This window comes from Mesorhizobium sp. M0848 (assembly GCF_040319805.1).
In the GTDB taxonomy this organism is placed as follows: Bacteria; Pseudomonadota; Alphaproteobacteria; order Rhizobiales; family Rhizobiaceae; genus Mesorhizobium.
In genome coordinates, this window is sequence record NZ_JAMYOM010000010.1 from 166674 (window position 1) to 212511 (window position 45838).

General features: G+C 62.3%; 41 protein-coding genes and 1 pseudogene. 12 read left to right on the forward strand and 30 right to left on the reverse strand.

Annotated elements, in window-relative coordinates; genetic code table 11:
- Window positions 1-86: 86 nt before the first annotated feature.
- Genes NKH95_RS14060 through NKH95_RS14080 form a run of 5 tightly spaced genes read right to left on the reverse strand, consistent with a single transcriptional unit; the run spans window position 87 to window position 4656 of the window.
- On the reverse strand, window positions 87-515 hold the full coding sequence (locus tag NKH95_RS14060) for an acyl-CoA thioesterase (protein WP_352630095.1): 429 nt from the start codon (window positions 513-515) through the stop codon (window positions 87-89).
- A complete protein-coding gene (gene kce, locus NKH95_RS14065) occupies window positions 512-1447 on the reverse strand; it encodes a 3,5-dioxohexanoate:acetyl-CoA acetone transferase (protein ID WP_352440332.1) in 936 nt (311 codons plus the stop codon). The genes NKH95_RS14060 and kce overlap by 4 nt, the downstream gene beginning before the upstream one ends.
- A gap of 31 nt (window positions 1448-1478) precedes the next feature.
- Entirely contained in the window at window positions 1479-2585 is a 1107-nt protein-coding gene (locus NKH95_RS14070; RefSeq protein WP_352630100.1) for an ABC transporter ATP-binding protein, read from the reverse strand.
- Entirely contained in the window at window positions 2585-3322 is a 738-nt protein-coding gene (locus tag NKH95_RS14075) for a GntR family transcriptional regulator (protein ID WP_352630102.1), read from the reverse strand. The genes NKH95_RS14070 and NKH95_RS14075 overlap by 1 nt, the downstream gene beginning before the upstream one ends.
- On the reverse strand, window positions 3322-4656 hold the full coding sequence (locus NKH95_RS14080) for an aspartate aminotransferase family protein (protein WP_352630104.1): 1335 nt from the start codon (window positions 4654-4656) through the stop codon (window positions 3322-3324). Before NKH95_RS14080 ends, NKH95_RS14075 begins: the two co-directional genes overlap by 1 nt.
- Window positions 4657-4776: 120 nt before the next feature.
- On the opposite strand from NKH95_RS14080, the gene NKH95_RS14085 reads away from it, so the two are divergent.
- From NKH95_RS14085 to NKH95_RS14115, 7 genes are all read left to right on the forward strand, one after another.
- Window positions 4777-5832 carry an ABC transporter substrate-binding protein gene (locus tag NKH95_RS14085; protein ID WP_352630106.1) on the forward strand — a complete coding sequence of 352 codons (1056 nt, stop codon included), beginning with the start codon at window positions 4777-4779 and terminating at the stop codon, window positions 5830-5832.
- Window positions 5833-5863: 31 nt separating this feature from the next.
- Window positions 5864-7063: an ABC transporter permease gene (locus NKH95_RS14090; protein ID WP_164893116.1), complete on the forward strand. Its 1200-nt coding sequence runs from the start codon at window positions 5864-5866 to the stop codon at window positions 7061-7063.
- On the forward strand, window positions 7060-7869 hold the full coding sequence (locus NKH95_RS14095; RefSeq protein ID WP_128306010.1) for an ABC transporter permease: 810 nt from the start codon (window positions 7060-7062) through the stop codon (window positions 7867-7869). The genes NKH95_RS14090 and NKH95_RS14095 overlap by 4 nt, the downstream gene beginning before the upstream one ends.
- A complete protein-coding gene (locus tag NKH95_RS14100) occupies window positions 7866-9044 on the forward strand; it encodes an amidohydrolase (RefSeq protein ID WP_352630108.1) in 1179 nt (392 codons plus the stop codon). The genes NKH95_RS14095 and NKH95_RS14100 overlap by 4 nt, the downstream gene beginning before the upstream one ends.
- The gene (locus NKH95_RS14105) at window positions 9044-10477 is read left to right on the forward strand and encodes an NAD(P)/FAD-dependent oxidoreductase (RefSeq protein ID WP_352440328.1); all 1434 of its coding nucleotides are present in this window, start codon (window positions 9044-9046) and stop codon (window positions 10475-10477) included. Before NKH95_RS14100 ends, NKH95_RS14105 begins: the two co-directional genes overlap by 1 nt.
- A 2-nt stretch (window positions 10478-10479) precedes the next feature.
- Window positions 10480-10842: a EutQ-related cupin domain-containing protein gene (locus tag NKH95_RS14110; protein ID WP_164893115.1), complete on the forward strand. Its 363-nt coding sequence runs from the start codon at window positions 10480-10482 to the stop codon at window positions 10840-10842.
- Between the two features lie 177 nt (window positions 10843-11019).
- Window positions 11020-11661, forward strand: a complete 642-nt coding sequence (locus tag NKH95_RS14115) for a response regulator transcription factor (RefSeq protein WP_352792918.1) — start codon at window positions 11020-11022, stop codon at window positions 11659-11661.
- Window positions 11662-11995: 334 nt separating this feature from the next.
- On the opposite strand, the gene NKH95_RS14120 is transcribed toward NKH95_RS14115, so the two are convergent.
- Together NKH95_RS14120 and NKH95_RS14125 are read right to left on the reverse strand one after the other, a co-directional pair.
- Window positions 11996-14062, reverse strand: a complete 2067-nt coding sequence (locus tag NKH95_RS14120) for a hypothetical protein (protein WP_352891789.1) — start codon at window positions 14060-14062, stop codon at window positions 11996-11998.
- A gap of 506 nt (window positions 14063-14568) precedes the next feature.
- Window positions 14569-14749 (reverse strand): annotated as a pseudogene (locus NKH95_RS14125) (IS21-like element helper ATPase IstB); the annotation flags it as partial.
- A gap of 469 nt (window positions 14750-15218) precedes the next feature.
- Here NKH95_RS14125 and NKH95_RS14130 point away from each other — a divergent pair.
- Both NKH95_RS14130 and NKH95_RS14135 read left to right on the forward strand, forming a co-directional pair.
- A complete protein-coding gene (locus tag NKH95_RS14130) occupies window positions 15219-16988 on the forward strand; it encodes a type I secretion system permease/ATPase (RefSeq protein WP_352891805.1) in 1770 nt (589 codons plus the stop codon).
- Entirely contained in the window at window positions 16985-18334 is a 1350-nt protein-coding gene (locus NKH95_RS14135) for an HlyD family type I secretion periplasmic adaptor subunit (protein ID WP_023809921.1), read from the forward strand. The genes NKH95_RS14130 and NKH95_RS14135 overlap by 4 nt, the downstream gene beginning before the upstream one ends.
- A 21-nt stretch (window positions 18335-18355) precedes the next feature.
- On the opposite strand, the gene NKH95_RS14140 is transcribed toward NKH95_RS14135, so the two are convergent.
- The 8 genes from NKH95_RS14140 to NKH95_RS14175 all read right to left on the reverse strand — a co-directional run bounded on the left by NKH95_RS14140 (window position 18356) and on the right by NKH95_RS14175 (window position 26839).
- Window positions 18356-19192, reverse strand: a complete 837-nt coding sequence (locus tag NKH95_RS14140; RefSeq protein WP_352891790.1) for a sulfite exporter TauE/SafE family protein — start codon at window positions 19190-19192, stop codon at window positions 18356-18358.
- Window positions 19193-19287: 95 nt separating this feature from the next.
- On the reverse strand, window positions 19288-20034 hold the full coding sequence (gene pldH, locus NKH95_RS14145; protein ID WP_352721711.1) for a pyridoxal 4-dehydrogenase, SDR-type: 747 nt from the start codon (window positions 20032-20034) through the stop codon (window positions 19288-19290).
- A gap of 38 nt (window positions 20035-20072) precedes the next feature.
- Window positions 20073-21251: a pyridoxamine--pyruvate transaminase gene (gene ppaT, locus NKH95_RS14150; RefSeq protein ID WP_352891791.1), complete on the reverse strand. Its 1179-nt coding sequence runs from the start codon at window positions 21249-21251 to the stop codon at window positions 20073-20075.
- Between the two features lie 26 nt (window positions 21252-21277).
- Complete coding sequence (gene pldA, locus NKH95_RS14155; protein WP_127290290.1) at window positions 21278-22084, reverse strand: 4-pyridoxolactonase; 807 nt, start codon at window positions 22082-22084, stop codon at window positions 21278-21280.
- Between the two features lie 47 nt (window positions 22085-22131).
- Window positions 22132-23067, reverse strand: coding sequence for a putative B6 ABC transporter permease subunit 1 (locus NKH95_RS14160; protein ID WP_352891792.1), 936 nt, complete (start codon window positions 23065-23067; stop codon window positions 22132-22134).
- Between the two features lie 2 nt (window positions 23068-23069).
- The gene (locus NKH95_RS14165; RefSeq protein ID WP_352891794.1) at window positions 23070-24167 is read right to left on the reverse strand and encodes a putative B6 ABC transporter permease subunit 2; all 1098 of its coding nucleotides are present in this window, start codon (window positions 24165-24167) and stop codon (window positions 23070-23072) included.
- Entirely contained in the window at window positions 24164-25732 is a 1569-nt protein-coding gene (locus NKH95_RS14170) for a putative B6 ABC transporter ATP-binding protein (RefSeq protein WP_352610527.1), read from the reverse strand. Before NKH95_RS14170 ends, NKH95_RS14165 begins: the two co-directional genes overlap by 4 nt.
- Window positions 25733-25810: 78 nt before the next feature.
- On the reverse strand, window positions 25811-26839 hold the full coding sequence (locus NKH95_RS14175) for a putative B6 ABC transporter substrate-binding protein (protein WP_128305802.1): 1029 nt from the start codon (window positions 26837-26839) through the stop codon (window positions 25811-25813).
- Between the two features lie 98 nt (window positions 26840-26937).
- Between NKH95_RS14175 and NKH95_RS14180 the strand changes: the two genes are divergently transcribed.
- Window positions 26938-27363, forward strand: a complete 426-nt coding sequence (locus NKH95_RS14180; RefSeq protein ID WP_352891795.1) for a hypothetical protein — start codon at window positions 26938-26940, stop codon at window positions 27361-27363.
- Between the two features lie 38 nt (window positions 27364-27401).
- Here the strand turns inward: NKH95_RS14180 and NKH95_RS14185 are convergent, their stop codons facing one another.
- From NKH95_RS14185 to NKH95_RS14225, 9 genes are all read right to left on the reverse strand, one after another.
- Window positions 27402-28412: an ABC transporter substrate-binding protein gene (locus NKH95_RS14185; protein WP_352891796.1), complete on the reverse strand. Its 1011-nt coding sequence runs from the start codon at window positions 28410-28412 to the stop codon at window positions 27402-27404.
- Window positions 28413-28451: 39 nt separating this feature from the next.
- Window positions 28452-29267: an ABC transporter permease gene (locus NKH95_RS14190; RefSeq protein WP_023809932.1), complete on the reverse strand. Its 816-nt coding sequence runs from the start codon at window positions 29265-29267 to the stop codon at window positions 28452-28454.
- Complete coding sequence (locus NKH95_RS14195) at window positions 29264-30094, reverse strand: ABC transporter ATP-binding protein (RefSeq protein ID WP_352891797.1); 831 nt, start codon at window positions 30092-30094, stop codon at window positions 29264-29266. The genes NKH95_RS14190 and NKH95_RS14195 overlap by 4 nt, the downstream gene beginning before the upstream one ends.
- 130 nt (window positions 30095-30224) lie before the next feature.
- Window positions 30225-31154 (reverse strand): 5-formyl-3-hydroxy-2-methylpyridine 4-carboxylate 5-dehydrogenase, encoded by a 930-nt coding sequence (gene fhmpcd1 / locus NKH95_RS14200; protein WP_352891808.1) that lies wholly within the window; start codon window positions 31152-31154, stop codon window positions 30225-30227.
- Window positions 31154-31774: a glutathione S-transferase family protein gene (locus tag NKH95_RS14205; RefSeq protein WP_352891798.1), complete on the reverse strand. Its 621-nt coding sequence runs from the start codon at window positions 31772-31774 to the stop codon at window positions 31154-31156. The genes fhmpcd1 and NKH95_RS14205 overlap by 1 nt, the downstream gene beginning before the upstream one ends.
- A 26-nt stretch (window positions 31775-31800) precedes the next feature.
- Window positions 31801-32208: a RidA family protein gene (locus tag NKH95_RS14210; RefSeq protein ID WP_056582478.1), complete on the reverse strand. Its 408-nt coding sequence runs from the start codon at window positions 32206-32208 to the stop codon at window positions 31801-31803.
- 9 nt (window positions 32209-32217) lie between these two features.
- Complete coding sequence (locus NKH95_RS14215) at window positions 32218-33375, reverse strand: LVIVD repeat-containing protein (RefSeq protein ID WP_352891799.1); 1158 nt, start codon at window positions 33373-33375, stop codon at window positions 32218-32220.
- A 45-nt stretch (window positions 33376-33420) separates the two neighbouring features.
- Window positions 33421-34572: a cupin domain-containing protein gene (locus NKH95_RS14220; RefSeq protein WP_024505127.1), complete on the reverse strand. Its 1152-nt coding sequence runs from the start codon at window positions 34570-34572 to the stop codon at window positions 33421-33423.
- Between the two features lie 290 nt (window positions 34573-34862).
- Window positions 34863-36491 carry a GMC family oxidoreductase gene (locus tag NKH95_RS14225; protein WP_352440315.1) on the reverse strand — a complete coding sequence of 543 codons (1629 nt, stop codon included), beginning with the start codon at window positions 36489-36491 and terminating at the stop codon, window positions 34863-34865.
- Window positions 36492-36695: 204 nt separating this feature from the next.
- On the opposite strand from NKH95_RS14225, the gene NKH95_RS14230 reads away from it, so the two are divergent.
- Window positions 36696-37373, forward strand: coding sequence for a FadR/GntR family transcriptional regulator (locus tag NKH95_RS14230; RefSeq protein ID WP_023809939.1), 678 nt, complete (start codon window positions 36696-36698; stop codon window positions 37371-37373).
- Between the two features lie 42 nt (window positions 37374-37415).
- A complete protein-coding gene (locus NKH95_RS14235; RefSeq protein WP_352440314.1) occupies window positions 37416-38963 on the forward strand; it encodes a GMC family oxidoreductase in 1548 nt (515 codons plus the stop codon).
- Between the two features lie 58 nt (window positions 38964-39021).
- Here NKH95_RS14235 and NKH95_RS14240 read toward each other — a convergent pair whose 3' ends face one another.
- The 6 genes from NKH95_RS14240 to NKH95_RS14265 all read right to left on the reverse strand — a co-directional run.
- Window positions 39022-39774 (reverse strand): GGDEF domain-containing protein, encoded by a 753-nt coding sequence (locus tag NKH95_RS14240; protein WP_128305808.1) that lies wholly within the window; start codon window positions 39772-39774, stop codon window positions 39022-39024.
- 228 nt (window positions 39775-40002) lie between these two features.
- Window positions 40003-40707, reverse strand: a complete 705-nt coding sequence (locus tag NKH95_RS14245; protein WP_352440313.1) for a thermonuclease family protein — start codon at window positions 40705-40707, stop codon at window positions 40003-40005.
- A gap of 33 nt (window positions 40708-40740) precedes the next feature.
- On the reverse strand, window positions 40741-41940 hold the full coding sequence (locus NKH95_RS14250) for a type 1 periplasmic-binding domain-containing protein (RefSeq protein ID WP_502895224.1): 1200 nt from the start codon (window positions 41938-41940) through the stop codon (window positions 40741-40743).
- 307 nt (window positions 41941-42247) lie between these two features.
- The gene (locus tag NKH95_RS14255; protein ID WP_502895225.1) at window positions 42248-42805 is read right to left on the reverse strand and encodes a lytic transglycosylase domain-containing protein; all 558 of its coding nucleotides are present in this window, start codon (window positions 42803-42805) and stop codon (window positions 42248-42250) included.
- Between the two features lie 31 nt (window positions 42806-42836).
- A complete protein-coding gene (locus tag NKH95_RS14260) occupies window positions 42837-43208 on the reverse strand; it encodes a hypothetical protein (RefSeq protein WP_023809946.1) in 372 nt (123 codons plus the stop codon).
- Window positions 43209-43268: 60 nt separating this feature from the next.
- On the reverse strand, window positions 43269-45838 hold a 2570-nt coding region (locus tag NKH95_RS14265), incomplete at its 5' end, for a cadherin-like domain-containing protein (protein ID WP_352440311.1).

The following is a 45838-nucleotide window of genomic DNA, read 5'->3' on the forward strand; positions in this document are numbered from 1 at the left end:
TCCTAGTAGAAGCCTTCAGCGACCTACAGCATCTCGCTCAGTGACGCCAATGCGGCTAACGATGCCGTCACCAGACATTCTCGCCGTCACCCACGCGTATCGGCTTCACCCCTCGGGAGTTTCGCGCTCGCCTGCCGGGCTTCGCCTTCGATCTCGATCTTGCTCCGCGCTTGAAGATCGAAGCGCACGGTTACAGTGCGCATGCGCGCATGCAGGACTCCGTCCAGCGTACCGCGCATTTCATGCAGATAAGTCAGCGACGATTTCCCAAGCTTTTCTATAACGCTGCGAACGGTGACCAGAGTTCCCACCGCGGTTTCATGCACGTAGTCGATCTCCATCCTCACATCCGCCCAGCCGAGGGTCGGCGTCAAACGAGGATCGGCAATCCTGCCCAGCAACTGGAAACTGGCGTCATCAAACATGGCCACATAATGACGAACGTTGAGATGGCCCATCGCGTCGCACATCCAAGGATGCACGACGCCGACATAGGTTTCGATGCCGGGCGTCAAAACCCGACCTCGTTTGCGCCCTTGAGATCCAGCAGTTGACGGGCTTCGTCGGGCGTCGCGATTTCGAGCGATAACTCGTTGAGAATGCGCTTTATCTTGGCAACCTGTTCGGCATTGCTCTTAGCGAGCGTGCCCTTGGCGACATAGAGGCTGTCTTCCAAACCGACCCGTACATTGCCGCCCATGATCGCGCCCATCGTGCAGAGATTTATCTGGTGCTTGCCCGCGGCAAGGATCGACCAGAGATAGTCGTCTCCGAACAGCCGATCAGCCGTCCTGCGCATGTGCATCATGTCTTCTGGGTCGGCGCCGATTCCGCCCAGCAGCCCGAAGATCGTCTGGACGAAAAGCGGCGGCTTCAGCAGCTTGCGGTCTAGAAAGTGCGCAAGCGTGTAGAGGTGACTGACATCGTAGCACTCGAACTCGAACTTCGTGCCGTAGGCCTGGCCGACTTCGACGATGATACGCTCGATCTGCTCGAACGTGTTGGAGACGATGCCCTTCTTTGTGTCTTCCAGGTAGCCCTTCTCCCAGTCGTACTTCCAGTCGGTGTATTTCGGCGCGATGTGGTGCAGGGCGAAATTCATAGATCCCATATTGAGCGAGCAGAGTTCCGGCTTCGAAGCGTGCGCGGCTTCAAGGCGCTCTTCGAGGGTCATCTTCAGCCCGCCGCCGGTGGAAATGTTCATCACGGCGTCGGTCTGCTGCTTGATGCGCGGCAGGAAATCCATAAACAGCTTTGGATCAGGGGTAGGCTTGCCGGTCTCCGGATCGCGGGCATGCAGATGGATCACCGACGCTCCGGCTTCGGCTGCTCCGACAGCGGCGTCGACGATCTCGGACGGCGTTATCGGCAGATACGGGCTCATCGTCGGCGTGTGGATCGAGCCGGTGACCGCACAGGTTATGACGACTTTCGGCGATTTCTTCATGGTTGAACTCTCCCTTGTCTGCCTTTTGTTGTTATCTATCGAGCGCGAGGCAATCCTCACGACCACAGCCCAATCGAACCGCCTCGCCCGCATTGAGTTCGGACCGAGACGACGATGCGGCAAGCTTGACAATGAATTTCAGGCCGCCCGCCGTCACAGCGACGAGCCGGATGTGATCCCCGACATAGACGGACTGAACGACGGTTGCCGCAATCACGTTGAGGGCGGTGGAGCCATCGTGCAATAAGGACATGCGCTCGGGCCTGATCGACAGCGTCACCCTGGCGCCCGCAGGGGGCGTCGCGCCAGGGGAAATGGCGTTCAACACCAGATCGCCATCGTCGAGACGGACGGCCACGCCACCGTTTTCACCGCCGGCAACCACCGTGCCGGACATGCGGTTGTTCTCGCCGATGAAGCTCGCCACAAAGCTGCCCGTCGGACGCTCATACAGTTCGCGTGGTGTCGAAAGCTGCTCGATGCGGCCGGCGCTGAACACCGCGATCCGGTCCGACATGGTCAGCGCCTCGGTCTGGTCGTGTGTCACATAAACGAACGTGACGCCAAGCCGGGCATGGATATCCTTGATTTCGAACTGCATCTGCTCGCGCAATTGCTTGTCGAGGGCGCCGAGCGGTTCGTCCATCAGGACAAGATTCGGTTCGAAGATCAGGGCGCGGGCAACCGCGACGCGTTGTTGCTGCCCACCCGAAAGCTGCGCCGGACGCCGGTTGCCGAATTCGGGCAACTGGACCATGTCGAGAACGTTCCTGACACGTCGCGTCACCTCGTCGCGGCTAAGTTTGCGGACCTCGAGCGGGAAAGCCAGGTTTTCGGCGACCGTCATGTGCGGGAAAAGCGCGTAGTTCTGGAACACCATACCGATGCCGCGACGATTGGCGGGAACGTTGTCGATGCGCTGACCGTCAATGAGGATTTCGCCCTCGGTCGTATCTTCGAATCCCGCAAGCATCATCAACGCCGTCGTCTTGCCAGACCCGGAAGGCCCCAGCAGCGTCAGGAATTCGCCGCGCATGATTTCCAGGTCGAGCTGACGCACCGCCTGGACCGTCTGCCCGTAGCGCTTGCTGACGCCACGAAACTCGACATGAACCGGGCCACGCGGGGATCCGCCCATCACCGCGCCTGCGCCTTGGGATCACGGCGTGCCGAAGCCGGGCGTTTGCGCGCAGGCTGAGCCTCAGCCGCCGCGGCGGCGCGAAGAATGATGTCGGCGGCCTCGCGCAGGTCGGCCACCAGCGCCTTGCGCGCAGCCGCGCCATCGGCGCGACGCAGCGCCGCGAGCATTTCGTCATGATGGTCCAGGCCCAGGCCGTAGGTCACGTCCGAGCGGACGATGTTCAAGAACGGTCCTGCTTGCAGCCACAATTTCTCGATGATTTGCTGGATGAGAGGTGACCGCGCGGCATGGTACATCGTGAAATGGAAGCGCCTGTTCAAGCCGAGATAGCTAGCCATGACATTGCTCTCGACGCATTCGCGCATCAGCCCGTTCAGCTTCGCCAATTCATCGAGTTCTTCGGGCGTGATGGTCGTCGCGGCCCACTCGGCCGCCGTTCCTTCGACGCTGCAGCGCACACGCACCAGATCCGAAATACGCGCCACCGTGGCCTCGGGGACGATGACGCCCCGATTTGGGTGGTCGAACATCGCCTCGTCGCTGACGAGTTGCCGCAAGGCCTCGCGCACCGGCATGGCGCTGGTCCGGTACTGTTCGGCAAGCTGTCGCACGACCAGTCTTTGGCCGGGCAGGAAGTCACCGTTCATCAGTGCTTCCTTCAAGCCCATATGGACACGAACATGAGCTGTCTTTTGCGCGGCCGAGCCGGCATTGGCATCCTTGCGATCCAGCATCAGTTTGTCCGGCGCGGCAGTATTTTGAGGTTGCTCGACAGGAAATCGTCGAATGCGCCGGCGAAGCCGTCGAGTTCGGCGTCGCCGAATGGCAGTGACAACGCCAGCATGCCGCGCGGCGTCACGTAGTACCCTCGCAACAGCATTTCGATATGCCAAAGCGCAATCACCGAAGGATCGGCATCGTCGAGCCGCGCCGGAGTGTCCACCGGCCCCCTGACGAAATGCAGGTTCATCAACGACCCTCGCCCGATGACGATGCCCTCGACGCCACGCCTTTCAAGGGAAACGTTCATCGCTTCACGCAGGCGGTCGCCGCGCGCATTGATCGCGCGGCTCGCCTCTTGCGTCAGCACCTGGGTCAGACCGGTGAAGCCAGCAGCCATGCTGAGAATATTGTTGTTGAACGTCCCGCCATGCGAGAACGAACCGGGCAAAGCCGGATCGAAGCGATCGACGAGGTCGGCGCGTCCACCGAATGCGCCAAAACTGGCGCCGCCGCCGATATACTTCCCGAGCGTCACGAAATCGGGAAAAATCCCATGCGCCCCGTGGAGCGCGCGGTAGTCGAGGCGCGAAGTCATGACCTCGTCGAAAATCAGCAGCGCCCCGGTCTCCTTCGTCGCCGCGCGCAGCGCTTCCAGGAACTCACGCGTCGCCGGGATGCAGCCGCCGCCGCCCATCATCGGCTCGACGATCACCGCGGCAAGCTCGTCGCCCTGTTCCTTTATGAGCGCCACGGCGCCGGCACTATCGTTGTAGTCGGCGAAGACAAAGGGGAACGGTAGATTGAGTGGCGAGCCGCCATGCGCAAAGGTGAGTACACCACCGTGGTAGCCCTCGCGGAATGCGAGTATCTTCGAGCGCTGCGTGATGGCGCGAGCCGCCGAAATAGCCATGATGTTGGCTTCAGTGCCGGAATTGCAAAAGCGAACGCGCTCGATTGCCGGAAAGCGGTCAACCACCGCGGCAGCCAGGCGCGCTTCGTAGCGGTTGGGCGCACCCAGCATGATGCCGCCCTCTATGACGTTCACCAGGGCCGCCGAAATCGCCTTGTCGGAATGACCGTAAAAACCGGCACTGTATTCCGAGACCAGGTCGACATAGATGTGCCCGTCCAGATCGGTCACCCTGCAGCCTTCGCCGGAAACAAACGATACGGGGAATGGCGGATACCATAGAACAGCCCTCGTATTGCCGCCCGGCAACGATGCCGCGGCCTCGTTCTGCCGCGCCAGGCTGTTCGGGTTGGCGTCAGCGAAACGCTGTCGGGCCTCGTCCAGAACAGCAGCGAGACTGACATTGGCGCGCACGTCTCTAGTGCCTTGCAGCATTCGATCAAATCCCTTTGGCTTTTTCACTTTTTTGCACCGTATCGCAAATTCCTGTTGCTAATCAATCCATTTTGCGCTTGAAATTTGATCAAATATACGACGAAAGAAAGGGGAACTGCAATGAGGACTTATCTGCAAGCCGTATCTGCCGCCGCGATCTGCCTCGCGACCTCGAGTTTTGCCGTGTCCGCGGCCGAACCCGTCACAGTGGTCGGCTGGGGTGGTACATGGGATAAGGCCTACAAGGATGGGGTCTGGGACAAGTACACCGAAAAAACGGGCGTTCCGATCGTCATGGAAGAATGGGGCGGCGAGGTCGCCAAGGTGCGTGCCCAGGTGCAGGCGGGCAACATCACTTATGACGTCGTCTCGGTCGAAGCGCCCGCCATGGAAGTCGGCTGCGCCGAAGGCCTGTTCGTTCCGCTGACGCCAGAAATCACAGGCGACGCGGCCAATTATTTGCCGGGCACCCTGCACGAATGCGGCGTCGCGTCTGATACCTGGGCCACGGTCCTTGCCTATAACACAGATGTCTACAAGGGCGACGCCGCGCCGAAGAGCTGGGCGGATTTTTGGAACGTCGAGAAATTTCCGGGAAAGCGCGGCCTCTACCAGCAGGCGCAGTTCACGCTGGAAAACGCGCTGATGGCCGACGGCGTTAAGCGCGAGGACATGTACAAGGTGCTGGGCACGCCGGAAGGCGTCGACCGGGCTTTCGCCATGCTCGACAAGATCAAGGCGCACGTCGTCTGGTGGTCCACAACGACGCAGGGCATCCAGAACCTCGACAGTGGTGAAGTGGCTCTCAGCGACGGGTTCAATGCGCGCATCACCAACGAAGCCATCAACGAGAAGAAGCCCTATACGATCGCATGGGACGCTGGCTTCTTCTATGGCACCGACTACTGGGCGGTGGTGAAGGGCGCGCCGCACCAGCAGGCCGGGCTGGATCTCCTCAAGTGGTTCTCCATCCCTGAAAACCAGGCCGGCTTCTCGAAACTCTATGCCTATGGCACCGGCCGCAAGGAAGCCGCCGACCTCATTCCCGCGAATTGGAAGGCCAACCTGCCGACGTCGCCGGAGCACCTTCAGTACGGCGCCTCCTATGACAACGACTTCTGGACCGAGCACAAGGAAGCACTGGAAGAACGCTTCAAGGCCTGGCTCGCGAAGTAACCTAGGCATGTTGGTCGGGGCAAAGCCGGCTATGAAGCGGCGTCAACGGGGCGGCATGCTCGCCCTGTTGACGGCCCCGCTTATCCTGTTCGTCGTCATTCTGTTTCTGTGGCCGGTGGCGCGCTTCCTCGCTCTGGCCGTCGACAACTCGGATTTCTCGAACAACCTGCCGCGTACAATTGCCGCTCTGGCGGGCTGGAAAGCAGATAGCGGCCTGCCTGGCGAACCCGTCTTTGCAGCACTCGTCGAGGACCTGGCCGACGCGCGGCGCGCCGGGAAGGAAGGCGTCCTGGCGCAACTCGTGAACCAGCGCGTCGTCGGCAGCCGTTTCCTCGTCATCAAGACGGCAAAGGATGCGGCCGACGGCAAGCTGACTATGCGTCCCGTGCGCGACGAGGTGCTCTCCAAACAGGCCGGCTGGAAAGACATCGATCTCTGGCAGGTCATCGCGCGTCAACAAAGCGCGCGAACGGACTATTATCTGCTTGCGAGCCTGGACCTGAAGCGAGGCGCGGACAATTCGATCGAAGCCGTTTCCGCCGACCGCGCCATCTTCGTCGACGCGCTGCTGCGCACGATCTGGATCAGCATCGTGGTGACCGTCATCTGCGCGGTGCTCGCCGTGCCGCTGGCGCAGGCAATTGTCAGCGCGCCGCCGGCCTGGTCGAAGCTCATGTTCGCGCTGATCCTGTTTCCGCTCTGGACATCGCTGCTGGTGCGCACCGTCATCTGGATTATCGTGCTGCAGAAGAACGGACCCGTGAATTCCACGCTGCTTGGCCTCGGCATCGTCAGCGAGCCGCTCAATCTCATTTACACACGCTTTTCGCTCTATTTGGCGATGGTTCAGGTTCTGCTGCCCATGATGGTGCTCTCCGTCGTCGCTGTCATGCGGCGGGTTCCGACCACCTACATGCGCGCGGCACTTTCGCTGGGTGCGCCGTGGCTCACGGCATGGCGCCGCGTGCAGTTGCCGTTGATCCTGCCAGGAATCCTGTCTGGCGGGGCGATCGTTTTTGTCTTCGCTCTCGGCTATTACATCACCCCGACGCTTGTCGGCGGGCCGACCGACCAGATGATCTCCAGCTACATAGCTTTCTACACGAACAGCACACTGAACTGGGGCATGGGTGCAGCGCTTTCGCTGCAACTGCTGATGATCCTCGTCCTGTTTGCGTTGCTGTTCTGGACGGCGTCCGTCCTCTTCCGCCGCAAGGCGCATGTCGCATGAGCGCCGACCGCTTCCGGAAGTGGCTGATGTATGCCTATGCGGCGACGTTGCTGGCGTTCATCATCCTACCCCTGCTGATCGTGATCCCTATGTCGCTGACCTCGAGCAATTCGCTGGCATTTCCGACGCCGGGCTGGTCGCTGCGCTGGTATGCCGAACTGTGGGTCGACCAGCGTTGGCCGAACGCGCTGTGGAACTCGATCGTCATCGGGATATCCACCACGGTTCTGGCGTTGCTGCTCGGCATACCTGCGGCGATCGGACTCGCCTGGGGCAATTTTGCCGGCAAACGGATCCTCTACGCGGTCATCGCCGCGCCCTTGGTGACGCCGGTTGTCATCGTCGGCGTCGCGGCCTTTTCATTCTTCGCCACACTGGGACTCGTCGGCAACAAGCTATCGATCATTCTGGTGCATACGGCGATGGCCGTGCCTGTGATGCTGACGACTGTCGTCGCCAGCCTTTCGACCTTCGACCGGACATTGGTTCGCGCGGCGGCATCGCTCGGCGCCGGCACCATGCGCACATTCTTCAAGGTAGTGCTGCCGCTGATAGCGCCGGGCGTCATTACAGGGGCCATCATCGCCTTCATCATCTCTTTCGACGAAGTCGTCGTCGCAAGTTTCCTCTCGACAGGCGCGGAGCGAACCTTGCCTCGCATGATATTCTCCGGGGTTCGCGAGTCCATCAGCCCTGCTATCGCGGCCGTCGCTGTGCTGCTGATCGCCTTCTCGGCGACCCTGCTTGGTGTCATCGCCATCCTTCAGAGCCGCTCGCAAACTCTCCGCGCAAGGGCATCGGCATGAGACTGGTTCCATCGGTGCAGCAGTTGGAGACAGAGATGACGGCCTGGCGGCGGCATCTGCATGCCAATCCAGAACTCGGCTTCGAAGAGTTCGAGACGGCGCGTTTCGTGGCGGACAAACTGCGCTCGTGGGGCATCGAGACTATCGAAGGCGTCGGTCGGACAGGCGTCGTGGGTACGCTCAGGGGCAGGCTCGGCGCTGGTCGCGGGCTTGGCATCCGAGCCGACATGGACGCCCTGCCGATGACCGAGGCGCGGCCGCTGCCGCATGCGTCCCGCATTCCCGGGAGGATGCATGGCTGCGGCCATGACGGTCACACGACGATGCTGCTCGGCGCAGCCTCGGCGCTTGCCCGCTCGCCCGACTTCGCCGGCACCGTGCATTTCATTTTCCAGCCGGCCGAGGAGGGCCGAGGTGGGGCACTCGCCATGCTGAATGAGGGCCTTTTCGAGCGTTTCCCCTGCGATGAAGTCTACGCGCTGCACAATTGCGAACGGCCGCTGGGCGAGATCGCCGTCCACCATGAGACGGTGGCAGCGGCGGCCGATCGCTTCGAGATCGTCGTGCATGGAAGGGGCGGCCATGCGGCGATGCCGCATCTTGCGATCAATCCACTTCCCAGCGCCGCGCGCATCCTGCTGGCGATAGAAGCCCTGCCCGGACGCCTGACCGATGTGCACTCTCCGGCAATCGTCACCGTTGGCGGCCTGCGCGCCGGCGAAGCCTTCAACACCATCCCCGATGCGGCGTTTCTGACCGGCACCGTGCGCACCTTCGACCATCAGGTTCAAAAGACGCTGGAGACGGCAATCCGCCGCATCGCGAAAAACGAGGCTGAAGCTTTTGGCGCCAGCGTCGATATTCGCTACGAAACGCCCTTCGCGCCGACGATCAACACTCCGGCGCAAGCCGACGCGATGATCGCGATTGCGAACGAGGTGATGGGCTCGGAACGTCTCGTCGTCGATCCGCCTCCCGAGATGGGTTCTGAAGATTTCTGCTACATGTTGGAACAGCGGCCGGGCTGCTATTTCTTGCTTGGCCAGGCGGACGACGCGCACCAGGCCGCCGCGCACGACACCAATTACGATTTCAACGACGCTATCCTGCCGATGGGCGCCAGTCTTTGGGTCAGGCTGGTGGAGCGCCGCCTGTCCGCGGCAGGCGCATCGTGATGCAGTTGCCGGAAAAAGACATCCGCTGGCGGAGCCATTGGCTGCGGCAGGCATTGCCCGAGGACCCGGACCTTGCGCCTCCGCTCGAAGAGACAACGCAGGCCGACATCTGCATCGTTGGCGGCGGGTATCTCGGACTGTGGACCGCCATTCGCCTCAAGCAGCACAATCCAGGCTTCGATGTTGTCATTGTAGAGCGCGACATTTGTGGTGGTGGCCCGAGCGGCCGCAATTCCGGAATGGTGCTTTCGGCATGGACCAAATACAGCGCGCTTGCCGCGCTGCGCGACGGAAACGACGCGCTTTCGATCATCAAGGCATCCGAAGCCGCGATCGGCGGCATCGAGGCTTTCTGCAAGGCAGAGGCAATCGACGCCTGGTTCGATCGCATCGGCTGGATCTGGGGCGCTACGTGCGAAGCACAGCTTGGCGCCTGGGACGACGCGTTAAACAAGCTGGCAGCGCATGGCTACGTTCCGGCGCGGCGAGTTTCGCGCCCTGAGATCGCGGCGATGGCCGGTACGACGAGCCACCTTGGCGGTGCGTTCGACGCTTCGTCGGCAACTGTGCATCCAGGGTTCCTGGTGCGCGGCCTGCGTCGTGCAGCGCTGAACCGCGGCGTTCGGATCTATGAAAAGTCGCCGATGAAGCGGTTTTCACGACGTGGCAAGCTCACGGTGGAAACGGCGAAAGGAACTGTGTCCTGCGGCAAGGTCGTGCTTGCCATGAATGCCTGGTCCGGCGCGATTCCGGAACTGGCCCCTGCGATCTTCAACATCTCCAGCGACGACGCCATGTCACAGCCCATTCCAGACCTTCTCGACAAGGTCGGCTACCGCCGGGCGCCGCTGATGATCGATTCCCGCGTCTTCGTTGGCGGTTGGTCTCCGACGCGCGATGGTCGGCTGTCCGTCGGCGTCAGCGGTGGCGTCATTGGCTTCGGCGGCATCGTCGACCAGCGTTTCCATGGCCTGTCGCCACGGGTCGCCGAAATGCGTCGCGCGCTGCGGGATGGCCACCCAGCGCTCGCCGATTTCCCGCTCGAGACATCGTGGAACGGCCCGATCGACCGGACGGTCAGCGGCGTGCCGCTGTTCGGCGCTTTGCCCGCTAACCGCGATGTCGTCTACGGCTACGGCTTTTCCGGCAATGGCACGACAATGGCTTATATCGGCGGCGAGATCCTCACCGGCCTGCTGACTGACGGCGAATCGGAACTGACGCATTCGGCGCTGGTGCGTCCGGTGGCGCGCGGTTTCCCGCCCGAACCCTTTCGCTTCGTCGGTGCGCATTTCGTCCGTGGCGCGGTGCGTCGGCGCGACGATCTCGAACATGCCGGGCGCAAGCTGGATCCGGTGACGAGATGGCTCGCCGGGATGGCTCCGTCCGGCGTCACTCCCTCCAAAGCCAATCTTCGCGCAAAGAAAGGATGACGATGTCCAAGGCCAAGATTTTCAAGCACAGCGAGTTGACTCTGAAGCCATCAGTCACGCCGACCGGAACGTCGTCGATCGCGCGCGTGATCAATGCCGAGATCAGCCGGACCATGGGCGGTGGCATCGAGTATCTGGAGAACGCCTCGATCGACTGGACCGTGACCTATGACGAGGTGCTGTTCATCCATGAAGGCACGCTGACGATCGAACTGGATGACGGCCGCCACGAATGCCGCCCTGGCGACATCGTCTGGCTGCCCAATGGCACGCATCTGAAATACATCGCAACCGAACGCACCGGCTATTTTTACTGCCTGTACCCGTACGACTGGGCCGCGCGGCAAGGGACGTTAGAACCTTGAAAGTGACAGGCATATCATAGGTTGGCTTTTTACGGCGCCGATCCGCCTGGCAGACGGCGGATTGTCATTATAGCAACATGCATATTAGCTATTCCTTGACAATCTGCCTGGGCTCTGGTTTCCTGATTTAACGGGTGTTTAACCAAGTTCGTTGCGTTTTTTACGGACGGTGTTCGCATGTCGACGTTGGTCGTGGCGGACCCGCGAGGGGTATATCTCGCCGGTCTGGAATGGGTTTTGCAGAAGGCTGGACACGATGTCGTCGCCCAGTGTCGCCGCCCTGTGGACGTTCTCGCTCATGTGGAGCGCCATCAGCCTGATATCGTCATCGTGGGCGTGGATCTCGCGGACCAGCAAACATCAGGTCTCTCCTCACGGCTGAAGGCCGGCAACAGCGCTCTCGGCATCATCTTCATCGTGCAGCCAACCGGCAGGCTCGATGTCAAGGAGATACAGACGCTCGACGTCGACGGCCTGTTTCTGGACGGCATCAGCCACCGCTTTCTCATCGAATGCGTGAATGCGGTGGCGGCGGGCAAGAAGTGGATCGACAACAAGATCGTCCAGCAACTGCTGATGCCCGGGTCGCAGCCGCAGCCAATGTCCCGGCTGACCGGGCGGGAGACCGAGATCGCCGATCTCGTCTCGCGCGGGCTGCGAAACAAGACCATCGCGCAGCGGCTGCATTTATCCGAAGGCACGGTGAAGATGCACCTGCATCACGTCTACGAGAAGCTGCACCTCGGCGGCCGGGCGGAACTGGCCTGGATAACGCACGGCAAAAGCCTCGCCCCCCCCCCAGGAACGGGCCTCCTCTGAAAGCAGCACTTTTTTAACGGGCATCGACGTGAGGCCGGCAGCGGGCCGGAAAGCCGCGCGATGGCATCGGCCGCGATTGCGACAGCCTGCTCTCGGTCCGACCCGCCTGATAACCGGGGCATTGGAGATTGGCTTGGCGGTTGCTGGCTCTCCCCTCCTCCGGTTCCTTCAGCCAAAGAGGCTGGTTGTCGGAAAGCCGCCACAGCATACACCGCAAGCCGCCGCTTTGCGTGTCGCCTGGTTTGAGTCCAGAGCCTTGGTGTCTTGAACGACCGGCCCCTCGAAGGGGGCCGGATCGCCTGCGTTGAAGCTAATGAAGGCTACGAGAACGTCATCAAACGATGAAGTCCTGGCTTGCGAGGATGCTCAGTGTTTGCGTAGCAGCATCCCCGTCGAGGTCGGTGTTTGCCAGAGTGAATTCGAACGGCTGATCGTCAACCGGACCCTCGATGCTCGTCGAGAAGTCGAGGATGCGAACACCCGAGTTGGCACCGCCGACGTGGAACTGAACATAGGCCGTGTCGAAGGCTTGCCCACCATCGTCATCAATGGTCACGATCTGATTGCCCGAGCGCAAGCCAGTAACATCTTCGATGGTGTGATCGATCAGATTGCCGCCATCGTCGTAAAGCCACGATTCTACCGTGATGGCGTTGATGTTTCCAATTCCTGCGACCGCGAAGGTTAGATTGTTGATGTCAGACCCATCCGCAGTGGAGAAGGTGAAGCCCTCGTTGTTATTGATCTGCGAAGCCTGACCGCCTTTCACGCCGAAACCAACTGCATCGGGGTTCAGATCATCATTGGTTCCGGAATTGGTTGGGACTGCCGTTGGATCGACCACCGTCCCGCTCGGGAAAATCAGGCCGTCAAAGACGATGCTGCCGGTGTTATCCACCGTGGGTACTGTCAAGGTCTCCTGGGGACCGCCCGACTTGATCGCATTGAAGTTGAGGTCGGACTGCTCGCCCTGGGGTGTGAAGAGCACGTCGAAGGTGTACCCCGAGTCGGTCACGTTCAGTTGGTAAAGGTCCGTATCGGTGGCCACGTCGTGGTACGTCAGCGTGGTTCCGTCGTTGGTGAGGGTCTCCGTGATGGCAGTGCCACCGAGATCGGTGAAACCGGTGATGGTGACGTGTGAGCCGTCGGCTCCCGGAGTAAGGTCGAACGTCCCTGTGTCCTGTTGATTGGCGGCCAATCCGACCTGGAACGGCGTTGCATCACCAGTGATGCCGTCGAACGTCGGCCCGGCGTCCTCGAACACGAGGTGCGTCCCGAGATCCTCGTGGTTGACGACCGTCACCTCGGTCGTTGACGGGAACGCGACTTCGAGGTTCTCAACGCGCACGCCGGAGGTGCTTGCCTTCGTGTCGTAGAAAAATCGAACGTAGATTTGATCGACGCTATCATTCGGTTCGATCGTGTAATTCTCGAAGACGGCGCTGCCAGCAGGTAAGCTTACTGTGTCATAGCCTGTTGCAACTACTACCCCATTATCGACAGCCCACCACTCGATGTTGACGCTCTTCACGCCGCCTATGCCCTGGATGTCGAACCGGATGCCGCCGATCTCGTTCTCATCACCAGAGGTCCAGGCCGCGTCTTGAACGAAGAAGCCCTCATTTTGATTCAACTGAGAGGCTTGGCCGCCCTTCACACCGAAGCCGATGGAGTCGGGGTTCAGATCATCATTGGTTCCGGGGTTCTTGTTGATGGTCGTCGGATCAGTGACTGTACCTACCGGACCTGCCGGGAAGATGATGCCATCAAACTTGGCGCTGTGGCTGTCAGTGGGATCGGCTGTCGCAACCGTGAGCGTCTCCTGCGGGCTGCCTGCCGGGATCGACGCGAAGTCGAGTGGCTGAAACGTCGTTACGAGTTCGGTGGTCGTTACATCCAGTGTGATCTTGCCCTGGGCAAATGACAGGATGTCGTCATCGTCAATGACAGGAGGATCACCAGGAGCGTTGTGCTGCAGCGGTTCGTATTGAATGAGGTAAATTTGCGCCGAGGAGAGGTCAGTCTCGTCAAGCGCAACCGCGAACGCCAAGGCGCCAGCGGGATCAGCGTCACCATTCCCGTCGGCCTCGCGCCCATAAATGATGCCGTCTTGGTTGTAGAGGAAGATTTCCACACCGTCGACGGTAAAGAGGCCGCTCGACGTGCCGTCAGCGGGGATCGACAGCGCCAGATCCGTCGCTCCGGTTGTGTCAAGGAGAGCGGCGTTGACGGCCACCTGCGGGAAGCCTGTCGCGGGGTCGGTAGGACTGATTCCAAGCACGCCGAGAGCGGTGAGCGCGTCGCTCAGCGTCTGGTCGAGGAGGACATCGTTATCATCGGTGACGGTCTGTACGCCGATCTGCTCGTCGAGAACGAGATTGGTGGCGGTAATCGTAGTCATAATCTTCCTCCCAATTGTGATCGAGCTGTTCCAGGGTCAGTTGGGATTAGGTCAGGGCGCGCCGAAAATGGTGGATTTCGAGAACCGGAACAGAGCACGCCTTGACGTGCGTAAGTTCCGGAGGCGTAGAAAGCTACGATTGCCCGTCCGCCATCACTTGAGATGCCACTTGAAATGCTAACAAACCCCAGATGCTCAGGGGTCAATTTGGCGCAGCCTAAGGATGGCAAGTCAACTTTCCGTCTGGTAGTATTATGACCTATATCGAACGATATATATCGTTTTCGATAGGGTCGCCGGCGTCAATATAAATGGGAATATTGACCTGGCGGAGAAGCGCCGTAGTGAATGCCCGCGCCCGGAGCAAACCATACGTGTCAAACGCCTTGCAAAACTGGCCCCGATCGGCGTCCCCCTTTATGTAGGGCACGTCGCTTAGCGCTCGCCGGAGCTTATCGGGTTGCGCAGCCTGGCGAGCGCGGATGAGCTTGGCCGTGTTGTGTTGATCAGGCGCGGTTCTTGAAGCGCCGGGACTCATTGACAGTCTCGATGATCTCACAGTGATGCGTGAGACGATCCGAGTTCATCGAGGACGACGAAGCCGAGGCGGGTGAGATAGTCGGCGACGCGGCCCTGCTTGCCGGCGCGACGCTCGGTCTTGAGCTGGTTGAGCAGATCGACGACGTTGCACCTATCACGTCTACGAGAAGCTGCACCTCGGCAGCCGGGCGGAGCTGGCCTGGGCATGGCAAAGGCGCTGAGCGTCCAGGAACGGGCCTCCTCTGACACCCCACTCTCAACTGGCATCGACATGAAGCGGCAAAGGGGGCCGGAAAGCCGCGTGATGGCATCGGCCGTGATACCCACCGCAGCGCCTGCGTCAGCCTGATCTATCGAAAGATATATATCGTTCGATCAGGTGCGGACATTGACCTCAATACTATCGAACCGGGAATGGACGCCTCCTCTTCGGCGGCGCCACAATCGAGGATCAAAGGCCGCAATTCAGCGCTTTAGGGCATCTGGGGATGGGGATCCCCTTTTCTTGATGCGTTCAAAAAGGGGGAATCTCGATGGCACCCACCATAGCAGCTCATGGCTGGCCTCACTGCAATCCCTTGCGCCGGATGTCACTCCGCACACCAGAGAAATAGCGATGAAAACCAAGCAACAGCCCCCTGCCCTGCAGGTGGTGATGAAAGAGATCAAACGCGCCATTCGGCCGCTGATCTGGTTCAGCGGAGGCATCAACGTGCTGATGCTGACCGGGGCGCTTTATATGCTCCAGGTCTACCATCGCGTGCTGTCCAGCCACAGCCTGGAGACGCTGGTGATGCTGTCGCTGATGGCGGCGGCCGCGCTCGGGACGCTCGCCGGGCTGGAAGTAATACGCGGGCGTCTTTTGGCCAAGGTCGGATCATGGATGAACGCGCGCTTGGGACCGGTTCTGCTGACCGCATCGGTGGAATACGCCGCGTCGGCGCCTGGTCAGGCCAACGCCCGTCCGCTGCGCGATCTGGACCAGGTGCGGAATTTCTTCACCAGCCCGAGCATCTTCCCGATCCTCGACGCGCCTTGGGCGCCGCTGTTTTTCGCTGCCATTTTTGTCATGCACCCATGGCTTGGATGGCTGGCGCTCGGCGGCGGGATCGTCCTGTTCGCTTTGGCGCTGCTCAACGAATACGTCACGCGAAAGCCCTTAACCGAGGCTTCGGGTGCGCAGTCGCGGGCCTATGTGCAGGCCGAGGCGGCGATCCGCAACGCCGAGGTCGTCCAGGCGATGGGTATGCTAAAGCCACTGATGGAGGGCTGGAAGGCACAGCAGGACGAGGCAAACAGAGGACAGGTTCTTGCCGCCAACCGTGGCGGCGTTATCGCGGCCATCGCGCGTTGTCACCGGCTGGCCCTGCAAATGGCCATACTCGGCCTTGGCGCCTATCTGGTCCTTCGCAACGAGGCCTCGCCAGGCATCATGATCTCCGCCTCGATCCTGATGGGCCGCGCATTGTCGCCGGTCGAGCAAGCCATCGGAACCTGGAAGGCGACGGTTGGGGCGCGTGCCGCCTACCGGCGTCTCACCGCTGTGGCCGGACAGCACCGGGAGGCCACACCGGCCCTTCCGCTACCACGACCGAAAGGCAGGTTCGAGGCCGAGAACCTTGTGCTTGCCCGACAGGGTGGCGAGCATATCCTGAAAGGCATCAACTTCCGCCTGGAGCCCGGTGAAGCGATGGCGTTGATCGGCCCGAGCGGGGCCGGCAAGACGAGCCTGGCGCGCATACTCGCCGGTGCCTGGCGCCCGTCCGCGGGGCGCGCCTTGCTGGACGGAACGGATGTTGCCCAATGGGCGGCGGAAGACCGTGGCCGTCATGTCGGCTACCTACCGCAGGACATCGAACTCTTCGCCGGCACCGTGTCCGAAAATATTTGCCGCTTCGCGACGCTCAACCCGGCGGTCTTCAACAAGGTGGTCGAGGCCGCGCAGTTGGCAGGAGTCCACGAACTGATCAAGGGACTGCCGAAGGGTTACGCCACCGAGATCGGCGAATCCGGCGCCGTCCTGTCAGGCGGGCAGCGCCAGCGCATCGGGCTGGCGCGGGCACTCTACGGCGACCCCGCGCTGCTTATCCTCGACGAACCCAATTCCAACCTCGACAGAGAGGGCGAGGAGGCATTGATTGCTGCTCTCGGCGTGGCCAAGGCCACGAACACAACCGTTATCCTGATCGCGCACCGCCCCAACCTTTTGGACAAGATGGACAAGATACTGGTGCTCAACAGAGGTCAGCAAGATCTCTTCGGGCCGCGCGACCATGTCTTCAACGAACTCGCCAACCGTGTCAGCAAGGTGGCCCATCTGCCCAAAGCGGCCCAGTTGCCAGCCCTTGAAGTGGTCAAGGAAATCAAAGAGGTCAAGGAAGCATGAGCCGCCCCCCCGGATTGAACGTCGTGCCGCTACCCCTTCCTCCGCCCTCGCTGCTGGAACCGGTGCCGCTGCGTCTCACCGGCGTGACCTGCACCGGGTTCGCGATCATGTTCCTGTTCTTCGGCGTGGCCGGGGGTTGGGCGGCGCTGGCGCCGTTGGACAGCGCCGCTGTGGCGCCGGGCGTTATCAAGGTCGCCGGCGACCGCAAGCTCATCCAGCACCTCGAGGGCGGCATCATCGCGGAGTTGAACGCCGCCAACGGGGATATCGTCAAGGCGGGCAAGATCCTCGTCCGGCTCGACGACACGCAGGCAAAGGCGCAGCTCGACCTGATCCAGAACCGGATAGCAACGCGTGAGGCGCTGGCCGCCCGTCTCAGGGCCGAGCGCGACGGCAAGGCCGAGATCGAGTTCAATCCGGCGTTGCTCGCAAACCCCGCCACCGCCGTGAAGGACGCGGTGGCAGCACAGCGTGACGTGTTTGCCGCGAAGCACCACAATCTGAAGGACGAGCGGGAAATTCTCGGCCAGCGCCGTCACCAGGTCGAGGAAGAGATAACGGGACTGGAGCAGCTTATCGTCACCGAAGACAAGCAGATCGAGGCAATCGAGGGCGAAAGCAAAGACCTTGAGGGTCTGCTCAAGAAAGGGCTGACCACCCGCGAACGGAACCTGTTGCTCAGACGCCAACAGCGGGAGATCGAAGGGGAGCGCGCTACCAACATTGCCGCAATCGCCCGTGCCGGAAGCGCCATGGCCGAGATTGATATGCAGATCCTGAACCTCAACACAGTGCGGCTGAACCAGGCCGTCGATGAGTTGAGCAAGGTCGAGGCGGAGTTGTTCGACCTCGGACAGCAGGAGCGCTCCGCCAGGGACGTGCTTGACCGCACCAACGTCGCCGCACCGGTTGACGGCATCGTCATGGACCTGAAGGTCCATACGGCAGGCGGCGTCGTGAAACCCGGTGAGACATTGATGACGATCGTGCCGCTCGGACAGCAACTCGTGGTCGAAGCCATGGTCAAGCCGGAGGATGTCGAGACGATCGCCCCCGGACAGCCCGCGCGCGTCAGCTTCCCGGCGTTCGCTCGCTACAACCTGCCGCCGCTCGAGGGCGTCGTGGAGATCGTGTCGGCTGACCGCATGGTTGAGGAGCGCAGCGGGGCACCGTATTTCGCCGCGACCGTTTTGATCGACAAGAGCGAACTCGCCAAGCTGGAGGGCCGCAAGCTACTGCCCGGCATGTCGAGCGAGACGATGATCCGGACGGGGGCTCGCACCGTGCTCTCTTATCTCGCCGAGCCGATCACGCAGAACTTCCGCCGGGCCATGCGGGAAAAATAGCCGTAGGCCGCTGAACCGGATTCAGGAAAGCAACATTCGCCCGGCCGTGATCGCCAGGAAGAACGCAAAGGCAAGTTTCAGGTAGCGCGGGTTGAGCGCGTGGGCGAGCTTGGCGCCCAAGGGTGCAAACAGAAAGCTCATGGGCGCTATGATGGCAACCGCCGGCAGGCTGACGTAACCCAGGCTGAGCGGAGGCCTGCCGGCGATTTCAAGACCCGACCAGATGAAGCCGGCCACTGCCGGAAGCGCGATAAGCAGGCCAAGCGCCGACGATGTGCCGACGGCACGATGCACCGGAAAGGAGAAGCTGGAAAGCGTCGGCACCGACAGTGTGCCGCCGCCAATTCCCATGAGCGAAGAGACAAAGCCGATCACAGCAGCGATCGCGCAGTTGATCCAGCCGCTTTGCGGCAGGTGATCGGAGATCACGAGGTGCTTCGGCAACGCCATGTTGACGGCCACCAGCAGGCCGACGACGCCGAAGACCAGCCGTAAGCCGGCGCCCGGGATGAATTTCGACATGATGCCGCCGACGAGGGCACTGACGAAAATCGCCGGTCCCCAAAGATTGAGCAGAGGCCGATCGACATTGCCGCGCCTGTTGTGTGACCGCATCGACGAGATCGCGGTGGGGATAATGACCGCAAGCGATGTCGCGACCGCCAGATGGCTGATCACAGCAGGCGAAAAGTGGAACAGGCTAAGCACCCAGAACAGCACCGGAACGATGACGATGCCGCCTCCGACTCCCAGCAGACCGGCGAGCACGCCGGAGGCAATTCCGGTCATGGCCAGGCCGGCGATCAGCATTGCAATCGTCAGCCCGTCGAAAACCGACGTGTCGAATCCGAAGTCCACTGTGATTTCCCTTTGATTGGCCGCGCTCATCCGCTGTTGCGACCCAAAATGCAGGTCGCCCAGAAGGGTCGTAGCGTTTTTGGGATGCGCTCTGGCTAGTGGCGCACCATCCCGGCGTCGACATTGAGCGTCTGGCCGGTGATCCAGCGCGCATCGTCGGAGGCCAGGAACGAAACCACGTCGGCGATATGTTCCGGCTGCCCTTTGCCTTTCATTGCCTGAAGCATCTCGACGAAGCCGAACGCCTCGTTGTGCGGGCTCGCCTTGACGCCGTCGCTCTCGATGAGGCCGGGCGTCACCGCATTGGCGGTGATGTTGTATTTGCCAAGCTCGGTAGCGAGCGCCCTGGTGAAGCCGATGACGCCACCCTTGGCCGCGACATAGGCCGCCATGTTCGGCGTGCCGGCAAAGAAGGTGTTGGATGCGATGCTGATTACCCGTCCGGCCTTCCCCGCCGCACGCATCTGGTCCGTACCGGCACGGCTGACGATAAAAGTGCCGGTCAAATTGACGTCGATGATCTTGCGCCAATGGTCGAGATCGACATCGTCCCAGGCGACGAACGGCACGATGCTGGCATTGTTGACCAGGATGTCGATGCCCCCGGTCAGGGTCTGGATTTCGGCGAAGAGTGCCTTGACGGATGCCGGATCGGAAATGTCGGCGGCGATCGCCCTCGCCTTTCCGCCTATCGCCGCGGCCGCCGCCCCGGCGCCTTCGGCATTGATGTCGCTGACGATGACGGTTGCCCCATCGGCGGCAAGCCGCGCGGCGATCGCCTTGCCGATACCCTGCGCGGCGCCCGTAACCAGGGCCGTCTTTCCCGCAAGCCGTTCAGTCATGAAAATGCTCCCTCAATTCGTGATCTGGTGATGTCTGTTCAAGCGTCGGCGTCGATCACGGCCAGCGCCGCGTCGATGCCCTTGCCGATCGCCAGTTTCTGGCCGGCCGCGTTCATGGCGCCGCCAAGTGCCGTCAGCGCCGCGATCGCGTAGATCGGCTGGGCGGTCGGACCCATATGGCCGATGCGTGTCAGCTTCCCCAATGTTTCGCCGCGGCCCGATGAGAAGACGACGCCGTAACGGGCGCGCACGGCTTGGCGAAGCGCTTTCTCGTCGACACCTTCGGGCGTGCGGACAGCGGTCGTGGTCGGCGACGCGATGCTGTCGCTGGCAGCCCAGATCGACAGACCCATCGCGGCAACGCCGGCGCGCATGGCCTTGGCGGTGAGTGCATGGCGCCCCCACACAGCCTCCGGTACCTCATTGAGATAGAGGTCGAGCGCGACATCGAGCCCGTTGATCTCCGAGACCGACGGCGTGAATGGAAACGGCTTGTCCCGCGACCACGCATGCTCCCAGTCGACGATGCTGAGCATCGACGCGCGCGGCGCCAGGGGATTGGCCTTCATCTTGGCCCAGGCCCGCTCGCTGACACCCATCATCGTCAGGCCGGGAGGCGCGCCCAAGCATTTGTTCGGGCCGGTGACATATATATCGGCCTTGCAATCCTCGGGATGCGTCTTCATGCCGCCAAAGGACGAGACGGCATCGACGATGAGATAGCCGCCATGCGCTGAAACCAGCGCACCGATGGCGTCGATCGGATTGACGGTGCCGGACGGCGTGTCGTGGTGGCAGACGGAAACGACGGTGATCTCCGGATGCGCCTTCAGCATTGCCTCGACCTCCTGCGGATCGATCGCCTCGTTATAGGGCACCTCGATCTCGAGCAGATGTGGCGAATAGCGCTTCGCCCAATAGCCGAACCCCTTGCCGTAAACGCCTGAGGCAAGGTTGAGCACGACATCGTCCGGCGTGATCAGCGAGGCCGCGGCGGCCTCCAGGCCAAGCACGGGCTCGCCATGCAGGATGACCGGCTTGTTCGACAGCCGCATCGCCTTTTGCGCCTTGTCGACCACACCCTCGTAGAAGAGCTGGAACGCCGGGTCGTAGTCGTAGAGCACCGTGCGCCCGAGGCCGCGCAGCACTTCGGCATAGGCGTTCACCGGCCCCGCGGTCAGGGTGATGACCGGATCGGCATGTTCGAGATAACGCATCGTCTTGGTCTCCGGATTGGCGGGGGTCAGCCGTAGAATTGCGTGCCGGTCCTGTAGGTCTTGAAGTTGTCCATGTCGTGCGAGTACATCAACTCGGCGCCATGGTCCTCGGCGAGTTTCTTCACCTTGCGCATCGAATTGACGCCCGCCACCGGATCGATGTGGAAGGCCGCCTGGCACAGCGTTTCAAGGCTCTTCTGCGTATAGGCCGCGTCGATGGTGAACATGATCGGCTTGCGCTTGGGGAACTCGACCAGCAGGCTGTAATGGCCGATCGAATGACCGGGCGTCGAGATCAGCCGGACACCCCTGGCAAGCTCGACGTCGCCATCGACGCCTTCAAAGGTCGAGTTCGCCCGTGTCGTTCCCGCAAGCAGTTGTCCGGTCGCGCCACGCGCTTCGGCAGCCTCCGCCGAAAAGCTCAGATCGGAATAGCCGAGATGTTCGAAGGGCTCGGGATTGCAGGCCTGCGGCACCTCGGTCCGATGACAGATCTTCTTGGCATGCGGAAAATACTTGTTGCCGCCGCAATGATCGAAGTGGAAATGCGAGTTGACGACGACGTCGATGTCCTTCGGCTCAAGGCCGAGCAGCGCCAGGGCGCCGGGGATGGTCTGATGCTTTTCCTGGATCGGCTTTTCGAACGGCAGCACCTTCATCACGTGGTCGTAGTCGTAGCCGGTGTCGATGAGGAACCGACCCTCGGCATGCTCGATCAGGATCGAATAGACGGGGAAGCGCACTTCACCGCCAGGGCCGCGATTCCAGAACACATGATAGCCGTCGAGAACGAGCGAGCCGCCGTCGAGCAGGTAGACCTTGGTATCCGACATTCTTGCCTCCTTTATTGGCGCGGGTCCCGTCCGCGCATGAATTGTGCTCAGCGCGCGCCGCGCTCGTATGGAATGCCGAGCGCCGCCGGCAGGCTGGCGCGCCGGCCGAACAGAACCAGCATGATCATCACCGCCAGGAACGGCAGCATCTGGATGATGTCGGTCGGTATGTTGATGCCGGCCACCTGCATGGCCGTCGTCAGCGACAGGCAGACGCCGAACAGCAACGCGCCGAACAGCACCCAGATCGGGCGACCGCGCGCCAGCATGGCCAGCACGATGCCGAGAAAGCCCGCGCCATTGGTGATGAACGGAATGAACAGCCCAGCCCCGACATTGGCGAGATAGGCGCCGCCGAGCCCGGCCAGCGCTCCGGTCGTCAACACGGCGATGGTGCGGGTCCGCACGACGTCGATGCCGGCGACATCGAGCGCGGCCGGCTTGTCGCCTGCCGCCTGCAAATTGAGACCCAGCTGTGTGCGCCGGTAGATGTAGCCCATGCCGAAAACCAGCGCGACCGCCAGATAGACGATCAGATGATGCTTGAAGAATGCAGGCCCGATGACCGGGATGTCCGAAAGCAGCGGAATGACGGTAGCATCCGCCGCGGGCAGGCGCGGGTAGCTGCGTGAGAACTGGAAATGGTGGAGCAGTGCCGTCAGGCCCTCGAGCCCCAAGGTCAGCGCGATGCCGATGACGATCTGGTTCAGTCCGATGCGCACGCAAAGCAGCGCCATGACAAGCGCCACCGCAGCACCCCCGGCGGCACCGGTAAGAAAGCCTAGCCACAGCGACCCGGAATAGAAAGCGCCGACAAAGCCGAGATAGGCGCCGGCCAGCATCATGCCTTCGATGCCGATATTGAGCACGCCCGCCTTCTCGGAAATCTGCTCGCCGAGCCCGGCAAGCAGCAGCGGGATCGCCGCGGTGACAGCGCCGAACAGCAGCGCGCTGAGAAAGACTTCGCTGAACAGCACGGTCATGCCTAGGCCCTCCGCGACTGGTTGTATCGGTGATCGAAATATTCGGCGAGCGCGAGCACGATCAGCACGATGGAAACCAGCACCAGAGTGAAATGATTGGGCACGCCGAGCCGGCGCGCCGCGCTCTCGCCGCCGATCGAAAGCACCGAGAGCAGGAACACGAAGCCGATTGCCGCAAAGCCGTTCATACGGGCGAGAAACACGGCGGGAATCACGGCAAGCCCATAGGCGGGATTCCAGTCGGCGCGGACATTGCCCTGGACGCCGATGATGTCGACGGCGCCGGCAAGGCCGGCCAGCCCGGCCGAAATGGCGAAGACGGCGACGGTCAGGCCGGGGACGCCGAGCCCCGAGTGAACCGCCGCGCGTGGATTGGCGCCGACGATCCTCAGCTTCAGCCCGAACGCCGTGCGCGTCATCACCAGATGCACGATCACGATCGCCGCCAGCCCAAGCAGCAAGCCGCTGGTGATGGTCGTTTCGGACAGGCGCGGCAACCGGTCTTCCACCGGCAGCGTACGGGTCTGCGGCACGGTCGTGCTTGGGTCGCGAAACGCCAGCTTGACCAGCACATTGGCGAGCGAGGTGCCGAGGAACGTCATCATTAGCGTGGTGATGATCTCGTTGACGCCCTGATAGGCACGCAGCAGGGCCGGCACCAGCGACCAGATCATCGCCACCACCATGGCGATGAAGAACGAGCAGAACAGCGCCAGCCAGGCTGGCATGATCTGCACGAACACGGGAGCGCTGGCAGCCGCCGTCACCGCGCCAAGCAGGAACTGGCCGTCGCCGCCGAGATTCCACATGCCGGCGCGAAAGGCGACGATCAGGCCGGCGGCAAGAAACAGCAACGGCGCCATGCGCGTCAGTGTCTGCTGGATGCCGAGCGGCGAGAACAGTCCCTTCTCCAGCACGAAGCCATAATAGGCGAGCGGGTCGACGCCGACGGCAAGCAGGATGCAGCCGGCTATGACCAGCGCGATGAAGATCGGGCCGAGCGTCATCAGCAGCCGGTGCGCGATGTCGCGGCGCGTCACAGCCCCGCTCGTGGCATCGAGTGCGGTGGCACTGACCGTGGGTGCGGTGTCGATGCTCATGCGGCAAGTCCGATCATCAGGCGACCGACCTTCGTGCGGGCGTCGTCTACGTTCTCGACGGTGCCGACCAAAGCGCCGTTTGCGATGACGGCGATGCTGTCGCACATACCAAGCAATTCCTCGAGGTCGGTGGAGATCAGCAGCACGGCAAGGCCACGCGCCGCCGTGTCGCGAATGCGCTGGCGCGACGCCAATGTGTTGGCGAGATCGAGCCCATAGGTCGGCTTGTTGAAGATCACCACCTTGGCGCCTTCAGCCAGTTCCCGTGCCAGGAGCACCTTCTGGATGTTGCCGCCGGACAGCCGCGCGACGGGCGTCTTCAGGCTCGGCGTACGCACGTCATATTCGCGCACGAGCTGGGTGGCGCGCTTGTCGATCTCCGCGCGCTGCTCGACGCCGTTGCGCCAGAACGGGGCCGCGCCGACCTGCTTGAGGAAGAAGTTGATCGAGACCGGGAAGGTGCCGACAGTGCCCTCGCCCAGCCGGTCGTCGGTCAGGTAGCGAAGGCCGCGCCGGCGGCGCTCGCCGACGCTCAGCGTCTCGATGGCGGCGCCGTCCAGCCGCACCGAGCCGCTGGCGGCTGTACGCTGGCCGGCCAGCGCTTCCGCCAGCTGCTTCTGGCCGTTGCCGTCGATGCCGGCTATGCCCAGGATCTCGCCCGGGCGGATGTCGAAAGAGATCGACGACAGGCCCGGCGCATTGTCGGTCGGCGCGACCGCGAGATCCGCGACCTGAAGCAGCGGGGCCGTTCCGGCGCGGGCAGTGCGGACAGGACGCTCGACGGCTTCCGGATCATCCTTCTGCTTACCGAACATCAATTCCACGATCTCCGAGACGATCTCCTGTTCGCCCAGGGCGCGAAACCGCTCGGGCGGGATCTCTCCGACCTTGCGGCCAAGCTTCAGCACCGAGATGCGGTCGCCGAAGGCAGCCGCCTCCTTGAGCTTGTGGGTGATGAAGACGATCGCCAGGCCCTGCTCGACAAGGCGGCGCATCAGCGCGCCCAGTTCGTCGATACCTTTCGGCGTCAGCATGGAGGTGGACTCGTCAAGGATGAGCAGCCGGCTGTTGCGCAGCATCGCGCGCAGGATCTCGACCTGCTGCTGCTCACCGAGCGACAACTCCGATACCTTGGCTTGAAGCTTGACGGTGATGCCGAGCGTGCCGGTGATCTCGGCGACGCGCGCCGCCAGTTCCTCGGTCCTGGGGCGCTGCCACCACGGCCCGCCAAGCAGGAGGTTCTCCGCCACCGTCAGCGTCGGCACCAGCATCATGTGTTGGAATACGGTGCCAATGCCGAGTGCCAGCGCATGGCGCGGCGACGTGATCGGCGTCGGTTTGCCGTCGACCAGTATGCGTCCTTCGTCCGGCTGCTGCAGGCCGGACAACATGCCGATCAGTGTCGATTTTCCAGCGCCGTTCTCGCCCAGCAGCACATGCACTTCGCCCGGGCGGATCGACAGGTCGACGCTGTCATTGGCAACGATGCCGGGGAACCGTTTGGTCACGCCTTCAAGCGCGACGATGTCGCGCCCGGCAACGGACGATGAAGAAAAACCGCTCATGAAAGCCCAGCACCAAAAAAACGGGAATCGTCCGGAGGGGTGAACGGATCACCCCTCCGGCAGTTGACCGTGATCGCCTTACTGGGCGACGCTGGTCATCAGTGCCCTTACGGCGGCCGCGTCATAGACCGGCTCGACCTTGATCTTGCCGGAAATGACGTCCTCGCGCAGCGCCTGGATTTCCGTCCAGACATTGTCCGGGATCGCAGCGGTCTTCAGCAGCTTGACCGAGTCGTCCTTGAGGCCGATCGTATAGTGTTTGGTGCCGAACGTGTCGGCCTTCAGGTCGGCAATCATCGCCGCATAGACCGGCTCGATGTTCCACACCACCGACGACAGCAGGAAGCCCTTGTCGATCGGTGTCTTGTCGCCGATGACGTCGATAAAATAGACCTTGCCGCCATCGGCTGCCTTGGTCGTCTCGACCGCCTGCAGCATGCCGAAGCTCGAACCGTTGCCCTGGCCGAAGATGATGTCGGCACCGGATGCGATCACGCTTTCGGTGACGCGCTTGCCGCCGGCCGCGTCGCTGTAGGCGGCAGGGCCGATCACCGCATAGGTGATCTTGACGTCAGGGTTCTCCGCCTTCACGCCTTGTGCGAACGCCGCCGACTGCGAATTCCACGATGGCGGTTCGCCCGAGACGACGATGCCGACCGACTTGGAACGCGACACCTTGCCGGCGAGACGGCCGGCCAGATAGGCACCCTCGTGGCCGCTCAGCGTGTAGTCGGCGACGAGGCCCTTCTCCAGGCCGGCTGGCGTGTCGACGATCGCCACCGGAACTTTCAGTTCCTTGGCGATTTCGGGCGCCGAGGTGTTGTAGCCGCTGGCATGAGCGATCAGCAGGCTGGCGCCGTCGGAGGCAAGCTCCCGCAGGGTCGGACGAACGTCGCCATAGCCGAGGCCCTGCGCCACGACCACTTCGACGCCGGCGGCCTTGCCTGCCGCCTTGGCGGCGTCGATGCCTTGCTGGTTCCAGCCATAGTCCGTGCCTTCTTCGGGCGTCAGGATGGCGATCGACTTGACCTCGCCGGCAAGCGCGCCGCTCATCAAGACACCGGTCAATATAACTGCACTTACACTGCTCTTAAGAAGCTTTAACATGTTACCCTCTCTGTTGTTTCACCAATCAATATTCTTATTGTTATTGCGCGAAAGCGAGATAGACTGCCGAGGAAAAATTACATTGGAGCTCAGGCAAAGTGAAGATCCGTTATGCCCTTCCGGTGATGCTGGCGTTGTCGTCCTTCGCCAACGCGGTTGAGTTGCACCATGTCACCGTCCGCACCGGCACTGACGGGCTCGACATGGTTCCGTTGACGATTTCGAATGCGGGCAGCGAAGGCCTCTCCTGCAACGCCGACTTCGCCCACTGGTATTCAGCCGGGATCGCAACGATCGAGCCAGGCAAGAGCGCTCGCGTCGAGCTCTGGTTCGATGCGAAGACCGGCACGTTCACGATCCTCAACGACAAGCGCGAGAACCTGCCCGTCGAGCGGCTGTGGTGCGGTCTGGCGAGCCGAGCATATGCCACCCGCGTGCAGGTCACGCTCGACCGCACCGATGCGGCGAAAGGCGAGCGTGATGTGTCCTGCGCCATGGCGCAGGACAGCCTGGTCTGCCGGTAGGCGCTCATCGAGCTTTCCGTTCGAACACCGCGCACCTCTTATTCTTTTGTCAGGAATGCGTCGGTGAAAACGTCGTCCGCCGACAGAGCCGCCTTGAGCACGCCCTGGTCCGTCAGTGTCTTGAGGGTCTCCTCCCACTGCGTCTTCGTCATCCAGCCGAGACCGTGTTCCTTGGTGTCGGCGCTGCTGAACGTCGATGCGATGTCGGCGTTGATCTGCGCCAGCAGCACGTCCTTCTTGTCCGCATAGCCGGGCGCTGCCTTGGCCGTGATCTCGGCAGCTTCTTCCGGATGAGCCACGACATAGTCGAACGCCTCCCTGTATGCCTTGACGAAGCGGCGCACGACATCCGGCTTGTCCTTGATCATCGCTTGCGAAGTGAACAGGCCCGAGCCATAGGCTTTCCACCCATGGTCCGCCCCCATCATGATGCTGAGCGAGCCGGGGCCTCCGGCCTTAGCCTCCAGTTCGGGAACCTCGGCATCGATATAGCCGACGACCGTCTGAACCCGGCCAAGCAGCAGATAGCTTTCATAGGGAGGCGAGACGCTGTTCAGCGTCATGTCCTTTTCGGTCAGGCCGTTGGCGGCCAGGAAGCCCTTGAAGAAGATGTAGGTGGAGCCGGCCGGATGAATGCCGATGGTCAGCCCCTTGAGGTCGGACGGCTTGGTGAGCTTCAGCGTCTTGGCCAGCGAAATGATCCCCAGCGGCGAGTGCTGATTGACGGCCGCCAGCGCCACGACCGGGACATTCTGCGACCGTGCGACCGCAAGCGTGGGAAGATCGCCGAAGCCGAAATCCGCGTTCTCATTGCCCACCAGCCGCATTGCGTCCGGCGAGCCGGATCCCTTGCGGATCTCGGCCACATCGATGTCGTTCTTGGCGAAGAAGCCCTTTTCGTTGCCGACAAAGAACATGGCGTGATTGCCACGCACCACCCAGTCGAGCTGGACGTTGACCTTATCGGCCGCCAGAGCCGCGTTGGAGAAACCGAGTGCTGCGACAAACGCCGCCAAGGTAGCGGCCTTGATAAGTGAGCGTCTCAGCATTTTTTGTTCCCTTTTGTGACGTTGGTTGATCGAGCGGGCCTAGGACTGGCTGAATTTCGGCGCCCACGGCACCACGATGCGTTCGAGGATTTCGGCGGCGTAGTAGAAGGCGATGCCAAGCACGGAAACGAGCAGCAGCGCTGCGAAGACCAGCGCCGTGTCGAGCTGGGTCGAAGCGAACTGGATGACGTAGCCGAGACCGTCCGACGCCCCGGCGAACTCACCGACGATAGCGCCGATCACACTCAACGTGGCGGCGATCTTGGTCCCGGCCATCAGGTTCGGCAGCGAGTGCGGAACGCGGATCCTGAACAGGATCTGCGTCGGGCTGGCCCCGACCGAATTCATCAGCGACAGCAGCGAGCGGTCGACCGATTGCATGCCCGCCAGCATGGACAGCGTCACCGGGAAGAAGGCGATGACCAGGATCAGGCCGATCTTGGGCGCCAGCCCATAGCCGAACCAGAGAATGAAGATCGGCGCGAGAGCGACTTTCGGCACGTTCTGGAACAGCACAACCAGTGGATACAGCGCGCGTCCCAACCAGTCGAAGCGCACGATGACCAGCGCAATGGCAATGCCGACCACGACCGAGACCAGGAAGCCGAACAGGATCTCGCCCGCCGTCACCAGCGTCGCCTGCATCAGCGTGCCCCATTGCGCGACCAGCGACTTCGCGATCTCGGACGGAGCGGGAATGATGAAGGCGGATATGGCAAAGATCCGCACGGCGGCTTCCCACGCTACGATTGTCACCAGCAACAGGATGACCGCCGGCAGCCAACTGCCGGTCGCCGCACTCCAGCTGGAGGCGAGCCGCGGCTCGGGAAGGTCCGTGATGGGTTGGTCGCTCAAGACGCGCCTCCCGGCTGATGGCTGGAGCGCAGCATCGTTCGCAACTGGACCACCAGCCTGACGAACTCCGGATCTTCGGTGACCGACAGGTCGCGTGGATAAGGCAGCGCAATGTCGAGGCTCTCGGTGATCCGCCCCGGCTTGATCCCCAGCACGTGAACATGGCGCGACAGATGGATGGCCTCGTCCATGGAATGGGTGACGAGCACGATCGTCTTGCCGGTCCGCTGCCAGATTTCCAGCAGCGACTGACCCATGGAATCGCGGGTGATGGCATCGAGCGCGCCGAACGGTTCGTCCATCAACAGGACCGCCGGATCGAGCGCCAGGGCTCGTGCGATGGCGACCCGCTGCCGCATGCCACCAGACAGCTCGTTTGGCCGCTTGTGAGAGGAATCGCCCAGACCTACCAGCTCAAGCATCTCCTGCCCGCGCGCCCGCAATTCCGAGCGCGACAGCGACTTGTCGGCGATGCCGAGCAGCATCGAGGCATTGTCGACGGCGTTCTTCCACGGCAGCAGGTTGGCGTCCTGGAAGACGAGGCCGATCATCCGCTTGCGCGCTGCCTCGACCGGTGCGAGCCCGGCGATCGAAACGCTGCCCTGGGTCGGCTGCACCAGTCCGGCCAGCACCTTGAGCAAGGTGCTCTTGCCGCAGCCGGAAGGACCGATAAGGGAAACGAACGATCCCTTTGGCACCGAAAGATCGATGTTCCTGAGGATCAGCTGCCGGGCGATGACCACCGAAACGCCTTTGGCGGAGATCAGATCGTCATGGCGGATATGGGCCGGCCTGTCGCCGGCGGCTCGGATGGTTTCAATGCGCATCGCTTGTCGCCCCGCGCGCTGTTTTCTGCCGCACCCGCACCATCTGGATTGCGAGGGCGCCCTTCACACAAACAGCCGACCGGTGGAACTCCTCAAACCGGCTGGCCCTCTGCGCACCATATGACATTGGCTACTCCCGGCCTTCCAAGATGCGCCGCACCGAGACGAGCTTGCGCGCCCGTTCGGCCTGCAGCGCCTTTGTCTGCTCGGGCGTGTAGGCAAACATGCCCTCGCCCGACTTGATGCCGAACTTCGACGCAGCCGTCTTCTCCAGCACCATCGGCGCGACATCGTCGCGGTTGGAGAGATCGGCATTCAGGAAGGACGAGACGGACTTGTAGATATCCAGCCCCGCCATATCGAGCAGCGCCATCGGGCCGATGACGGCAATCTTGTAGCCGATGCCCCAGGATACGCAGGTGTCGAGATCTTCAGGTTCGATGACGCCGCGCTCGACAAGGTCGACAGCCTCGCGCAGCAGCGCATAGAGCACGCGGTTCTCGACGAAGCCCGGAACGTCCTTCTTCACCACCACCGGCAACAGTCCGATCGAGCGGATGAGGTCGCGGATCGTGGCCACGGTTTCAGGCGCGGTCTTTTCGCCGCCGATCACCTCGATCATCGGAATGATGTGCGGCGGGTTCGACCAGTGCATGCCGACCATCCGCTCGGGATGCGAGATATGCGCCTGCAGCTTGGTGATCGGGATGCCCGACGTGTCGGAAGCGACGATGACGGACGGGCCTATCAGCGGATCGATGTCACGATAGGTCTGCGCCTTGATGTCGATATTCTCGGGCACGTTCTCGATCACCAGTTCGGCGCCATCGACGGCCTCGGCGATCGTCTCGACGAAACGCACGCTGCCGGCGCCTGTCCCGGGCGCCTTGATGTCGAGACGATCGAGCACGCCGCCGGCGAGATCGAGCATGCCGCGGGCACGCTCGACCGACGCCTGTGAAACATCATACGCCGTGACATCGAGGCCGCCGCGCGAAAGCCGCGCGGCGATGCCTGGACCCATCGTTCCCAATCCGATGAGAGCGGCGCGCTTGATCATCATGCCGCCTTTGCGGGAGCAGCAGTGGTTGCCGCCTTGAAGGCCGGCCGGGCGGCGATCGCGGCCACCCAACGCTCCAGATCGGGCATCGACGGCCGGTCAATCTTGAAGTCGACGCAGCGCTTCAGGATCGGCGCGCAGGCGATGTCGGCAAGGGTCAGCTTGTCCAGCGCCAGGAAGTCCTTGCCGGCCAGGTGGCCATCGACGATCTTGAGTTGCGCGACAAGGTCCTTCACCTGTTCCTTGTATTCGGCGGTCTGTTCCTCGGGTGTGAGCTTGGCGCCCTTGAAGGCCGCCAGGTAGCCGGGATTGACCGCCGCCAGCAGGAAATCCATCCAGCGCTCGACCTCGGTCTTTTCCGCCGGCGTGGCGCCATTCAACTGTTCGTCACCGAATGCCGCGAGATAGCGCAGGATGGTGTTGGACTCCCAGATCACGGTGTCGCCGTCGACCAGCGTCGGCACCTTGGAGGTCGGGTTGAGCGCCTTGTATTCCGCCGTCTGGGTGTTCTCGAACTGGCGACCATAATCCTCGCGCTTGTAGGACGCCCCAAGCTCTTCGAGCATGAAGAGCACCTTCTGGACGTTGCCTGATGTCTGGCGGCCTAACAGCTTGTACATGTTGTCTCCTCGATTGTGTCCAAGGCCTACTTGCCGGCCGGGAGCGGCTTGTAGACGATGGCGTCCATTTCGATCTTGGTGTTGATGACGGCCTTTGCCTCGACGGTCGTGCGCGCCAGCACGGCATCGCCGATCCCTTCGAGGAAGGCCTTGTTGTAGCGGCCGAAATCGCGCGTATCCTCGAGATAGGTGGTGATCCGCACGACATCCGACAGCGTCGCGCCCTCATGCGCAATGACGCGCGCGATGGTCTTCAGCGTGGCCAGCGTTTCTTCCTCGATCGTGCCGCTGATCATGTTGTTGTTCTCGTCCTTCGGCACCTGGCCCGAGACGAAGATGAAATCGCCGGCACGCACCGCCGGATGAAACGGCAGGTTCGGGTTCTTGTTGCCGATGGCGTAATGGCTGGCGGATTTTCGCGTGCTGTCGCTCAATGCCTGCTCCTAGAGAACACTGGTTTCGATGATGTCGACGCCACGGATGCGATCGATCAGGTAGACGATGCCGCGGTCGTCGATGGTCACGTCGTTGGACGAGGAACGCTCCGCCCCCTCGGGCGCGTCGGGCACGAAATGGCCGACCTCCTTTGGCGCGAACGGGTCGGCGATGTCGACGAGGCGCAGCCCCTGCGCGAACCATGCAAACGGAATGATCGTGCCCTTGAACCGTTCGGAAGGCTGATGGCAGCCGGTCATCTGCGGCTGCGGTGAACCGTCCAGGTCGAGGCCCGGCACCTGGAAGGTCGAGATCGGCAACGGGTTGGTCTCGTCGGTGATGTCGTAGATCCAGGTGAAGGCCGGCGGTGATGGCCGAAGCTTGGCGACGTCCTCGTCCGCCACCACCATGATGTTGCGGCCCTTGAGCGGCTGTGGAATCGGCAAGCAGGTGTGGGTGGGATGCGGAAAGCTCGGGCTCGAATTGACGTGCGAGACCAGCTTCGGCTTGGTGATGTCCGAAATGTCGAGGATGAACAGGCCGTGATGCCAGTAGCTGACATAGAGCCGGTCGCCCATGCGCAAAGGATGGTGGCAACGCGGCGTGACATAGTCGTGCCAGGGGTATTCCTCGCCGCCACCGGTCCACTGGCCTGGTATCCACCAGCGTCCGACCTCGACCGGCTTTGTGGGATCGATCAGGTCGAGGATCATCACGATGTTGCCGACATAACCGTCGGCGGTCGGCGAGATGTAGACGTAACGGCCGTCGAAGTCGTAGCGGTGGACGCCCTTGCCGCCGGTTATCCATTTTGAGATCAGCTTGGGCTGTGCCGGCTTGGTTGTGTCGTAGAGTGCCAACCCGCCGCCGAAATCGGCCGGCCCGGCGTCGCCAAAGCGCTCGTGGTTGATGATCATCAGCCCGTCCTTGGCGCGCACCTTGTGCGAGTGCCAGCCGGGCGGAACATCGATCGTGGCTATCTTGCGCGGATTGCGCGGGTCGGAAATATCGACCAGCGTCGTGCCGCTCGGCGGCCGCATGTGGCCGATATAGAGGATGTTGCCGTCGACCCAGACCTGGCCGCCGCCTGGGCAGTCGACATGGCCGATCTGCTTGGTGTTGAACGCCGAAACCAAATGCATACGCCCTTGCTGCTGAAACGTCATTTCAATGTCCCCGCCGCCAATGGGGGCGGGGCAGTAGGATGGGAACTAGACGAGACGGAGCAGATCGCCGGCCTGGTTGCGGCCCCAGCGCTTGTAGAGGAGCAGCGCCTTCTGCGTCGGCGCATCGGTGGCGCCGAAGAAGATCACCGGCTCGCTCGACGAGCCGTTGACATGCTCGACCCAGGAACCGCCGGGTATGGCGATGGTGTCGAACTGGTTCCAGTCGTAACGCTTGCCGTCGATGATCGAATGGCCGTTGCCGCGGAACGGCGCCAAGAGCAGGCTGGCGGTCTCGCGCTGCGGCAAGGTCTTCTCGCCGGGGCGCAGCATCTGCACGTAGAAATTGATGGTGTGGAAGACGGGTCCGCCGGTCGTCGGATCGACATAGTCGATGACGATGCCTTCATGAGGGTCGCCGTCCCAATCCTTGTGGGCATCGAGGACCGCTTCCATCTTCTCCCAGCGGTAGACATACATCGGCGACGACAGGCCGCCGCCGCGCTTGTGATCGACGAAACGCGGCATCAGGCCGCCCTCGCCATAGATGCGCTGTGAGTAGTCGCTCGGATAGCGGGCGGTCTGCACCTTCTTCTCGACTTCCTTGCCATCGACCATCTCGGTGTATTTGTGGTCGAAATGGACGGCATGCAGCGTTTCGACCAGCGGCAGGTCGAGCACCGACAGGTTGACCGCCTGCTCACCGCCGACGGTGCCATGATTGTGCCAGGCGTCGTTGGGCGTCAGCACCATGTCGCCCGGGCCGAAGACCACGTCTTCGCCCTCGACGCCGGTGAAGTTGCCCTTGCCGGTCAGGCCGAAGCGGATGGCGCTCGGCGAGTGCTTGTGCGGCGGCATGATCTCGTCGGGATCGTTCAGGCGATAGGCAGTGTACATGGTGCTGACCGAGGCACGCTTGGGCGCAAGGCCGGGATTGACCAGGATCAGCGAACGGCGCTCGCTGTCGTCCATGGTCACCAGTTCGGCGGCGCGCTGCAGCAGCGGCTCGATGTCCGAATAGGACCACACGAAGGGAACGGCCTTCGACGTCGCCATCAGCTGCTTGATCTCGTCATGGTCGACGCCTTCCGACGTCGCCCAGAACGGAAACATGTTCTTAGCGTAGAGGGCGTCATAGAGGCCCTTGAGTGCTGCCTTCTTGTTGGTGAGCACATCGTTAGCTGGTTGCGCCAGGGACATATCGGACACCTCTCATCGCGAAGAAAATACTTATAACCAACTCAACCGTATTCGCATTGGTTTTGCTCGACAATACCCAAATTGCGAATTTTATAAGTTTTTGGTTGGGGTGCATTTTTGAGAGGCAAATGCCCAGAAATAGGCAGAAATAGCCTAGAAATGCACGAAATACAGCTCGCAATCAGGGCGTGAAACCACTTCGTCACGGCCATGCGGATGCACATGACAGTCCAACCAACGCAGTTTTTCAGTGTCAACCAAAAGACTTTGGTTGTATTCCGGCCGTCTTATCAGGCCGCCACGCTCTGTTGAGCGCGGCTGCGGATCAGATCCGCGGCCTTTTCAGCGATCATGATGACCGCCGCATTGATGTTGCCGCAGACGAGATCCGGCATCACCGAGGCGTCCACGACACGAAGTCCGGCAACGCCGCGCACCCGCAATTCCGGATCGACCACCGACCCCGCATCGACACCCATACGGCACGTGCCGGCCGGATGATGCACGGTGATCGACGTCTTGCGGATATGCTCGTCGATCTCTTCGTCGCTCTCACATTTCGGGCCGGGGAAGAATTCCGCGCCAACGAACGGGGCCATGGACGGCTGGCTGGCAAGGTTGCGCGCAACACGAAAGCCGGCGCGAAGCGACTGCCAGTCGCGCTGCGAGGACAGGAAGTTCTGATGGATCAGCGGAGCGGCGACCGGATCGCTCGACGCCAGCTTGACGCTGCCACGGCTCTCCGGCTGCACGGCGACGATACGGGTCGCAAAGCCGTCGGCGAACGGTGCCTTGAATGGCGACATGTAAGGCCATGCCCCAAGCGGTGCGGCGGTGAACAGCAATTGCACGTCCGGCAACGGCCGGCTTGCGTCGCTTTTCAGGAATGCCACGACGCCGCCAGGCACATCTCCCGAAAAGCCCTTTCCGGTGAGATAGGTCTTGACGAAATCCAGCCCGATACGATCGGCCCGCATCATCTTGAGAAACGGTCCCGGCTGTTTGCGCCGATACATCAGGATGACCGAAACATGGTCCTGCAAATTCTTGCCGACCTGCGCACGATCAACCTTGGTCTCGATGCCATGCGCCGCGAGCTCGCCGCTGTCGCCTATGCCTGACAGCATCATCAGCTGCGGCGTGTTGATGACGCCGCCGGCAAGCAGAACTTCGCGCCGCGCCAGAACTTCATGGCTCGCTCCGCCTCTGGTATAGGCAACGCCGGTTGCGCGCCCATTCTTCAGCAGGATCTTCGTCGCCATCGCGCCGGTCAGCACCTTGACATTGCGGCGGCGCATGGCGGGCCGCAGATAGGCGGTCGCGGTCGAGCAGCGCCGGCCGTTGGCAATTGTCATCTGCAGCCGGCCGAAGCCTTCCTGTATGGCGCCGTTATAGTCGTCGGTCTGCGGATATCCGGCATCACGGCTGGCCGTGGCGAAGGCATCGATCAGTTCGTCCTTGTAGCGGCAGAACTGGGTGTTCAGCGGTCCGCTGCCGCCGCGATACCGGCTTTCGCCCGCCTCCCAGCGCTCCTGCTTCTTGAAGTAGGGCAGCACCTTGTCGAACGACCAGTCCGTCAGGCCGCTTGCCGCCCAGCGATCGTAGTCGCCGCGATTGCCGCGCACATAAGCCATGGCGTTGGTGGAGGAAGAGCCGCCGATGACCTTGCCGCGCGCGCATTCGACCTTGCGCCCGCCGACATTGGCCTCGGGCTCGCAGAAATACATCCAGTCGTGGCGGCGTTCGGTCAGGATCTTGCCCCAGCCGAGCGGGATGTGGATCATCGGATCGCGGTCCCAATCCCCCGCCTCCAGCAGAAGCACCGACACGGCAGGGTCTTCGCTCAGCCGGTTCGCCAGCACGCAGCCGGCCGATCCCGCACCGACAATGACGTAGTCAAAGGTTTCGTCAGCCGGCATGCGTGATCCTCGGGAGAAAGACGGTCCGCCGCGATGGCAACCGTCGACATGGGCAGTCAACCATTGCGCAACTGGTGTTGTCAACCATTGCGTACAGTTGTAGATTGGTTGAATTGGTTGAGTGCCGTCGAACAGGTTTTCGTGTCACAATATGATGTCGGGACGTTGAGTCGGCGGTCTGCCGATCGGACAGGAGATTTGGTTTTGAGCGCATTCGAGCCGCAGGTCGGACCATCGGATCTCGACGACATCATCGCCGCGGTCCGCCAGTTGCAGCAGGGCGGCGGCAAGCTTCCGTCCGAGCGCGATCTTGCGGAACATCTGAGCGTCAAGCGCCATCAGCTTCGCAAGGCGCTTGAAGTGCTGCGCCTTTCGGGCGACCTCAAGCCGGCGCGCGCCAGGCGGGCGCCGACTGCCCTTCCGAGATATGGCGAGGAACTGGTCAGGGTAACCAATCCGATCGAGGTCCTGGAATTGCGCCTGATCATGGAGCCGGGCCTTGCCCGACTGGCGTCGCTGCGCGCCTCCTCTTTCGAGACGGCGCGGATCCTCGACGCGGCAACCACGCCTGAGAACGCCCCGTCGGGTGAGGTCGACTTCGCTTTCCATCTCGCGATCGTCGCCGCGGCCCGCAACCACCTTGCCGCGGAATTCTACAAGATGCTGCGCCAGGTCGGTGTCGATGCGCGGGTGAAGGTTGCGCGCACCGCGGCACCCACCTGCCCCAAGCGGATCGCCCACCGCGACGGCGAGCATCGCCTGATCGCCGAAGCGATCTCGCAGCGCGATCCCGAAGCGGCAGAGACCGCAATGCGCGCGCACCTTTTGTCCGTGCAGAGACAGATCATGGAACGGTCGAACGCCGGCGCCTTTGCCGCGTGATCGTATCACCTCTGACATCGAGCCTGTGCGGGGAATTTCAAATTGAAACGTCATTTCGACGTGCTGGTGACCGGCGCGGGATCCGCAGGCTCGGTTGTTGCCAGCCGGCTCAGTGAAGACCGGTCGTGCCAGGTCGGCCTCATCGAGGCCGGGGCGATGCCGGCCGATCCCGACATCGCCGATCCGCTGAAATGGACGATGCTCCAGGGCCGCGCCTATGACTGGAGCTACCAGACCGTGCCCCAGCCCTTCACTGCCGACCGCGTCCATGAATGGCCGCGCGGCAGGATAGTCGGCGGCTCGAGCTGCCTGCATGCAATGGCCTATGTGCGCGGCCATCCCGATGATTTCGAACCTTGGGCACAAGCCGGTGGCGAGCGCTGGTCCTATCGGGGGTTGTTGCCGGGCTTCATCCGCAGCGAAGCCTTCACCGCCTTCGATGCGCCGACACGCGGCAAGAGCGGCCCGCTGGACGTCTATCTGCCGGACGCCGAGGTCAGTCCGGTCGTGCGTGCCTACATCGCCGCCGGGCGATCCCTGGGCGCTCCCGCCCTGAGCGACCACAACGGCGGCGAACTGGTCGGCACCAGTCCCAATTCACTCAATATACGTGACGGCAAGCGCCTGAGCGTCGCCGACGCCTATCTGCCGCCGCGGGTCATGGCGCGGCCGAACCTGACCTTGCTCGCCGGCCACGAGGTCGAGCATCTGGTGCTGGACGGCCACAAGATCACGGGCGTGAGCGTGGTGTGCGGGGGTGAGACCGGAACACTCTCCGCCGACCGGATCGTTCTTTGCGCCGGCGCCGTATCCACGCCGCTCATCCTCATGCGGTCGGGCATTGGCTGTCCCGATACGCTGAAGCAGGCTGATATACGCTGCCTAGCCGATCGGGGCGATGTGGGCCGCAACCTGCAGGATCATCTGCTGGCTCTCGGAAATGTCTACAGCACGAAAAAGCCGGTGCCGCCCTCCCGCCTGCAGCACTCCGAATCGCTGATGTATCTGCACAGCGACGATCCGACCCGCTCTACGGGAAGTCCCGATATCGTGCTCGCCTGCGTCGTCGCCCCGTCCGCGGCCGAGGGCCTGAAGACCCCGCCCTATGGCTCCGCCTTTACCATCCTGTGCGGCGTCACCCATCCGACAAGCCGAGGGCGCATCACACCAAGCGGGCCGGGCCGCAACGATGCGCCGGTCATCGACCCACATTATCTCGAAACCGAACACGACCGCGCGACATTCAGGATGGCGTTGAAGCGGGCGCGCATGGTCGGCCATCATGCGGCTCTGGACGAATGGCGCGATATGGAGATCCTGCCAGGCGCCCCGGTTCAGTCCGATGCCGAACTCGATGCTTTCATTGCCAGGGCTGCTTCCACCCATCACCATCCGGCCGGCACGTGCCGGATGGGTCGTGACACTGAGGCCGTCGTCGATCCTGACTTGCGGCTGAACGGCTTCGACAATGCCTTTGTCGTCGACGCCTCGGTGATGCCGGCGATCCCGAGCGGACCGATCAATGCCGCGATCGTCGCCGTAGCCGAAACCTGGGCGGCGTCTTCACGGGCTACCCCGTCGTCAGCGTAACCGCGGCCGCGTCCGACAATTCCCCTGGGTTCCGAATGGCTCTGGTTCCCGGCGAATGTCAGCTATGGAGATGCGTCAGTTCAAACGCGGCTCCGTCCTGGACGCCGGCCATGCGCTGCTCGGCGGACCGGAACATGTCCGCGAACTCCACCTGGTTTTCGAACACCACGCCGCCGACCTTGACGGTCAGGGCATCCTCGGTCCCCTTTGGCGCGAAATAGACTTGCGCGATGCGCGCCTCGATACGCTGGCCGATTTCCCTGGCTTCTGCTTCGGTCGCGCCGGCGAGGAAAACCCCGAACATCGACGTCCCCATGCGTCCAACCAGGTCTTCCGCGCGCACCGACGATTGTATGGTCGAGGCTATGAGCCGCAAGGCTTGATCGCCCCATTCAAGACCAAAGCGCAGGTTGATGGACCGCAGATGCTCCGAATGGATAACCAGGAAGGCGCCCGATTTAGGCCCCGGCACCGACGGCCTTGCCGTTCTTTTTTCGACCATTGACGTGAAGACCGCTCCGTTCAGGCAGCCGGTCGTGGTGTCGAAGGTTGCCGACTTGTCGAGTTCCCGGCGATAGCGACGAAGCTCGATCTGTTTCAATCCAACGAACAGAAAAAGCGGAACACCAAGGACAACAGGCAACAGGATTGCCGTGATCATGCTGCGCCCAAATGGCGTCAGCGCCTCGGAGAACAGGAGCAGATAATTGAGGCCGACGGAAACGCCCAGGATTGCAGTGGTTCCCAGAAAGGTCAACAAAGCGACGCCTTTCCATGCCTGGTCGGTGGTGCTCGCCATAGTCTTTGTCACTGGCCGATCTCCTGTGGATGGGCTGGTATAGGGCCGGTGTGTTGCAATTTCAGTTTCAAGGAACCTTGCAATTTAATCGATTGCGCGATGACCCCATCAAGGCTGCGGACGAAATCGGCTTGCTCCCAATGCATGACCTCGGCTTTGGGAAAAGGACATGCAGAAAAACAAAGATCTAAGCTGCGCCCGTGGCGGTTAACAAACAAAACATCAGGGTTGAATGGCAGGCTATTGTGCCGGGCCGAATATGCCCATCTCAGCCTTTCTGGCTGTCGCCTCCGCCTTGCCGTAGATGCCGCTCGGCAGCGCCGTGGCCCAGCCGTTGGAGACAAGCCAGGCGCCAACATCCTGCTTGCCCAGCCTGCACGGTGCGGCGACGGCAAAACGCTCGACGTCCGGAGGTACGAAACAGTGCAGCCCGCGTCCCCTCAGCCAGGAATTGAAAACGGCGCGTGCGCGCAGGCCGCAAGGCCAGGTGACGTCATGAAACGAGCAGGAGCTGTCGAGATCGATGCCTCGCACTCCGCTGATGACCACCTTGCGGCCCATGGATTCGAACATCGCCGACGATGTGGCAACCGGGCGGTAGAGCAAGACCTCCCGCCAATCCCCAGGCATTGGCGTTTTCGGGGGCACGGCGAGACCGAGCTCGCTGAGTGGCGGACGGGGCTCGGTCCGTTCGATCTCAGCGGGATCAAGCCGTGGCGGAGCGATCAGGTCTTGAGCAACCTTGCGAGCCGGCTCCAGGCGTTGTGCGCCGGCTACCGGGGCAACCGGCCGGATAGGCTGCGTATCGTCAACATCCCGCGACGGGGCACGGACAGGCCGATCGACCGAAAGCAACGCCCCACCTTGAATGATCAGCAGTATCCCGGCCAGAAGCAGCAGGCTGCCGAGCCCGATCGCCTGACCGCTGCGGCCCAGCCTGCCCATCAGCGCGAACAGCTTCTCAAGGCTTCTCGCCGGTCAGAAACCCGACGTCGATTTTGCAACCAGCTTGAGCGCACCTTTTTCAATCCGATAGAACGGCATCGAGCGTTCGCTGGATCCGTCGGCCCGAAACCGGAACAGGCCGGTCGACCCGCGAAAGCCGTTTGGATTCTCGAGAACCTTTTTGCTGAAGCCATCAGGCCCGATCGCGCTGGCAATCCCTGCCGTCAGGGCAACCATGTCATAGGCATAGGCCACATTGACGTCAGCGGGATAGTTGTATGCCGTCCTGAATCGGTCGGCGATCGGCCCGGTTTCACTTGGATCGAGCGTGGCGATAAACGCCCCCTCGAAGAGCGGATCCATGGGGTGCTCCAGCCAACGGTTCGTTCCGACGACGGAGATGGTCTTTCCCGGAATGCCCTTCGATTTGAGGGCGGCAAGGACAGGCGACGGACTGCCATTGCCGCTGGCGACAATGACGGCGTCGGGGGCGTCCACGAGTGAGCCCATTTCGTCGACCGCCTTCGCGGCGCCGTCGCCGGCGGAATATCGGAGAGTGACCGCGAGCGCCGCGCCGTAGATGCTGAGGCTGTTTGCGACCCGCTTCTCCATGGCGCCGGCGTTTGTGCCATCCGCGACAAGCAGTACGAACTTCTTGCTGCCTTTCGCGGCTAGTCCCGCGGCGCCCGCGGCGGCGCTGTCCGCTTCGCCAAGGAGCACGGCATAAACCCCGGCGCCACCGGCGAAATTATCGGCGAGCGCCAGGACCGGTGGCCGCTTCGATCCAGACAGCGTGGCAATATGCTGGGCTGCCGTCAGTTCGGTCGGGCCGATCACGACCTTCGAGCCCGTCGTTATGGCCGTTATCGCCATTTTGCTGGCCAGTGCGCTGTCGCCTTTGGTGTCTTCTACCGTCAGCGTAAGCAATCCATTGCCAATATCCGTCATCGCCAGCTTGGCCGCATCCAGCATTTTCCTGCCGTTTTCGCCCGCTGTTCCGGAGCCGGACAACGGCAGCAGCATCGTGACTTTGGTCGAACCGGTGCCCAGCGACTGGGTCGCCTGGACGGGGCCGGCACCGGCGGCGCCATTCTGCCCGGCAGGCGCGGCAATCGCCGCCGGATCGAGCACTTCGGACACGCCGCCTTTCGACTGGCAGCCCGATAAGATCGCGGCGAGCGCCAAGGCGATTGCCCATGTCCGCGGACAGTGGACCTGTCGGCCAGCTTCCATGAATGCTCCACCCCTATGTGCCGCCGGATATTGTTCCCGGTCTGGTCTCCAACGCATGTTACGGCGGACTTGCAGTGCCGTCTGTAGTTCTTTTAGCCGCCGAAAAGCCTGCCTCTGAGCGTCCTGATCTGCCTTGCTTGCCCGGCACTTCGATAGTCGGCGCATTTCATGTATCGCGGCCCGGGCACGAACAGGCGGCGCACGCAAACGCCCTTTGCCCCCTTCCCCGGCCAGAATTGGGCAGCGGCTCCACCCTCACCGCCTGAAAAGGCGGAAAAGCCGAACGTCGCCACCGGCAACGGCCCGGTCACTTCAATCCCCTCCCTTGCCAGGATTGCCCGCGCACGCTGGCAGTAGCGGACGAAAGGGCCGAGAACCGGCTTTCATTGTGCCCGGCGCGATACTTCATGACGGTGGTGCACAGATCGCCCCCGGCCAGCCTGTTGGCCTGTGCAAGATATCTGACTCCCAGCGCGATGTTGGTCGCCGGCGCGCTCAGATCGTCCAGAGAACCTCGAAAGCCGAGCATCCTGGCCGTCGCCGGCATCACCTGCATCAGGCCGACTTCGCCGTCGGCGCCTTGCACGCCGGGATCGAAGCCGCTTTCGATCTCCATCACCGCATGCGCCAGCAGCGGCTCCAGGCCATGGATCGATGCCTGGCAGCTGGCAAATGCCTTGAATGTCTGCCGGGTCCACTCCGTGGCCGGATCACAGCGCACTGCCTGCTTCAGGCCGGACGAAAGCTGTTGTTTCACGGATGGTCGTTCCAGCCAGTTGGCACTGGCCGGCGTGACCGTTTGGACAAAGCCAAGCAACACGATCGCGCCCGCGACCGCCTTCAGGAAGGATCCGTCGGCTGTCATGATGGCCAACAGGCGTGGTTCGCCTAGCCGGTCAGTGCATGTACTCGACCATGCGATCGTGAAAACACTCGCATTTGTTGAGGGTGTCTTCGTCCTTGTAGTTCGTCTTGAGGTAGCCGTAAGCCATGCCGCAGGCGACCTTGGCTTCCGATGCCCAGACGAAGACGGGACGCGACGAGTTGATCCACTCCGAACTGTTGGCGGCGGCGACCGACTCGTCCATCAGCTTCACCACTTGCTGCTTCAGATCGACGATGTTGTCGTTCAGCACCAGGTTGGACGTCCCCACGACACGGCAATAATCGCCGGTCGGGCCATCGATGATGTCGGCGGCATACCCCGTCGACCCGACTGCCAGCAACAGCGTCGCAGCGGAAACCAGCAGTCTTGCAGAACGTTTCATGTTGAGCTCCCCTAGATATTAGCGATGTATAACATAGTCGCGTGGCCGTGCGCCATGGCGTTAAACCACGTTTGCAGTCGTCGTATGCTGGGTTACGCCATCGTCGTAGAGCAGCGTGATGGTGTTGGCAGCGGGCAGGTTCGTCAGCGTTGCCACGTCAATGAAATTGGCTCCGCCGGTTGTCCCATTCGCATCTACGCTGAGCGTGCCCGTCCCCGCATCGTAGTTCACGAAGTCACCGATATTAGCCCCTCCGGGTGCTGTGTCGAACAGCCCGGTCAGGTCGATCTTGTCGCCCTCGCCGCCATTGAAGTCAGTGATGAGATCCTTGATGTCGAGATGATCGAGCTTGAACGTGTCGGCGCCAGTGCCTCCGGTAAGCGTGTCTTGGCCCGCGCCACCGATGAGCAGGTCGTTGCCAGCACCTCCATCGAGCGTGTCGTTGCCAGCACCACCGTCAAGGAAGTCGTTGCCACCTCGCCCAATGATGATGTCATTGCCGCCATTGCCGTTAAGATGGTCGATGCCGGACGTTCCATAGATCTGGTCGGCCAGTGTGGCATCGCCATTCACCGTGATCCCGGGGTCGCCTGGATCATGCGAGAAGAAAGAGAAGCTCACTTTGCGCGCCTGGAAATTGCCGCCATCATTGTCGAAATAAGACAGGGTCCAGTTGTCGCCGACTGACGGCGGATGCGTGATCAGGTAGCTGGCAAGCGTTGTGGAGGTGGCATTGCCGCTGCCGTCCAGAAGGTAAATGTGGTCGTAGTCGACGGTCGCCTTCATCAAACCTGTGGTCGGATCGTAGAACCAGCTCTGCTCGAAAGTCCCAGGGCTGGTGTCATCTTCGACGATCGCGAAGCGATCCGAGCCAATTCTGATTTCGACTTGCACTTCCTGCTCACGATGCGAGCCCGCGCTGCTGTCTCCGTAGACACCCGGATTCCGTTCGCCCAAGGGAATAGGCGTGATGAAAGGCGACTCCTGGAAGTCGGTATAGACCACTACCGTCGAGTTGTGTGGATCAGCCAGGATTGCGCTGACCGTCGCTTGCGACAGGGAGAGCGTTGTGATCTGATCGTTGCCCGACGTAAGCGGACTGTTGCCATTGCCAATCTGCGACGTGTCGCTCGGCAGGCTAGTCGGCGGCACTTCGTGGATGCCGACCGTCTGCGCTATGTGAGTATGACCGTCATATACATCCAGCGACAGGTTGTTGTTGACCGTGTCAGTTTGCGATGCTGTTGGCCGATAAACCAGGTCGTCCAGCAAATCGATACCGCCGGACGGATTGTAGAGCACCGTGCCGGCTGTTAGGGCGACATAGGTCACGCCGTTGAAATAGAATGTGCCGGTGGGGATCGTTCCCGTGGCGGTGACAATGAGGTTATCCCCGTCCGCATCCGTCGGAATGGAAACCAGCAACGGATACCCATTCGGATAGCTAGGCGTGCTCAAGGTCTGCTGCGCCGGGTCGCTCGACATCCAGTTCTGGGTGTTCGCGACAACGGGTGCGTCATTGATGTCCGCCAGGTTGATGGTCAGCGTCGTCGTCGACAGGTCGCCGTCGCCGTCCTTGATGGTGTAGACGAACACGTCCGTGGTGTTGGCGCTGATGCTGTGGGTCGTCGACTGGTAGGTATAGGAGCCGTCGGCGTTGAGGTGCAAGGTGCCGTGCAGGCCGGCAATGTCGGTGTTAACACCGGTCGTCACCGCCGTCGTCGTATTGCCGCCCGCTGCCCGCACGCCGTCGATGGTTGCACCGTCGGCGCCGGCAACGTCATTGACCAGCACGCCCGCCGCCGCCGTCACGGTCAGCAGAGCGCCTTCGTTTACATTGCCAGTGTCGGCATGTGCCGTCGGAATGTCGTCGGTGACGTCGATGGTGATGGTGTTGGTGATCGTGTTGCCGTTGGCGTCGGTCGCCTGGTAGGTGAAGGTCTCGACATTGTTGACGGTGTTGGTGCCGTTGTTGGCATCGGCGCCGTCGACCGGCGTGGTCAGCGTGTAGCTGTAGGTGCCGTTGGCGTTGAAGGTCAGCGTGCCGTGCGTGCCGGTGCCGCTGCCCACCAGGGCGTAGGTGTAGGGGCCGGTGCCGCCCGACACATTGTCGACGACCGTTCCGGCGATGGTCTCGGCGGTGCTCGACGGGTTGCTGCCGATCGGCAGCGCCGCCTCGTTGACCGTCAGGTCGTCATTGGAGGCGGCAAGGCCGCTATCCGACAGGTTGATGGTCAAGGTCGTCGTCGACAGGTCGCCGTCGCCGTCCATGATGGTGTAGACGAAGGTCTCCGTCGCGCCGGCCGGCGGGACCACGTTGGGCAGGCCGTCATAGCTGTAGCTGCCGTTGGCGTTCAGTGTCAGCGTGCCGTAAGTGCCGGGAATGCCGGCGCCAAGCCCGCCGCTCACAGGAACCGCGGTGTTGCTCCCGGCGGCCACGCCGACAACCCCGCCGCCCGCCGCCGCGCCGTCGGCGCCGAACACGTCGTCCGTGCCGTCCGTCAGCACGTTGCCGCTCACGATGCCGCCCTCGACAACGCTGTTGGTGTCGGCATGTGCCGTCGGAATGTCGTCGGTGACGTCGATGGTGATGGTGTTGGTGATCGTGTTGCCGTTGGCGTCGGTCGCCT

Coding starts and splice junctions, on each gene's coding strand:
- NKH95_RS14220 (WP_024505127.1), bottom strand. CDS start 34,572: ATGTCCCTGGCGCAACCAGCTAACGATGTGCTCACCAACAAGAAGGCA.
- kce (WP_352440332.1), bottom strand. CDS start 1,447: ATGAAGAAATCGCCGAAAGTCGTCATAACCTGTGCGGTCACCGGCTCG.
- NKH95_RS14205 (WP_352891798.1), bottom strand. CDS start 31,774: ATGTACAAGCTGTTAGGCCGCCAGACATCAGGCAACGTCCAGAAGGTG.
- fhmpcd1 (WP_352891808.1), bottom strand. CDS start 31,154: ATGATCAAGCGCGCCGCTCTCATCGGATTGGGAACGATGGGTCCAGGC.
- NKH95_RS14170 (WP_352610527.1), bottom strand. CDS start 25,732: ATGAGCGGTTTTTCTTCATCGTCCGTTGCCGGGCGCGACATCGTCGCG.
- NKH95_RS14110 (WP_164893115.1), top strand. CDS start 10,480: ATGTCCAAGGCCAAGATTTTCAAGCACAGCGAGTTGACTCTGAAGCCA.
- NKH95_RS14115 (WP_352792918.1), top strand. CDS start 11,020: ATGTCGACGTTGGTCGTGGCGGACCCGCGAGGGGTATATCTCGCCGGT.
- NKH95_RS14255 (WP_502895225.1), bottom strand. CDS start 42,805: ATGACAGCCGACGGATCCTTCCTGAAGGCGGTCGCGGGCGCGATCGTG.
- pldH (WP_352721711.1), bottom strand. CDS start 20,034: ATGACTGAACGGCTTGCGGGAAAGACGGCCCTGGTTACGGGCGCCGCG.
- NKH95_RS14215 (WP_352891799.1), bottom strand. CDS start 33,375: ATGACGTTTCAGCAGCAAGGGCGTATGCATTTGGTTTCGGCGTTCAAC.
- NKH95_RS14195 (WP_352891797.1), bottom strand. CDS start 30,094: ATGCGCATTGAAACCATCCGAGCCGCCGGCGACAGGCCGGCCCATATC.
- NKH95_RS14095 (WP_128306010.1), top strand. CDS start 7,060: ATGAGCGCCGACCGCTTCCGGAAGTGGCTGATGTATGCCTATGCGGCG.
- NKH95_RS14100 (WP_352630108.1), top strand. CDS start 7,866: ATGAGACTGGTTCCATCGGTGCAGCAGTTGGAGACAGAGATGACGGCC.
- ppaT (WP_352891791.1), bottom strand. CDS start 21,251: ATGCGTTATCTCGAACATGCCGATCCGGTCATCACCCTGACCGCGGGG.
- NKH95_RS14245 (WP_352440313.1), bottom strand. CDS start 40,707: ATGGGCAGGCTGGGCCGCAGCGGTCAGGCGATCGGGCTCGGCAGCCTG.
- NKH95_RS14120 (WP_352891789.1), bottom strand. CDS start 14,062: ATGACTACGATTACCGCCACCAATCTCGTTCTCGACGAGCAGATCGGC.
- NKH95_RS14130 (WP_352891805.1), top strand. CDS start 15,219: ATGAAAACCAAGCAACAGCCCCCTGCCCTGCAGGTGGTGATGAAAGAG.
- NKH95_RS14165 (WP_352891794.1), bottom strand. CDS start 24,167: ATGAGCATCGACACCGCACCCACGGTCAGTGCCACCGCACTCGATGCC.
- NKH95_RS14105 (WP_352440328.1), top strand. CDS start 9,044: ATGCAGTTGCCGGAAAAAGACATCCGCTGGCGGAGCCATTGGCTGCGG.
- pldA (WP_127290290.1), bottom strand. CDS start 22,084: ATGTCGGATACCAAGGTCTACCTGCTCGACGGCGGCTCGCTCGTTCTC.
- NKH95_RS14260 (WP_023809946.1), bottom strand. CDS start 43,208: ATGAAACGTTCTGCAAGACTGCTGGTTTCCGCTGCGACGCTGTTGCTG.
- NKH95_RS14175 (WP_128305802.1), bottom strand. CDS start 26,839: ATGTTAAAGCTTCTTAAGAGCAGTGTAAGTGCAGTTATATTGACCGGT.
- NKH95_RS14080 (WP_352630104.1), bottom strand. CDS start 4,656: ATGCTGCAAGGCACTAGAGACGTGCGCGCCAATGTCAGTCTCGCTGCT.
- NKH95_RS14085 (WP_352630106.1), top strand. CDS start 4,777: ATGAGGACTTATCTGCAAGCCGTATCTGCCGCCGCGATCTGCCTCGCG.
- NKH95_RS14160 (WP_352891792.1), bottom strand. CDS start 23,067: ATGACCGTGCTGTTCAGCGAAGTCTTTCTCAGCGCGCTGCTGTTCGGC.
- NKH95_RS14185 (WP_352891796.1), bottom strand. CDS start 28,412: ATGCTGAGACGCTCACTTATCAAGGCCGCTACCTTGGCGGCGTTTGTC.
- NKH95_RS14070 (WP_352630100.1), bottom strand. CDS start 2,585: ATGGGCGGATCCCCGCGTGGCCCGGTTCATGTCGAGTTTCGTGGCGTC.
- NKH95_RS14250 (WP_502895224.1), bottom strand. CDS start 41,940: ATGGAAGCTGGCCGACAGGTCCACTGTCCGCGGACATGGGCAATCGCC.
- NKH95_RS14225 (WP_352440315.1), bottom strand. CDS start 36,491: ATGCCGGCTGACGAAACCTTTGACTACGTCATTGTCGGTGCGGGATCG.
- NKH95_RS14135 (WP_023809921.1), top strand. CDS start 16,985: ATGAGCCGCCCCCCCGGATTGAACGTCGTGCCGCTACCCCTTCCTCCG.
- NKH95_RS14075 (WP_352630102.1), bottom strand. CDS start 3,322: ATGCTGGATCGCAAGGATGCCAATGCCGGCTCGGCCGCGCAAAAGACA.
- NKH95_RS14090 (WP_164893116.1), top strand. CDS start 5,864: ATGAAGCGGCGTCAACGGGGCGGCATGCTCGCCCTGTTGACGGCCCCG.